60 protein-coding genes, 2 pseudogenes and 1 other annotated feature (2 of these 63 cut by a window edge) are annotated in these 57671 nt (G+C 32.8%); of the genes and pseudogenes, 42 read left to right on the top strand and 20 right to left on the bottom strand.

What is annotated here, in order from left to right:
* The 3 genes and pseudogenes from RV14_RS01095 to rpsI form a co-directional block, all read left to right on the top strand.
* Positions 1 to 1288: the end of an N-6 DNA methylase gene (locus RV14_RS01095; protein ID WP_071854509.1), read on the top strand. Its footprint begins 1328 nt before the window's first position; 1288 of the gene's 2616 nt are visible here — the last part of the coding sequence; its start codon lies beyond the left edge, outside the window; it ends in the stop codon at positions 1286 to 1288.
* 237 nt (positions 1289 to 1525) lie between these two features.
* Positions 1526 to 1807 (top strand): hypothetical protein, encoded by a 282-nt coding sequence (locus tag RV14_RS01100; RefSeq protein ID WP_071854606.1) that lies wholly within the window; start codon positions 1526 to 1528, stop codon positions 1805 to 1807.
* Between the two features lie 243 nt (positions 1808 to 2050).
* A pseudogene (rpsI, locus tag RV14_RS01105) lies at positions 2051 to 2167 on the top strand (30S ribosomal protein S9); the annotation flags it as partial.
* Between the two features lie 105 nt (positions 2168 to 2272).
* Here rpsI and RV14_RS01110 read toward each other — a convergent pair.
* From RV14_RS01110 to RV14_RS01130, 5 genes are all read right to left on the bottom strand, one after another.
* On the bottom strand, positions 2273 to 3463 hold the full coding sequence (locus RV14_RS01110; protein WP_071854511.1) for a tyrosine-type recombinase/integrase: 1191 nt from the start codon (positions 3461 to 3463) through the stop codon (positions 2273 to 2275).
* A gap of 66 nt (positions 3464 to 3529) precedes the next feature.
* On the bottom strand, positions 3530 to 3811 hold the full coding sequence (locus tag RV14_RS01115; protein ID WP_071854512.1) for a helix-turn-helix domain-containing protein: 282 nt from the start codon (positions 3809 to 3811) through the stop codon (positions 3530 to 3532).
* The gene (locus RV14_RS12950) at positions 3804 to 4646 is read right to left on the bottom strand and encodes a rolling circle replication-associated protein (protein ID WP_071854513.1); all 843 of its coding nucleotides are present in this window, start codon (positions 4644 to 4646) and stop codon (positions 3804 to 3806) included. Before RV14_RS12950 ends, RV14_RS01115 begins: the two co-directional genes overlap by 8 nt.
* A 183-nt stretch (positions 4647 to 4829) precedes the next feature.
* Positions 4830 to 5339 carry a hypothetical protein gene (locus tag RV14_RS01125; protein WP_071854514.1) on the bottom strand — a complete coding sequence of 170 codons (510 nt, stop codon included), beginning with the start codon at positions 5337 to 5339 and terminating at the stop codon, positions 4830 to 4832.
* Entirely contained in the window at positions 5339 to 5668 is a 330-nt protein-coding gene (locus tag RV14_RS01130) for a hypothetical protein (RefSeq protein WP_071854515.1), read from the bottom strand. Before RV14_RS01130 ends, RV14_RS01125 begins: the two co-directional genes overlap by 1 nt.
* Positions 5669 to 5862: 194 nt before the next feature.
* On the opposite strand from RV14_RS01130, the gene RV14_RS01135 reads away from it, so the two are divergent.
* On the top strand, positions 5863 to 6726 hold the full coding sequence (locus RV14_RS01135) for a helix-turn-helix domain-containing protein (protein WP_071854516.1): 864 nt from the start codon (positions 5863 to 5865) through the stop codon (positions 6724 to 6726).
* A gap of 126 nt (positions 6727 to 6852) precedes the next feature.
* Here the strand turns inward: RV14_RS01135 and RV14_RS01140 are convergent, their stop codons facing one another.
* The gene (locus RV14_RS01140) at positions 6853 to 7155 is read right to left on the bottom strand and encodes a hypothetical protein (protein ID WP_071854517.1); all 303 of its coding nucleotides are present in this window, start codon (positions 7153 to 7155) and stop codon (positions 6853 to 6855) included.
* A 116-nt stretch (positions 7156 to 7271) separates the two neighbouring features.
* On the opposite strand from RV14_RS01140, the gene RV14_RS01145 reads away from it, so the two are divergent.
* From RV14_RS01145 to RV14_RS01165, 5 genes are all read left to right on the top strand, one after another.
* Positions 7272 to 7499, top strand: a complete 228-nt coding sequence (locus RV14_RS01145) for a helix-turn-helix domain-containing protein (RefSeq protein ID WP_071854518.1) — start codon at positions 7272 to 7274, stop codon at positions 7497 to 7499.
* Positions 7500 to 7681: 182 nt separating this feature from the next.
* Complete coding sequence (locus RV14_RS01150; RefSeq protein ID WP_071854519.1) at positions 7682 to 8569, top strand: DNA-processing protein DprA; 888 nt, start codon at positions 7682 to 7684, stop codon at positions 8567 to 8569.
* Positions 8563 to 9726, top strand: coding sequence for a hypothetical protein (locus RV14_RS01155; protein WP_084650207.1), 1164 nt, complete (start codon positions 8563 to 8565; stop codon positions 9724 to 9726). Before RV14_RS01150 ends, RV14_RS01155 begins: the two co-directional genes overlap by 7 nt.
* Before the next feature lie 397 nt (positions 9727 to 10123).
* The gene (locus tag RV14_RS01160) at positions 10124 to 10306 is read left to right on the top strand and encodes a YlcI/YnfO family protein (protein WP_071854520.1); all 183 of its coding nucleotides are present in this window, start codon (positions 10124 to 10126) and stop codon (positions 10304 to 10306) included.
* A 119-nt stretch (positions 10307 to 10425) separates the two neighbouring features.
* The gene (locus RV14_RS01165) at positions 10426 to 12798 is read left to right on the top strand and encodes an N-6 DNA methylase (protein ID WP_217265340.1); all 2373 of its coding nucleotides are present in this window, start codon (positions 10426 to 10428) and stop codon (positions 12796 to 12798) included.
* Positions 12799 to 13466: 668 nt separating this feature from the next.
* Here the strand turns inward: RV14_RS01165 and RV14_RS11965 are convergent.
* The 3 genes from RV14_RS11965 to RV14_RS01180 form a co-directional block, all read right to left on the bottom strand.
* A complete protein-coding gene (locus RV14_RS11965; protein WP_142422235.1) occupies positions 13467 to 13562 on the bottom strand; it encodes a type I toxin-antitoxin system Fst family toxin in 96 nt (31 codons plus the stop codon).
* Positions 13563 to 13944: 382 nt separating this feature from the next.
* The gene (locus tag RV14_RS12480) at positions 13945 to 14094 is read right to left on the bottom strand and encodes a hypothetical protein (protein ID WP_245785428.1); all 150 of its coding nucleotides are present in this window, start codon (positions 14092 to 14094) and stop codon (positions 13945 to 13947) included.
* 218 nt (positions 14095 to 14312) lie between these two features.
* Positions 14313 to 14564 carry a site-specific integrase gene (locus RV14_RS01180; protein WP_167359826.1) on the bottom strand — a complete coding sequence of 84 codons (252 nt, stop codon included), beginning with the start codon at positions 14562 to 14564 and terminating at the stop codon, positions 14313 to 14315.
* Between the two features lie 15 nt (positions 14565 to 14579).
* Between RV14_RS01180 and RV14_RS01185 the strand changes: the two genes are divergently transcribed.
* Entirely contained in the window at positions 14580 to 14807 is a 228-nt protein-coding gene (locus tag RV14_RS01185) for a transposase (RefSeq protein WP_281245787.1), read from the top strand.
* A gap of 83 nt (positions 14808 to 14890) precedes the next feature.
* Here RV14_RS01185 and RV14_RS01190 read toward each other — a convergent pair whose 3' ends face one another.
* The 5 genes from RV14_RS01190 to RV14_RS01210 all read right to left on the bottom strand — a co-directional run bounded on the left by RV14_RS01190 (position 14891) and on the right by RV14_RS01210 (position 18852).
* On the bottom strand, positions 14891 to 15166 hold the full coding sequence (locus RV14_RS01190; protein WP_071854525.1) for a hypothetical protein: 276 nt from the start codon (positions 15164 to 15166) through the stop codon (positions 14891 to 14893).
* A gap of 28 nt (positions 15167 to 15194) precedes the next feature.
* Complete coding sequence (locus RV14_RS01195; protein WP_071854526.1) at positions 15195 to 15623, bottom strand: thioredoxin family protein; 429 nt, start codon at positions 15621 to 15623, stop codon at positions 15195 to 15197.
* A 50-nt stretch (positions 15624 to 15673) separates the two neighbouring features.
* Positions 15674 to 16525 (bottom strand): hypothetical protein, encoded by an 852-nt coding sequence (locus RV14_RS12485; protein ID WP_245785429.1) that lies wholly within the window; start codon positions 16523 to 16525, stop codon positions 15674 to 15676.
* A 298-nt stretch (positions 16526 to 16823) separates the two neighbouring features.
* Entirely contained in the window at positions 16824 to 18122 is a 1299-nt protein-coding gene (locus RV14_RS01205; protein ID WP_071854528.1) for a sensor histidine kinase, read from the bottom strand.
* Position 18123: 1 nt separating this feature from the next.
* Complete coding sequence (locus RV14_RS01210) at positions 18124 to 18852, bottom strand: LytR/AlgR family response regulator transcription factor (RefSeq protein ID WP_071854529.1); 729 nt, start codon at positions 18850 to 18852, stop codon at positions 18124 to 18126.
* Between the two features lie 568 nt (positions 18853 to 19420).
* Between RV14_RS01210 and RV14_RS12150 the strand changes: the two genes are divergently transcribed.
* From RV14_RS12150 to RV14_RS12955, 4 genes are all read left to right on the top strand, one after another.
* Entirely contained in the window at positions 19421 to 19597 is a 177-nt protein-coding gene (locus RV14_RS12150; RefSeq protein WP_167359827.1) for a hypothetical protein, read from the top strand.
* Between the two features lie 164 nt (positions 19598 to 19761).
* The gene (locus RV14_RS12155) at positions 19762 to 19923 is read left to right on the top strand and encodes a hypothetical protein (RefSeq protein ID WP_167359828.1); all 162 of its coding nucleotides are present in this window, start codon (positions 19762 to 19764) and stop codon (positions 19921 to 19923) included.
* Between the two features lie 455 nt (positions 19924 to 20378).
* The gene (locus tag RV14_RS01215; RefSeq protein ID WP_071854530.1) at positions 20379 to 20663 is read left to right on the top strand and encodes a hypothetical protein; all 285 of its coding nucleotides are present in this window, start codon (positions 20379 to 20381) and stop codon (positions 20661 to 20663) included.
* Between the two features lie 683 nt (positions 20664 to 21346).
* Positions 21347 to 21526 (top strand): LytTR family transcriptional regulator DNA-binding domain-containing protein, encoded by a 180-nt coding sequence (locus RV14_RS12955; RefSeq protein ID WP_425429247.1) that lies wholly within the window; start codon positions 21347 to 21349, stop codon positions 21524 to 21526.
* 442 nt (positions 21527 to 21968) lie between these two features.
* On the opposite strand, the gene RV14_RS01225 is transcribed toward RV14_RS12955, so the two are convergent.
* Positions 21969 to 23390: a basic amino acid/polyamine antiporter gene (locus RV14_RS01225; RefSeq protein ID WP_071854531.1), complete on the bottom strand. Its 1422-nt coding sequence runs from the start codon at positions 23388 to 23390 to the stop codon at positions 21969 to 21971.
* A gap of 143 nt (positions 23391 to 23533) precedes the next feature.
* Positions 23534 to 24310: a dimethylarginine dimethylaminohydrolase family protein gene (locus RV14_RS01230; RefSeq protein ID WP_281245788.1), complete on the bottom strand. Its 777-nt coding sequence runs from the start codon at positions 24308 to 24310 to the stop codon at positions 23534 to 23536.
* Between the two features lie 97 nt (positions 24311 to 24407).
* Between RV14_RS01230 and RV14_RS01235 the strand changes: the two genes are divergently transcribed.
* From RV14_RS01235 to essC, 11 genes are all read left to right on the top strand, one after another.
* Entirely contained in the window at positions 24408 to 25043 is a 636-nt protein-coding gene (locus tag RV14_RS01235; protein ID WP_071854533.1) for a GntR family transcriptional regulator, read from the top strand.
* Between the two features lie 243 nt (positions 25044 to 25286).
* The gene (locus RV14_RS01240) at positions 25287 to 25538 is read left to right on the top strand and encodes a hypothetical protein (RefSeq protein WP_071854534.1); all 252 of its coding nucleotides are present in this window, start codon (positions 25287 to 25289) and stop codon (positions 25536 to 25538) included.
* A 609-nt stretch (positions 25539 to 26147) separates the two neighbouring features.
* A complete protein-coding gene (locus tag RV14_RS01245) occupies positions 26148 to 27083 on the top strand; it encodes an ABC transporter ATP-binding protein (RefSeq protein ID WP_071854608.1) in 936 nt (311 codons plus the stop codon).
* The gene (locus RV14_RS01250; RefSeq protein ID WP_071854535.1) at positions 27076 to 27846 is read left to right on the top strand and encodes an ABC transporter permease; all 771 of its coding nucleotides are present in this window, start codon (positions 27076 to 27078) and stop codon (positions 27844 to 27846) included. The genes RV14_RS01245 and RV14_RS01250 overlap by 8 nt, the downstream gene beginning before the upstream one ends.
* 364 nt (positions 27847 to 28210) lie before the next feature.
* Positions 28211 to 28732, top strand: coding sequence for a GNAT family N-acetyltransferase (locus RV14_RS01255; protein WP_071854536.1), 522 nt, complete (start codon positions 28211 to 28213; stop codon positions 28730 to 28732).
* A gap of 106 nt (positions 28733 to 28838) precedes the next feature.
* A complete protein-coding gene (locus tag RV14_RS01260; RefSeq protein ID WP_071854537.1) occupies positions 28839 to 29801 on the top strand; it encodes a tRNA dihydrouridine synthase in 963 nt (320 codons plus the stop codon).
* A 429-nt stretch (positions 29802 to 30230) separates the two neighbouring features.
* Positions 30231 to 30524 (top strand): WXG100 family type VII secretion target, encoded by a 294-nt coding sequence (locus tag RV14_RS01265; RefSeq protein WP_071854538.1) that lies wholly within the window; start codon positions 30231 to 30233, stop codon positions 30522 to 30524.
* 169 nt (positions 30525 to 30693) lie between these two features.
* On the top strand, positions 30694 to 30969 hold the full coding sequence (locus tag RV14_RS01270) for an EsaB/YukD family protein (RefSeq protein WP_071854539.1): 276 nt from the start codon (positions 30694 to 30696) through the stop codon (positions 30967 to 30969).
* A gap of 17 nt (positions 30970 to 30986) precedes the next feature.
* On the top strand, positions 30987 to 32141 hold the full coding sequence (locus tag RV14_RS01275; protein ID WP_245785430.1) for a type VII secretion protein EssB/YukC: 1155 nt from the start codon (positions 30987 to 30989) through the stop codon (positions 32139 to 32141).
* Positions 32086 to 33741 carry a hypothetical protein gene (locus tag RV14_RS12490; RefSeq protein ID WP_245785431.1) on the top strand — a complete coding sequence of 552 codons (1656 nt, stop codon included), beginning with the start codon at positions 32086 to 32088 and terminating at the stop codon, positions 33739 to 33741. Before RV14_RS01275 ends, RV14_RS12490 begins: the two co-directional genes overlap by 56 nt.
* Positions 33726 to 36533 (top strand): type VII secretion protein EssC, encoded by a 2808-nt coding sequence (gene essC, locus RV14_RS12495; protein WP_245785432.1) that lies wholly within the window; start codon positions 33726 to 33728, stop codon positions 36531 to 36533. Before RV14_RS12490 ends, essC begins: the two co-directional genes overlap by 16 nt.
* Before the next feature lie 358 nt (positions 36534 to 36891).
* Here the strand turns inward: essC and RV14_RS01285 are convergent, their stop codons facing one another.
* From RV14_RS01285 to proB, 3 genes and pseudogenes are all read right to left on the bottom strand, one after another.
* The gene (locus RV14_RS01285; protein ID WP_071854540.1) at positions 36892 to 38130 is read right to left on the bottom strand and encodes an SWIM zinc finger family protein; all 1239 of its coding nucleotides are present in this window, start codon (positions 38128 to 38130) and stop codon (positions 36892 to 36894) included.
* Between the two features lie 533 nt (positions 38131 to 38663).
* Positions 38664 to 39869, bottom strand: a pseudogene (locus RV14_RS01290) (glutamate-5-semialdehyde dehydrogenase).
* A gap of 206 nt (positions 39870 to 40075) precedes the next feature.
* Positions 40076 to 40882 (bottom strand): glutamate 5-kinase, encoded by an 807-nt coding sequence (gene proB, locus RV14_RS01295; RefSeq protein WP_071854541.1) that lies wholly within the window; start codon positions 40880 to 40882, stop codon positions 40076 to 40078.
* A gap of 204 nt (positions 40883 to 41086) precedes the next feature.
* Between proB and RV14_RS01300 the strand changes: the two genes are divergently transcribed.
* From RV14_RS01300 to RV14_RS01355, 12 genes are all read left to right on the top strand, one after another.
* On the top strand, positions 41087 to 41617 hold the full coding sequence (locus RV14_RS01300; protein ID WP_071854542.1) for a dCTP deaminase/dUTPase family protein: 531 nt from the start codon (positions 41087 to 41089) through the stop codon (positions 41615 to 41617).
* A gap of 51 nt (positions 41618 to 41668) precedes the next feature.
* Complete coding sequence (gene radA, locus RV14_RS01305) at positions 41669 to 43039, top strand: DNA repair protein RadA (protein ID WP_071854543.1); 1371 nt, start codon at positions 41669 to 41671, stop codon at positions 43037 to 43039.
* Positions 43040 to 43068: 29 nt separating this feature from the next.
* The gene (locus RV14_RS01310; protein WP_071854544.1) at positions 43069 to 44223 is read left to right on the top strand and encodes a PIN/TRAM domain-containing protein; all 1155 of its coding nucleotides are present in this window, start codon (positions 43069 to 43071) and stop codon (positions 44221 to 44223) included.
* Between the two features lie 220 nt (positions 44224 to 44443).
* Positions 44444 to 45913, top strand: coding sequence for a glutamate--tRNA ligase (gltX, locus tag RV14_RS01315; RefSeq protein WP_071854545.1), 1470 nt, complete (start codon positions 44444 to 44446; stop codon positions 45911 to 45913).
* Positions 45901 to 46145 (top strand) — a binding site (T-box leader). It overlaps the preceding gene by 13 nt.
* 67 nt (positions 46146 to 46212) lie before the next feature.
* On the top strand, positions 46213 to 46749 hold the full coding sequence (epsC, locus tag RV14_RS01320; protein ID WP_071854546.1) for a serine O-acetyltransferase EpsC: 537 nt from the start codon (positions 46213 to 46215) through the stop codon (positions 46747 to 46749).
* On the top strand, positions 46746 to 48158 hold the full coding sequence (cysS, locus tag RV14_RS01325) for a cysteine--tRNA ligase (protein ID WP_071854547.1): 1413 nt from the start codon (positions 46746 to 46748) through the stop codon (positions 48156 to 48158). The genes epsC and cysS overlap by 4 nt, the downstream gene beginning before the upstream one ends.
* Complete coding sequence (locus RV14_RS01330; RefSeq protein WP_071854548.1) at positions 48155 to 48550, top strand: Mini-ribonuclease 3; 396 nt, start codon at positions 48155 to 48157, stop codon at positions 48548 to 48550. The genes cysS and RV14_RS01330 overlap by 4 nt, the downstream gene beginning before the upstream one ends.
* Positions 48543 to 49412 carry a 23S rRNA (guanosine(2251)-2'-O)-methyltransferase RlmB gene (rlmB, locus tag RV14_RS01335; RefSeq protein ID WP_071854549.1) on the top strand — a complete coding sequence of 290 codons (870 nt, stop codon included), beginning with the start codon at positions 48543 to 48545 and terminating at the stop codon, positions 49410 to 49412. The genes RV14_RS01330 and rlmB overlap by 8 nt, the downstream gene beginning before the upstream one ends.
* A 4-nt stretch (positions 49413 to 49416) precedes the next feature.
* Positions 49417 to 49947, top strand: a complete 531-nt coding sequence (locus RV14_RS01340; RefSeq protein WP_071854550.1) for an NYN domain-containing protein — start codon at positions 49417 to 49419, stop codon at positions 49945 to 49947.
* Positions 49948 to 50024: 77 nt separating this feature from the next.
* A complete protein-coding gene (locus RV14_RS01345) occupies positions 50025 to 50603 on the top strand; it encodes a sigma-70 family RNA polymerase sigma factor (RefSeq protein WP_071854551.1) in 579 nt (192 codons plus the stop codon).
* A 112-nt stretch (positions 50604 to 50715) separates the two neighbouring features.
* A complete protein-coding gene (locus tag RV14_RS01350) occupies positions 50716 to 50961 on the top strand; it encodes a Veg family protein (RefSeq protein ID WP_071854552.1) in 246 nt (81 codons plus the stop codon).
* A gap of 95 nt (positions 50962 to 51056) precedes the next feature.
* Positions 51057 to 51491: a GNAT family N-acetyltransferase gene (locus tag RV14_RS01355; protein ID WP_071854553.1), complete on the top strand. Its 435-nt coding sequence runs from the start codon at positions 51057 to 51059 to the stop codon at positions 51489 to 51491.
* A gap of 268 nt (positions 51492 to 51759) precedes the next feature.
* Here RV14_RS01355 and mscL read toward each other — a convergent pair whose 3' ends face one another.
* Entirely contained in the window at positions 51760 to 52218 is a 459-nt protein-coding gene (gene mscL / locus RV14_RS01360) for a large conductance mechanosensitive channel protein MscL (RefSeq protein WP_071854554.1), read from the bottom strand.
* A 232-nt stretch (positions 52219 to 52450) separates the two neighbouring features.
* On the opposite strand from mscL, the gene yfmF reads away from it, so the two are divergent.
* From yfmF to RV14_RS01385, 5 genes are all read left to right on the top strand, one after another.
* Positions 52451 to 53719 (top strand): EF-P 5-aminopentanol modification-associated protein YfmF, encoded by a 1269-nt coding sequence (gene yfmF, locus RV14_RS01365; protein ID WP_071854555.1) that lies wholly within the window; start codon positions 52451 to 52453, stop codon positions 53717 to 53719.
* The gene (gene yfmH, locus RV14_RS01370; RefSeq protein WP_071854556.1) at positions 53712 to 55007 is read left to right on the top strand and encodes an EF-P 5-aminopentanol modification-associated protein YfmH; all 1296 of its coding nucleotides are present in this window, start codon (positions 53712 to 53714) and stop codon (positions 55005 to 55007) included. Before yfmF ends, yfmH begins: the two co-directional genes overlap by 8 nt.
* Before the next feature lie 226 nt (positions 55008 to 55233).
* Complete coding sequence (locus tag RV14_RS01375; protein ID WP_071854557.1) at positions 55234 to 56124, top strand: helix-turn-helix domain-containing protein; 891 nt, start codon at positions 55234 to 55236, stop codon at positions 56122 to 56124.
* A gap of 211 nt (positions 56125 to 56335) precedes the next feature.
* Positions 56336 to 56914, top strand: coding sequence for a CDP-diacylglycerol--glycerol-3-phosphate 3-phosphatidyltransferase (gene pgsA, locus RV14_RS01380; RefSeq protein ID WP_071854558.1), 579 nt, complete (start codon positions 56336 to 56338; stop codon positions 56912 to 56914).
* 310 nt (positions 56915 to 57224) lie between these two features.
* Positions 57225 to 57671: the 5' end (the start) of a competence/damage-inducible protein A gene (locus tag RV14_RS01385; RefSeq protein ID WP_071854559.1), read on the top strand. The gene runs 801 nt beyond the window's last position; only the first 447 of its 1248 coding nucleotides appear in the window; the start codon lies at positions 57225 to 57227; its stop codon lies beyond the right edge, outside the window.

Raw genomic sequence — 57671 nt, forward strand, 5'->3', positions numbered from 1 at the left:
AGTCTTAAATATGATTTTAATGGGGGATGGGTCTAGTAATATAATACAAAAGAATAGTTTAACGGAATTTACTGGACAATATGAATATGGAGTTCCTGAGAATAACAGAGATTTTCCTGCAGATGCGTTTCTCTTAAACCCTCCATATTCTGAAAGTGGTAATGGAATGAATTTTGTTGAAAAAGCATTGAGCATGATGACTAAAGGTTATGCTTGTGTTATTATTCAAGATTCTGCTGGAAGTGGAAAAGCTGTTGATTATAATAAAAACATTTTGAAAAACAATACTTTACTTGCAAGTATAAAAATGCCTCCAGATATATTTATAGGAAAGTCTAATGTTCCTACTTGTATTTATGTATTTAGAGTAGGGGAGAGGCACGAAAAGGATTCTCAAGTTACATTCATAGACTTCACTAATGATGGATATAAAAGGAAAAATAGGCGTAAAGCGAAAGCTAGTTCAAATCTTAAAAATGTTGATAATGCCATAGAAAGATATGAAGAAGTAGTTAATATTGTAAAATATGGAATAAATAAGAAAGTATTATTAAAAGATGAAGAAGTGGTTGTTGATACTATTTCTTTAGATGACGAAAAGATTGGGTCAGATTGGAATTTTGGTCAACATGTAAAAAAAGAATTAGTAGAAAATATTGATGATATACAGAAGTCAGTATTTGATTATATTTCTTGGGAAATTAGAAGGAAATTAGTGGCTGAGAATAATACTTTAACATCAGATATAGTGTATAAATTGCAAGCTTTAGAGGAAAAATATCAAGTTGTTTGGAAAGAGAGTAAAATATCAGAGTTCTTTAATGTAAGAAATAATCCTAGTTTGAATAAGAATGAGTTGATTATTAATCCATACGGACAATATCCATATTTTACTAGAACCATAAATAACAATGGAATCTCTGATTATTCTGATTATGTAGATGAAGAACATAAAATTATGGGTAATACTATTGCTGTAGGGTTAATGGCTATGGAATTTTTCTACTTAGAAAAAGATTATTATACAGGACAATTTACTAAGTCAATAGTGCCAAAATTTGAAAATTTTGAAAGAAATATTGGTTTATATTTTATTAGCTTATTTAATCAAAATAAAACATACTATAAAGGGTCGTTAGTTAGAGATTTTGATAAGATATTTTTAAATACTATAATACATGTTCCTATGACTAAAGGAGAAATAGCCAGAGATTACATTAATGAGTATGTTAAAATCTTAGAAAAATTTAAAGTTCAGGGAATAAAAGATTTTATTGATAATATATAGAATACTGTGTTAATTATAGGTGGTATAGGGAGTTAATCTATTTGATGAAGTAAGGAAGATTCGAACGAATCTTCCTTACTTTTCTTGAAATTAATCTATTTTCATTAATTTATACATTTGGTATTTCGATTTTTCAGCATAACAACACATAGAATGAAAAAAGTATAGTTATTGTAGAATTTTTAAGATGTGAGAAAAAAGTGTATGAATAATAATTACAAAAAAAGAGAGAAACAAATGAACATCAACAAATCAACACTAAACTTTATCACAGATGGAGTAGTTACTTGTAAACAGCTTGCCGATTTTTACGATACTTTCCATATGGATAGAGAGTTTTCGGATGCAGTTAATTTTCTAAGTGGAAGTATTGTAGTAGATATGGGGCAATTAAAGGACGAATTGTATGCTTCTGAAGATTCACATGAGTTAGGTGCGGTAGAATTTATGCAAAAGCATTATCCTTCAGCAGTTTTATTTATAGATTTAATCCCTAAGGAAAAGCGGAAATTTATTTAATAAACATATAACTACTGACTATTTTCTATTTCTACTAGGTATAGTGTAAAAACTTTCCATATTCTAATAAATTGGGTCTATTTTATTTTAGAAATGTTATCTAATCCCTTGATAAATGTGGCTAAAAGCCATTTTATTTTTGGGTCTGGATTTTGAAAATTTGAGGTAAATCGAAGAATTTAAGACTGTATTCTAAAGGGGAATAAATGGTGATAAAAACCATTGTAAACGTTGATGTATAAGGATTTCCGTTTAGCTCTTAAACGTGCTGGCTTACTTACTCGTGACGCACGTATGGTTGAACGTAAAAAACCAGGTCTTAAGAAAGCTCGTAAAGCTTCACAGTTCTCAAAACGTTAATCTTTGTTATATCAAGGATTTCAAGACACTTTCCATTTTTTGGAAAGTGTCTTTTTTTGATTTGGTTACGAGTTTGGTTACGACTTTTTTGTACTTCGTAACTAATTACCCTTGATTAGCTTGTCTATATTCTTCCAAACGTTTAATTGTGTCAATTTTTGTTTGTTCATTTGTGTGTCCGTAAACGTCTCGAATCATATTAGAAGTTTCTGCATGACCAACAAGAGATTTAATAATTAAACCGTCTATTCCTTGATTGAGTAAATCTGAAACAAAGGTGTGTCTTAAACCATGAGGGATGATATGGGGAAGTCCATATTTCTTCTCTAACTGATTTAATTTATTATTCAGCCAATCGGGATGCAAGGGTTGATTGACTTCTCCTTTTTGTGTCATATAGGTAAATAAAAATTGTTGAGAAGTCTGTTTGATTCCTATTTGTTTTAGCTCTATTGCTTGTTTCTCTTTCCATTCAGTTAGCAATGCTATAATAGTATCGCTTATTGGTACATCACGAAAACGGTAGCCATTTTTCATTCCTCTGATTCGTTCATAATTCTTTGTTTCTGGGTTCTTTACTAACTTGTGAGACATAGAAATGATCTTTCCTTTAAAGTCAATGTCCGCCCATACAAGCGGGTAAATCTCCCCTTTTGTGGCTCCTAAGTAGTAAGTCAAGGTTAGTAGAACGTAATTTTGAAATCCATGTTCTTTTTTCATTAGTTCCAGTGATTGTTGAATTGTTTCAACCGAATAATATTTTTGTTGGCGCTGGGCTTCTTTTTTCCGCTTCAAAGTTTCGTTTACCGGCATTTCTAATAACTCATAAGGGTTGGCTGCTATATAGCCTTTCAGTAATGCATATTTCATTACTTGCTTAGTATAAGAAACGCAAACCTTGAAATTTGCATAGGGCTTAATCTTCTTTTCTTCGTTACCGAAAGCCCATAAAATTTGAAGATTTTCTAGTACATCGAATGAAACATGCTTAATTTTTTTATCTCCTAAATAAGGGAGAATGTGAAGACGAAAAACACTTTTCGTTCGATCTAATGTACTTTGTTCATGGTGTTTAGTAATAATATACTTCTTTTTCCACCACATTTCATAAACTTCCTTAAAGGTGTAATCGCCTTTCTTTTTCTTGAATTCTCCTTTTAGTCTTTGGAGTTTCGCTTCTTGTTCAAGAATCATAGCTTCTTCTTTTGAATCGGCATAGGCAACAAATCGAGAGAAACCAGCACCCATGTAGACATTTACTTTATATTTTCCATTATTCATTTTTTTAATTGCCATAGTTTTTCCTACTTTCCTTCTTGCACGTCAGAATGTAAGACCGCTATAAAGTGAGTGTAACATGCTTCAAGCTGACTGACTAAACTTTTTTAACCAGCAGTCAACTTCCATTTTGTCATATAGAACAACGCCTTGAATATTGATTTTGGGTAAACCTTCTGCAATCAATTTATCTAAGGTGTTGTTGGATAAATTGAGATAGTGACAGAGTTGTTTCTTTTTGATATAACGTTTATTTAAAGCAAATTCTGTTCTAAATTGGTTAACTTCGGTTGTTAATAATTGATGAATGGTTTGTTGTAAATGTAGCTGTTGTTGTTCGGATAATAGAATAGTGAGTTCATTCATGACTATCTCCTCCAGTTTTTTTGATTTTTGTGTAACGAACTTTGCTTTCTTCAAACATAAGGATTGGTTCCGTTACTTCGTATAAGTTCCATTCTCTAAAAAAGAATGGGGCCCTTTTTGTGTATTCTTTCGTTACTAATACTTTTTGATTCGAAACATTATAGGGTTTATCTGTTTGTTTCTTTATTTCTTTAGGAAGACGCAAATTTTGAGATTTGAAGAAAGCTTTCTTTTTGTGTTCCTTTAGCTCCAACTCTTTATCAAAATATTTACTGATATATCTTCCTCGATTCTCGATACTATCCACATCAATTTTATTTATTCTAACTGCACCATGTCCCCATGTGCTTAAAAGCTGTTTATGTGGAACGTAAGGGAAGTGAAAGAGAATAATGTGATAATGGATAGCTCCACGCTTTTGCTTTTCCCACGTAGCTAAATAGCGAATGTGAGCTTTTTTTGTTTTATATAATTGATAATTTAGTCGTTTAATAAATTTTTTGAACTCACTATTTGTATACTCAATATCTTCTATGTTTTCTTTAAAGGTTAATGTTAGAAATTTCGTTTGTTTGTCAAAGTTTGTGTCAATTAATCGTGCAATATCAAATCGTTTCGTTTTATAATGTTTTTGTTTTCTCTTTAAACTGTCATATTGTCCTTGTGCAGATAGTTCATCAAATTTTTTTCGGATTGTTTTATCTTCTAGCCATTCAAGTTTTTTCTTTTTCGCTTCTTCTGTTTTTGATCGTTTTGAATAAATTGGTTGCTCATATTCCCAAATTTCTATATACGTAGGAGTTTCAATGATTTTTTGATTGTAACACGTATACAGTGTTTATCACTCCTAAAAGTAGAAATTGAGTGGTGAATGATGCACAAGGTTTTGTGCTTTTATTTTCGCCAGATGTTGTCCTATAGAACAAGTAAAGGGGAAGAAAGGCTTTGCCTTTCTTCCAGACAACACATCCATCGTGTGGTTGTTTTCGAGCGGACAGCGGTGTTGGGCTTGCTTGCCCTACCGCTTCCGTCGAAACCACCCGCTGGAAATATTGTCAGAATCAGGTACAGAAATTTTCTCTATCCGTGTTACTTTGTGAGATAAATCAAGGATTTGTTTGTCTAGGTCATGATACTGTCTGACTAGCGCATGAATAATCTTATCTCTTTCTCTCAATTTTTCATTGAAAATCTCTGTAATAAAGTCAATGAGTTCATGATGTTTCATCAAATCAACTGTCTCGTGAACATCAAATAATTGTCTTAAAGCTTTATCACGTCCGATTTTCGGAATTAAATGAGCGACTTCTTGAAGTTTTTGAATTTCTTCTGTAGAAAATACTCTTGTTTTCCGATGATGTTTTGTTTGTCCTTTTCGTCCATGACTGATAAAGGGAATGTACTCGTATTGAAAAGGATACTCACATTCTTTTTGAATGAAATTTGCCCACTTGTTTAACGTAGATAGAGAGTGGAGCCCATGAACTTGTTGAACGACTTCATGGGCTGTAAAATAATGCTCTTCCATTATTTTTGAGTCATGAGTTTGGCAGATTTTGCAGTAGCGGAGAGTCCGTAACTAACAAATTGACCATTAGCACGACCCCAAGCAGAAATAATCAAATCTTCGAATGAGATAAGTGCCATCCCTTGTGCTTCCAGTTCTTCTTTGGAAATAACAGGAAACTCACTTTCCACTTTTACACTGACTTTTTCAAAACGTAGTTTAGGTAAAACACATTCATAAGTCCATCCTAGAACGTCTCCTTCCTTTTGCCATTTTGTCACTTGAACAACTTGATATTCTTTTTCTAATTTGTTCTGAGGTAACACTAAATCACTAATTTTTACTGGCACATTGCATTCCTTCTTTCGAGTGGATTATCGATATACGAATTTGTATACGAATGTTTTAAAAAAATATAGGACGCCTCTATACCAATAGAATATACGATTTTATATACGTTGTCAATTTTAAACTCTTGGAATATATACGAATGGATATACGGATGTGGTATACTGGATTTAAGAAAGTATGGGAGGCTTTGAACATGTTTGGATTGTTAAAACCAGATAAAGAAAAAATAGGGAGTCGCCTTAAAGGATTAAAAGAAGAATTAGGGCTGTCTTTTACAGAATTTGGAAATCGATTAGGTTTGAAAAAACCGACAATTAGTTCATATGTGCAAGGATATACACTTTTGCCTGTAGAAGTAGCTGAAAAAATAGCAAAATTTAGTGAAAAGCCAGTAGCTTGGTTCTATTTTGGTGCAATGGAAGATTATATTAAGGAGTATCTTTTATTGAGAGGATATGCTAAAGTACTTGAAAGTCATCCAGAAGTAGTTGAACAAATCAAAAAAATATTTTTAACTGGTGAATATAAAAATAGTGGATGGGAAAATGAGGTAGGTTATCCAAAAGAGGAATTTATAGACGATTGCTTTACTGAGATACGAAATAATCTTCTAAACCAGTATATTACCGAAGTTGTAAGAAATCAGATAGAAAATTCAAAACAAGCACTATCGTTAAGTGTAAAAGAAAAAGAAGAATGGGCTACCTACATTTCAGCAGATATTAAAGGCTATAATAATATCTCGTTAGAGATTGAATATGGTGATAGAGATAAAATTGAAGAGATGGCAAAGAAGTATATTCAAGACATAAAAAAAGAAGAGCCAATTACGTTTAATGATTATTATCTAATCGGAAAATTAATTAATATACTGAATGACAATAGAGAGACAGAATATATGATTTCTGATTTATCGCTAATGTTAACAGAGAAACACTTCTCTTCATTTTTTGGTGGAGAAGAATTGATTGAGATATTTCAAGCGATGAGACCTGCGTTAATAAAATTATATGCAGAAAAAAGTGATGATGAAATGTATGATTGGTTTGAGAAATAAAAAAACAAACTTACTAATGGAATAGCTCAACAAGAGAAGTCAACGGTCAATACTAGGGAAAAGTATTGGCTGTTGACTTTTTTTAATATTGTGTTCTATGGGAACTAGCAAAACAGTCAATGGAAATTAAGTTAGCAGTTTTTCCTTTTGTCTCAGTTCAATAAGTTGTATTTCCATTTTCTTTGCCAGGATTTGAAAGTCGGAATGGAAAGCCTTAAATACTTTTGAATAAGAATAATACTGCTTTATAATTTTCTGTTTATTTAGTGGACGGTGGGTTTCGTTAAAATAGTTCTCTAGTAAACTTAATGGTTCATCCCAAGAAGCTAATTGTTCAAGTAAATCATATAAAGTGTAGATATCTTGATGACTGATTTTCTTAATTGGCTGTTTGTTTACCGTTAAGCTATCCTTCTCTAGTTTTGACATTTGTTAGTCCTCCTAATTCATTTTATAAATCCATGTCTATATAAACAACACCATAGAGATATTTTACTATACCATGTTTATATAGACAACACATTTTATTGGATAGGAGAATTTAGATGAATAATGACGGTGTAAAAGTTGAACTATTAATCAACGAATTATTAGCAGAAAGAAATATGTCTTTAAGAGAACTTGCTCGCTTATCAGGAATAGAACCTTCCAATTTAAGTAATCTTGCGAACGGTAAAAGAAAGAGAATTTATTTGGAGCATATTGAACGGATTGCGGATGCTTTGGATATTGAGGATATATCGAAGATAATTAGATTGATTAAAAATAATTGAATAGAAATATGTTGAGAGTATGAGTCATAATTTTATAGAAAAAGGTGAGATACTAGCTATAATTTTATGACTTTTCTTATATGATTTATAATATTGATGTGTGTAATTAAAAGCAATTTATTTTTTATGGATAGAATGAAATTATTTGAGTATACTATTAATTAAAGTGAGGTTTATTAACTATGAAAAAAGACTTAATTTTTCTTTTGTATCATATAGGTCTATCTAACTTTGCATTAAGTCAAATTTTCAAATATTTTACTGATGAGGAAGTTTTATTACTATTGGATGGTGATTATTTAGACTTTCAAATGAGATTCAATCTATTCAATGATGACGATATAAATTTATTATCTTCGAGTGAAATTATTCGCAAAGCAAAAAAGAGCGGTATAAATTGTTTGGAAGAATTTAAACGGTATGGTATTACATACTGGATTTATTATGAGGAACAATACCCAATTGGTTTAAAAAGAATACAAAATCCACCATTTATAATATTTGTAAAAGGTGATTATAAAATTTTGAATAGTCAAAAACTCATTTCTATTGTTGGAAGTAGGAAAATAACAGAGAAAACTAGTAATGATTTAAAGAAATATACTTATGAGTTAGTAAAGAATGGCTTTATTACCGTTAGTGGGTTGGCCTTTGGAACAGACATTATAGTTCATGAAGTGACCACGAATTTAGGTGGGCAAACTATTGCTGTGCTACCTTCTTCTATTTTTGATGTCCAACCTAAGAAACATAGTGAAGAAGCAAAAAGAATATTATTAAATAATGGAGTGATAGTATCAGAGTATTACTCTAACGAAAAATATAAACCTACTAATTATATAAACAGAAATAGGTTAATATCAGGGCTAAGTAGATGGCTTATTGTATCTGAGTGTACTGAAAAAAGTGGTACTATGCATACTGCTAGATTTGCTTGGAAACAGAAAAAGCAAATTTATTGTTTTGATAATAAATCCTCTGGTATTCAGAAAATTTTATCTTCAAATGGTGGAATGATATATAACGGAATTATATCGCTAAATTTGAAAAGGGGTGAACGGGATTGTTAAAGGTACATTTGATTTTTCCTAGAGGTACAATTTTTGATGAACATGGAGATTTATATGATGGAGTTGTTGAGTTGCTTAAAGTCTGTAAAGAAAGAGGGTATGATTTTCTTTTTACCACACATAACATTGGTAAAGCACAAGAATATTCTCATAGGCTGAAGGAAGCTACAGGATTGGAAAAAAATTTTTATAGTAGAAAAAAAATTCGAGAGATATTAAGTAATCCACAAAAAACTAAATTATTGAAAACTACAATTATAGTTGGGAGTAGTGATACAGATTTATACTTAGCAGCTAATAATAAATTATTACTTATTAATCCATCATGGAGCTATATACAGGAAGAAAAAGCAAAGAAATATGGATTTAGTTTAGATACACCGAGTACTTTAATAAAAATGTTAAAAATTATTGAAAATCAAAATAGTTGGTATTACGAGTTAGATTTGGACGATAAATCTACAGTCTACGCTTTAACAGCAGCTAATAATAAAGATGCTCAGGAAAATGAATCTGTAATGATTAATAGATTCAGAAATTTATTAAAGAGTGGTGACCGTACTTATTTTGAAGCTCTATTTTTTCATTTGATATCAGGAATCATGAAAAGTGATGAGTTAAGGCAAATATCAATTTGGGGAATAATGCCTTCATCAGGTTTAGCTTTAAATGAAGACATGTTAGAAATCAAGGAGAGATGTAGATATCTTACTAATGTAAAAAATAAAAATCCTCTTTTAACCCGTCACACAGCCGTTGAGAAAAGCCGTACTACAGAGCATGGCAGGAGACTAGAAATAGGAGCAAAGAAACATTTAGATTCTATTAAGTTGAATCCTGTTTATAAAGGAAAATTAGAGGGTAAGACTGTTTGTATTTTAGATGATTATTTGACAAATGGTAGTTCGTTTGAAGCTGTTAGAAACCTATTAATGAAGGCTGGTGCAGAAAAAGTATACTTCGTTGCTTTTGGTAGATTCAAGAGAGGGTTACTTGGAATATATCAAAAAGAGAACTACTACATAGAAAGAGATGTCTATAGTGATAATTATGTTGCTTTATTATCTTCAAAAGATTCGGAGTTTGGTTGTAATGGAGTATACAACGAAGACGCTCGTACAGAGGTAGATAACATTTACAAAATATTAAATGAATAATTGGTAATTTCATGTTTTCTGACGTGCAAGTTATTTTAATTTGATTACGATTTTTAGTTACGAGTGGTTAAAATTTAATAAATTATAGTGAAATAAACAGTCTAAATATTTTATATAAATCCTTGCTACTACTGGATTTTTAATTATATTAAAACCCAAGCATTGCCAACCAGGTCTTAAGAAAGCTCGTAAAGCTTCACAGTTCTCTAAGCGTTAATATTCGCTTTATATCAACAATCAAGACGTTTCGCAGCTTAGTTTGTGAAGCGTCTTTTTTCATTGTCAATTATGGAGTTATTAGCAAGTGACTGTAAAAAAATGGAATGTATTGCAATTCGCAATGCATTTTTTGGGTGCAAAATGAATTACAATTAGTTAGATAAGGAGGTAATGCTAATTGAGTAGTTTCAAAATTAAACCTAACCGAAAAGAAACCGAAAATAAGACAATTAGGTTTCCTGTGCCACTTATAGAAAAGATTGAAGAAGTTATTACAGAGAATGATACAACATTTTCAAGTTTTGTTATTCAAGCTTGTGAGTATGCTTTAGAAAATATAGAAAGTGACAAAAAAAGATAACGCATATTATTTTTATATTGAAAACAATGTTGCTTTAAAGGAGATATAAACGTGAGCTTAAGAGAATTTATAAAAAAAATATTCCTAATTTTAACAGTAAAATTTATTCAGAAGAAGATTTGAAAGTTAAAGTTATTATTCCTTATTTGAAACAACTTGGATATCATGAAGAAGAAATGAGATTTGAGAATCCGATGGAGGTTGTTATTGGCTCAAAAAAAACTATAGTATATTCTGATATTGAAATTGAGCTGAATGGCGTGGTAGAACTAATCATTGATGTGAAAAAACCTTCTCATGGAATTTTACAGAAAGATTTGCTTCAAGCTTCAAGTTATGCCAAGTTGATAAATACACCACCAGCATTGATGAGCACTATTACAAATGGTACTGATACGATAACAACAAATACCTTCACAGGTGAACAGATCGACGATATTCCAAGCAAAGCTCAATTAATGAAAAAAGTAAATAATTCAAAAAAGAAAATTTACTCAGAAATTCAATTGCAAGAAATAAAAAGTGTGCTTTTGACCCTTTTAGAGCCTAAAGAGCTATACAGAATTATTAATAATTCAAAAAATGTTATAGAAAAGAAAGCTTTGATAAGAAGCGATCAGTCGTTTAAGGAAATAACGAAAATTATTTTAGTAAAGATGAATGAAGAGAGAAGAGTTACTTTAGAAGAAGGTCAAAATCGATTTTCAAAGGAGTATCTCGAAAAATTTTCCAAAGCTAATGGGATTTCTATAAATGAAGCATTTGTACGGTTATTTAATGAAGCAAAAGAAAAGTATCCTAACATATATCCAGAAGGAGAAGGTAATTTCCTTATTACAGATGAAGAAGCTTTGATCAGAGTAGTCAACGATTTGGCTCCGTTTTCATTTTTAGGTACTGGAGAAGATATAAAAGGAGCTGTCTACGAAATTTTTCTAAAAGGAACACTTAGAGGAGATTTTGATCAATACTTTACTCCGAGAGAAATTGTTGATTTTATTGTAGAACTTGCAGATCCTCAATTTGATGATGTTTTTTTAGATCCAGCTTGTGGATCAGGCGGTTTTTTAATACAAGCGTTTAATTACGTAAATCAAAAAATAATTAATGCTAAAGAGTCAGAAGTTGAGAGAAAAAAGAAATTTTCAAATTTGGTAGATAAGCATATCTGGGGGCACGAGGCAGATAAAGATTTACAAGTTTTAGCAAAAATTAACTTAATTATGCATGGAGATGGATGGAACAATATTTACCAAGGAGATACATTGATATCTCCGAACCTTAAGAATGACTTTTTTGATTTAGTATTGACCAATCCGCCTTTTACAATAAAGTATGAATTTCCAGAAACATTGTCTAATTATGAAATGGGGCTAGGGAAGCAAAAGGAAGAGTTAGATATCCTTTTCGTTGAAAAATCATTAGATGTTTTAAAACCTGGAGGAGACTTGTATATTGTTTTACCAGAAGGTTTGTTAAACAATAATTCATATCAATATTTTAGAAATTGGTTAATGGAGAAAGCAGACCTTTTATGTTGTATCTCTCTTCCAGAAGGCGCGTTTATTCCTATGGGAGGTTCAGTATCCAAAACCTGTATTTTAGGTGTACGAAAGAAATCAAAAGAAAATAATTATATACCTCCTACTCATGCTTTTTTAGGTGTTGCTAAGGAAGTAGGCTTTGAGTCAGGAAAAAAATTATACAAAAAAATTGAAAAAAATGACTTACATGAATTTATAAAAGATTATGACGAAATATTTGAGGAAGTTCGTGAGACAACAAACGGAGGAGAATATGGATGGATAAAGACAGAAGATATAGATATTAAAAGATTGGGAGCTTCTCATCTGTTGAATATCATAGATTCTTCTGAAATTCGTAATGCCGTCAAACTCTCAGATATAGTTATTATTGAACAACCTAAAATTAGAATCGAAGATTCAAAAACATATTATTATTTAGAAATACCTGATATAAGTTCATCAACTGGCGCGATCACCAATATTCGTTTATTGAAAGGTGAAAATATAACTAGTTCTACTTTAGTATCTTTTAAAGCGTCAGATATTTTATTTGCAAGAATTAATCCAAGAAAAAACAGAATAACATTAGCCCCACCTATAAGTGATGAATATGAAGCAGTTACATCAAACGAAATATATTTACTGTCTTTAATTAAAGACAATGGGTATATTAGGGAAAATTACTCTTCCGCATTAGTTCCTATATTGCGAAGTGATATTGTTAAGCGTCAGATTGTCAGGTTGGGAGTGGGGTCATCTAGTTCTAGAGCTAGAGTATATCCTGAAGATCTTGCAAATATTAGGGTTCCTATTCCAGATGAAAATGTACTGGAAAAATTAAGTCAGTTGACTAATAGTAATACAAATAAATTGTGGCAGGAATCTCAGAAAATGATAGATAACTATGTTGAAATGCAAGTGTTACTCGATTCAAATATAAATAAAAATGAATTCCGATCTATTTAAATAGTTCATGTTTAACTAGTTCTTGTCAAAGTAGTATCCTCTTCGGCTCGCATATTTTTTGTTTGAAAAATTGATACCAATGATTTCAAATCTATTGAAATCCACTAAAACTTTGAAATATGAATCACGCTGTACTTACTGCTACTAAAGGATTTTGAAGCTTATTCAAAAACTGAGCAATCGAACCAGGACTTAAGAAAGCTCGTAAAGCATCACAATTCTCAAAACGTTAATTGCGATTATCGTTCGAGTTCACGAGTTATGAGAATTGTACTGGACGAAGCAATGCTGACGCAGTTACCTTGATCCAGACTTTTCTGGTACTTTCCAAGTTTTGGAGAGTGTCTTTTTTTGTGTTTTTAGGTACGACAAAAGGTACTTTTTAATTTTTTTGTAGTATTTTTCTTCCAACGAATATGAATTGAAAAAACGTAAAGATGAGTGCCAGCGAAGTTATCTTCCACCTTTTTAATGTTCAGATTGCTACTTATTAGATACTGAATCCTTTAGTATAGACAATTTGATTTTTTACATTATTTTTGATATGATATTTATGCGAAGCGATACTATTTTTATCAAGGAAGCACAAAAACCACTCTACGGCGAATAGAGTGGTTTTTTTTTCATTCGTTGCGACTACGAATGAGTGGGCTAGAAGCAACTTGCTTTTAGTCATTGTCTTTCTCATCTAACCAGTGAGAAAAAAGTTTGATAACGATACCTACAAAAATAGGTGCAATGACCAACGATACTATTTTTTCCAATGAAGCACACCCCCTTTGGGGGCAAGTTGCCAAAATGAGTATAGCATGTTAGGTATTAGAAAGTGAATTTAAATTTTATGGAGGAGGAATGGTTATTGAAGTAGTCTTATTCTGATTCACGCATATTTTTTGGATACGTCTTTAGGTACGATGGTCTTAAAATGTGCTGAAATTCATTAAAATCGTACCTGTTGAAAAGTTGCTCAACCTATTGTTGTTAAAGGATTCTCCAACTATTTCAAAATCTTTGTCACAGAACCAGGACTTAAGAAAGCTCGTAAAGCATCACAATTCTCAAAACGTTAATCGTTGTTATACCAACGATTTCAAGCACTTTCCATTCATTTGGAAGGTGCTTTTTTTATTTTGGTTACGAGCTTGGTTACGACTGTTTACTAGTTTTTTGCCGATAATCATCCAAGTGCTTGACGGTTTCTTTTTGAACTTTTGGATTTACGTGCCCGTAAACATTTTGCGTAATTTCAGAAGTTTCTGCATGACCGACTAGAGATTTTACAATTAAATCATCCACACCATTGTTTAAAAGGTCACTGACAAAGGTGTGTCGCAAGCCATGGGGTGTTTTTTTGGAAGGCTAAATTTCTTTGAAAGGGCATCAAGTTTATTGTTAAGATAGTCTGGATGCAAAAGTTGATTCAGTTCGCCCTTTTGAGTCGTATAGGTGAAGATAAATTGGTCATCGGTTGGGAAAATATTGGCTTGTTGTAGTTCGCTAAATTGTATCTTTTTCTATTTTGTCAATAGGTCAATGATGGAATCCGCTACTGGAATCGTTCGAAAGCGATAGGAGTTTTTCATACCTTTTACACGTTCGTATTTTCCGGTAGCTTTATTTTTCACCAATTTGTGCATGAGGGAAATCGTCTTGTTTTTAAAATCAACATCAGACCAGACCAAGGGATAAATTTCTCCTTTGGCTGCCCCTAATTGATAAATCAAAGAAAGTAATGTATAGTCTCGCACTCCATATTCTTGCTTCATCAAAGTTAACACTTGTTGAATGAGTTCCTTAGAATAGTACAAATGCCAAAACATATACAAATGGTAGTCGATTTTTTGTCATACGGAAGTAATGGTGCAATAGAAGGAACAAACAATAAGATAAAAGTGATAAAACGAGTAGTCTACAGCTATCGAAACTTTCACAACTTTCGAGAAAGAATTTACCTCATTCAAGGCTTGATCTTACAAGTAAAGCAAAAACCAGTTAAGTATTATGCTTAACTGGTTTTTGCTAAATGTCCGTTATATCTTTCTCTGTCAACACTAAATGTTGAAGAGCCAATTCTTTACAGCTCCTTTGCGTTCTATATTATATGTTGAAAAATCGAAATGATTATTAAATAACTTGCATATATTGAAAGACCAAAGCTAACAATGATAAATATTTTTTCCTCTTTACTTTTTTTTCTAGGTAATCTGATGACGTATAGTAAGCAAGTTGCAAAAAGTATATTTACTACCAAAAAGCTATGTCCTTCTCTTAAAGATTGGAAAATATTTCCAAGTATATTAGTAACAACAGTAATCTTCATCAAAGCAATCAATAACTCTTCCCTACTTGAAAAATTAGTTTTTTTCATAAGCTCCAACAACTTCTTAACTACTCACTCAGTTGAGAAACTCTAGTATTGCCTTTTGGTTCTTAATACCTTCTAGTTTAGAAACAACTTTTCCGTTAGAAATCTTAATCATAGTTGGAACAACCTTTACTCCCAATTCAAAAGCAAGAGACTCAAGAGACTCCTCATTATCCTTTCTTGCCACATCTGTGTTGTAATAATAAATCGTTTTATATTCACCCTTCAATGTCTCTTTCAGGATAGGTTCAAATTTTTGACATTCAGGGCAAGTTGGACGTCCAATATAAACAAAGACTTTCTTTTCTTCTTTAGAACTTAAAATCGTTTCCATTTGTGTATTTCCAATAACTACTAGAGGCTCACTGGGAGATAATATTTTAAATGCAAGGAAGGAACCAAATATAGCGATAAAAATTCCAACTACTAAAATTCTTGTTCTTTTCTTTTTCTTTGTCATTTTATTGTCACGGTTCCTTCCTTTTCAGTTTATACTCTCTTTTCTTATTCTTATAATTTAAAGCAACCAATCACGCCAGCGATTGCTGAACCACCTAATGCTACAAATCCAGTAATACATGCAGCACAAATTACTGGAAATGCAAGACATGCGCCTGCACAAACTGGAACAATAATGTTAGCAATAGTACGACTAATCCCTAATACACTTACAAGACAAGCAGCTTTTTCAGCTAAGCTTCTTGCTTGGGGCAAGTTCTTCATCTCATTTTGTACATTTTGAAGTTGCTGTTGTAAATCTTCGTTTGAAACAAATGCTTCATCTAAAATTTCATGATTCATCAAGCTACCATTTGCATATGATTTGACCTCAAATGTTTTTGAAGCAGATTCAAAGACAAGAGTTTCTTGATAACCCTTTAACTTTTGATTCATGTCATAAATGGCTGTTACACTACTAAAGAAATTGTATTTGTCATCAGTTACTGGAACAGTGATAGTATAATAATCTTCTCCTCCAGTTTCTCCAGATACTTGAAGAACAGTTGCTTTATCGAAATTTAATAAATTAGTAGATACGTGAAGAGAAAATTCACTATTCATACTTTCAATAAATTTGTTGGTAATGACTGATTTTTCGGTGGAGCTAACTCCTACTGAGTTCTCAGCAAAGCTTATCATGTTCTTTGCAATAGCATTTGCATCTTCATCATTCATTCTAGGAACACTTATTGGATTTTGCTCTAAGTAAGTATCTACAGTTTGAGCGGTCTTTTTTTCAAGTGGGAAATCATACATTGAAGCTTGAGCAACTCCTACACCACTCGGCATAAAAGACACAAGAGTCAATAAAGCAATCAAACCTGTAGTTATTTGTATTTTGAAATTTTTTATTACTTTCACTTTCATTTCCCTCCTTCATTTCCACACGAAACTCAACAAAATTCTTTTTTCTATGTAACTCTAATAAATACACTCCACGAGCACCACCGTACCTTTCATTTTATTCAGACAAAGGAAGTTTTATAAAAACTATCCCCAATTCCAATAGAAATCTATAAACTTCATTTTTTTTCTCCTTGATCGAATAAAAAAGATACAATCTCTATGCCTTATTTATAGCATAGGGATTGTATCATAAAAATAGCTTTTGGTGAGTGGTTATGTTTGCTGGTGAATGGTTATGTTTTATGTAAATTTTCTAATTAAAAAGGTTTGAAAATAGGATTTCTATCATAAAAATATTGTCAGCTACATGATATTTTATCTTCCCATTATACTTTTTTACTATGCTTTGGATAATAGAATTTCCAAAGCCATGTTCTTCTTTATTTAATTTTGTTGTTGTAAAACCAATTTGTTTATTTTGAAAGTTACTTTCTTGAAAGGGATTGATTATCTGAATAACCATGTTTCTACCAGAGTACTTTATATTGATTTGAATGAATTTTTCTATTTCTTTTGTTTGTACAGTCGCTTCAAAAGCGTTTCTTAATAAATTTGAGAATAAAGAAGATATGTCTATCTCTTTCATTTTCAAATCAGCATGGAACTTTCCTTTCCAAATTATTTCTATTTTTTCTTGTTCATAATTTGAAATCAAATCATTTATAATAACATCAACAAGATAATTATTTGTATTTATTGCCAGTCTTGTTTCTTTGTAATCAGCTTTAATATCTGCTACATATTCCTTCAACTCCTCATATTTTTCTTTGCGTACCAATTCTGAAATACATAGCAAATGATTCTGAACGTCATGATTGAATTTTCTTTTTTGCATGTACTTATCTAGTAATTGCAGATTATAGTGTTTTTGTTGTCTGTTTAATCTCTGCTCAAATTGAGTAATCATTTTATTTTTTCTATCCTTGTAAAAAAGAATAATGATATTTAAAAGTAAAATGAATATAATAATCACAGATGTCAATAGGAAATTCTTAGCAAGATGAATATTTGCGTCAAAATCAATTGTTGCATATAGAGCTAGAAGAAAAGTACCACCAGTAATGCCCATTAGAAGAATTGCAACCTCAGTTTTAGACAAATCAAATTGATAATTCGTTAATTTATTAAACTTTCTTTCTTTAATTCCGAAAATTCCAAGTAAAATCACTAAACTTATGGAATTCACAATTACCGAGGTTAAATTGTTTAATAAGATGAGATGAATATTTTTTTTCAAAAAGATGCTATACACTATAAAAGCAATTATAGTATCTATAAAAGTCATCGCCAAAGCAAAAACTAATGTTATCCCCACTTTCTTTAAACTACTTAATGCGTATGTGATAATGAGAATAATTAATATAGCCGTTAGTGTATCACTATATTTTCCAAGTAAAAGATTATAATAGCCAAAACGGCTTAGTAATGCTATTACTAGACCAGTAAATAATACAGGTTTACGAACACTCTTTTTGGGAACATATCCAAAAAAATAGAAGATAACTAGATATAATTTAAAAAAATCAATGAAAAAACTGAGAAACTCAACCATTCTACTTTCCTCCAAAAAAAATTGCTGTTTGGAAGATAAAATCATTATATGCCTCTTGGAGCTCTCCTCGCCTTCTCCGAGAAATTGGAAGCTGTTTTCCATTTTTAAGTAATAACTTTGTTTTACCGACTTCTTCCACGAACTTGAAATGAACGATATGTGAACGGCTCACTTGAAAAAAAGAGTGAGTATCTAATTTTTGATTCCACTGTTTTAAGGTTTCTTGGATAATTATTGACTGATTTCCAAGAAAAATAGAAACACTATCACCTAATGCTTCAACATAAAGAATTTCTTCTTCATTAACTATAAATGATTGTTTTCCTGTTTCTACCAGAAACTGTTGATTCTTTTTTCTCTTTGAAAGAAAGCTTGTTAAAGCCTCGCAAAACTCCTCAACTTCTATAGGCTTAGTTAAATATCTAAAAGCATTAACTTTATAACCTTGTTTTATCATTTCATCATGGCTAGTTAAAATGATAAGAGTTGTCCCTTTCTGCTGTTTATTTATTCTTTCTGCCACGTGAAATCCTGACATAAAAGGCATTTCCACGTCAAGAAAGTACAGGTCGTATTTTTCTTGTTTTGATAGTAGCTCTACGCTATTTTCAAAAAGAGAAATTTCGCAGGAACATTGCTTATCACAAAAAAATTCTAGGCACTTTTCTTTGACTATATTTCCCAAAATGAGATCATCATCACAAATAGCGATAGTAATTTTTTGTATCATCTATAATCCTCCTCTGTCTATTCTCCTTGGGATATATTATACTATGTTTCCTTATGTTAATGAATAAACAAATATTTTGAATTTTCCCTAAATTATAGGTGAGGACTGATTTAAAACAAAAAACAGCCTATTCATAGTCACCTGAAAAGCCTTTGGTTTTATGAATAATAGGCTGTCTGATAGTTCCTAATATGTGATGGACTAAATTTAACCTCCAAATAACAACCACAAAAAAGGAGCTGAATAAATCATCGCACATTTAAGCGTAAATCAGACAAAAAAATCACTTTTCTCATTATTATAATAGAAAAAAAAGGATGGACTAAAATGGCAGAAGCAGGATTGATTGTTGGAATTTTATCAGGAATATGTGCAATCATAAATTTTATAATTATACATTTTTTCAAAAAAGAAACAGCTAATAAAATTAGCTCATTAGAATAAAAGTTAAACCAACAACAAGAAATAATTTTGGAGACTCATTAAAGGAGAACAAGGCTTCTAGTTGATCAGTAATAAATAACGGTAGCGGCAATACAACTTCGTATAATGAACGAGGTTGTGGAAGATGAATAAGCCGCCTAGAAAACAAAGTAATAGTGTGTCTAATCAATCTGTTTTAAATAATGGCAATAATAATACAACCAGTTATCAGATTATTAATTTAAATGATGATAAACCGATTGCTTCAATCAGTTTGATTTACGAGGGATTTACGAGGTATGTAAAGTTATATCAGAGATAGAGTTCGAGGTTACCGAAAGCTATTTTATAGAGAGAAACAGTGAGTGGAATGCAAAAATTGAATATAATGAAATTCAAATTTATAGAGCAATTTTTCAAGACCAATATTTATCCTATGATAAAGTCGAAAAAGCTTTAAAAACGATCCCCAAAAGAGATTTAATTGTGAGGAACATACGCACTATATATCAAAGAGAAAAAGTAAAGTATGAAAACAAAGATGAGGTTTTGGATTTAGTTTTTGAAACTTTAACTCGTTTAGTTGTTACTTCAGAGATTAGTAGTGGTTATGAGTTATATGAGGAAGAAAAAAACGATGCTATTTAGTTTGTTATGTTCTATGCATTCACAAAGTGTCAACTATTAGAACTGGTTCCTAGAATCGAGAACACTGACAACGAATAAACTTGAAAAGGAAGTGCGAGTAGAGATATTTTTCGATATATTGGAAATATATCAATCGGATTCAGTTCAATTATATGTTAAAGAAGGCATCGATTTTACAATTGTTGAGGAGGAAATCTCTATGCTGATTAGTAAAGACTCCGATCCTACAGAAAGTTTATTCTATATTGCTGGTTGTATCTTAGCAGTATGTAAATCAAAAAAACTGCTTATTTACCTAAAGACTTGTATAACGCAATACTTTCTAAATACAGGTTAGATATAACTTTCGTTCAATATTGCTTAGCTTTAGATTTTTTGTTTCTTATAGATAAAATAAGAAAATTAAGGTAGAGTTTTATATTATGTACATTGAGTGATTAATTATTAAAGAGACTTTGCCTAAAGAAAAAGTGATTAGAAATATTCCTTTTACTAAAGGATTGAATTTTATTGTGGATGCAGATGAAAGCACTAAAGATAATAATGTTGGAAAAACAATTGTTTTAAGATTGATAGATATTTGTTTAGGTGCAAATAATATAAAAAATATTTATGTAGATTTTGAAACAAGAGCTAAAAATTTGGTATTAGAGAATTATATTATTGAACATAAAGTCACAATAATTTTAACGATTTCTTCACAGTTTGAAGAAAGTTCTGATAAAAAAGCTATGAGTTGAAAGTGGACTTGTTTCCAAGAGGCAAGAGATATATTAACGGAAATTTATTAAGTAAGAGTGCATATTTGCAAAATTTGAAGGGTATTTTTTTAAAAGTAATAATAGTGCAACTTTTAGACAGTTAATAAAAAAATTTGTCAGGACAGATTTAAAAGGCGATAATGATAAATTTCTCAAATTTTTACATGTTACTACACCTAATAATTATTATGTTAATATTTATGCTACATTATTTTCTTTTAATGATGAAGAAGTAAAAGAAAAAGCACATGAACTATCTGAGCAGTTAAGGATTCTAGATAATGAATAAGAGAATTAATGCTTACCTAGGGAGGCTCTAGATGAAGTACAGTTATTGTTTTTAGGATATATTTTTTTAATAGATTGTTAGCATTAGTGGTAAAGGATACAGTTTTTTATTTTTTTAAATTTAATAAATCCAGTTTTACTGTTTTTTTAGGTACAGTCACTACGTGTTATCATAGAATGTATGGAATGAAGAAATTATTATATGTGGCAATCGCTTTTTATATGATCAATTTCATATTTTCACTACGTTTGATTTAGAAAAATAACAGTTTTATGACAATCTTTCAGTACTGTAGATAGTTTATCTTTGAAACAGCAGACCATGGAGGTAAGATGATTGGTAGTAAAAGTAAGAAATACTTACCGACTATAGACTGAATCATCTACCAGAGAATTTTATCAAAACATCATCATCAGATATTGTTAATGTCGATAAAATAAAAGAGGTGGGTTATAAACTAGGAAAAATTAGTTTTTTAAATAGTAGTGAAACTGCCTATGTAAGTAGAACGTATAAAAAAGTATTGAAAACAAAATTATCTATTTTTAATTAAAGTTATAAATTTAGAGGTTAGATATGTTTGCTTTAAATCTTTGCTATCGAATTAATTGTTTTTATTTCTTTTAGCACAATGTAATTGGTAAAATTTAAAGAATCTTTTAGCAAGAAAAAGGCTTAAAATATTTATTTAAAAAATTCACGTTATATTTGGTTGTCTAAAAATAGAGAATTACACTATACAGTGAAAGCTAACGATAGTTAAATCAATTATTTAAGGTATTCATTCAATAGTGTGTAGATTTGGGGAAATTGAAATCTATTAACTAGGTTTTAAGAAAACTTGTAAAACTTCCAAATTCTTAAATGTTAATTGATATTGCCATTTGAGCAAAAGAGCGTGAGACAAAAGTAAAGAATACTTTTATTTCACGCTCTAATACAGATAAACGCACAAGTAAAGCAGAGTTATTTTATTTAAATTATATGCTTTCTTATTATAAATTTGATAGAATAGTTGGCAGTTGTATGACTCCATATAGGAATAGAAGAATGATAAAAATAAAAATTATCCATTCATATTTTGTAAACATCTGTTGCCTTGCTTTTTTCTTTACATAAATAAATAGTAAAGTACCCGGACCTAAAGTGAGGATAGTCAAAATGATATACAGTGTTCCTGACGTATAAATAAGCCAAGCCATATAGATGGTTGCTAATGTACCAACAATGATATTTTTTGATAACTTTTTTTCTTTTTGAAGAAATGAAATTTTTAGTTGATAAATGGCTACACAGGTGTAGGGGAATAAAATAGTAGCAGAAGATAATTTAGATAATAAGGAATATGCCTCATCGGTTACTAAAAAAGATAATAGTAAGAATTGAACAATTAAATTTGTTACGATGATGGCATGAATTGGCATGTTATTTTTATTTTCTTTTTTAAAGAATGCTGGAAATAAGTTACTTTTTCCAGCCTGAAAAGCAACTTCTTCTGCTAAAAGCGTATTGGCAATCCAAGCACCAAAGATTGCAACAATTACTCCTAAATTTACGATGATGGCACCAGTTTTTCCAATAACAGTTTCCAATACATAGGCCATTGCCGGATTGGGAAGGACTTTCAATTTTTCTTGGCTTAAAATACCATAGGACAAAACAGTTATTAAAGCATAAATGAGTGTGACTGCAACGAATCCTAGGAGTGTGGCTTTCCCTACATCACTTCTTTTTTTAGCACGTTCAGAAAAAACAACCGCTCCTTCAATACCGATGAATACCCATACAGTAACTAACATTGTTCCTTTTAGTTGTTCTAAAATAGATGCCTCGTTTTTACCTTCGAAGTTCTGTGCACCCCAAAAATCTTGAAAAAAGAGTTGCTTGTTAAAAAAAATAATAATACAAATAACAAAAACAAAAATTGGAATTAATTTAGCGATCATAACTAAGGTATTTAAAAGAGCTGCTTTATCTAATCCACTACTGAGCATAAAGTGTATTCCCCACAATACAATAGAAGCCCCAATAATAGAAGGGATGTTTTGACCATTTCCAAAAATAGGAAAGAAATAGCCTAAAGCACTGAAGAGGAGTGTACCGAAAGCCACATTTCCGATAATCACTGACACCCAATAACCCCAAACAGAGTTAAAACCGATATAATCACCGAATCCATCTTGAGCGTAACTGAATATGCCAGAATTTAATTCCGGCTTTTTGTTATTGAGGTTTTCCATACAAAATGCTAAGGACCCCATTCCGATACCAGCAATAACCCAACCAATAATTGTTACACCAATGGAGGCGGTGTTTGCCATTTCTTTCATTAAATTGAAAATTCCAGCGCCGATAATTGCACTGATGATAATCGCAACTAACGAAAAAAGCCCAATTTTATTTTCTTTTTGCGTCATCGTTTCTCCTTTCTTTTAAAGAAGTTGGAATGTCGATTATCATACAAGTGTAAAATCAAAGGATAGCTGTTTTTCTTCTTTGCTATTTTTAAAAAGTAGATAGACGTTTTCCCAACTTCTTAGTTATTTGCACATGTAACAACTTAAAATCTTAAAGATAAGCAACTTAATCCTCCGTCGATTTTCCGATATTCAGAAGTATCTACTACAAGAACTTTGTATCCTAAAGCTTCAATTTTTTCTTGTACTTTTGGATAGCCGGCAGGAACAATCACGTGATCATTTACCCAAATACAATTTGCGCCATAAGCTTCATCTAAATCAATCTCAATTTTATTAAAGCTTTTAAATTCTAGTGCAGTCTTGAATTCTCCTGCTACTAATAGATGATTGTTTTCTAAATAAGCTAACCCAGTTTTTAAATGAAGCATTTCCTTCATTGCAACCATTTGACCTGAAAGCCCATATTTTTCCAATAGAGCAATCATTTGTTTTGCACCATCTTTATTTGTTCTAGCAGAAAGACCGATATAAAAATGATCTCCTACCATCATGATATCTCCTGCTTCCACTGTCCCAGGCTCTTTGATTTCTTCAATATTTTCATAAAAAGATTCTAAGGCTTCCCGCATATCTGGTAAGATTGCTTCTTTTCGACGGCTTAGTGCTCCGGGGCGAGTGATAATCGCACACTTACTTGTACATAATGCTACGTCTTCTACAAAGCATGAATCAGGAAATTCATCTTTTGGTTCTAAAATGGTAACGTTAACCCCACATTTTGTTAAAGCGCTTACATAATTTTCATGTTGAACTAAGGCTTTTTCATAAACCGGTTTTCCTTCATTTGTACTAGTTAAACCTTCTGAAATACTTTTTGATGGTACGCGAACAATAACATTTTTAAACAAGTTGATCATTCCTTTCTTTTTAATAAGCAAAGTATACAATATACAATTTAATTAATCAATGCTTTTTTTGTACATATATAGTAAAATTATTTTAAGGAGGATTCAAATGAATACTAAATTGAAAGTATATAATTTTATTTCTGAGCAATTAACAACTGGAAATTTAAAACGTAGTGATCGATTAACTGAACAATATTTAGTTGATCATCTTGGATTGAGTCGCACGCCTATTAGAGAGGCTCTTTTACAATTAACGGCGGATGACATTATTGAAAGAGAACCACGTAAGGGATTTAAATTAAAAACCTATACGAAAAGAGATGTGGAAGAAGTTTATGAGCTAATTGGCGTATTGGATGGCAAAATTGCGGAAGAAGCTCTTCCTTATTTAACAAATAAAGAGTTTTCTTTTATGGGATTTTTAATTGATAGCATGGATGCTGCGATTGCACACGGTGTGTATACAAAATACAATGATTTGCAAGAACAGTTTCATTGTGTATATACGCAATTGTGTAAGAATGAAACAATGAAACAAGAGGTATTAAATAAGAAGAAGATTTTTATCGGTAAGGCCTATTCTCGTATTGAAAATGCTAATATTGAAGAAATTTTAAAAAAAACAAATGATGAACATCGAACCATCTTGCAGTTATTACAAGAAAGGAAGGGATTAGAAGTACGTTCCTTTCTAGAAAAGGTTCATTGGCGAAAAGAAAATGCACAATATGATGTCTGGTAACAGAGCTATTCTTCTTTTAAATATAATAGATAAAACTTTCCATTGGAACGGTAAAAATTGATTTTGTTATTGACCGTTCATTACATACACTAACTTCTAGATTGAATCAATTATAAAAAGAGTTTTTTGAAATGAGCTTGTTAATAAATAGAATTTTTTAAATATTGCTAAGGAGAGAAAACGAAGGTGTGAGAACAAGATACAAAAGAACAAGAAGAGGTAAATAAATTAAAAGAAGAAAGAATGAACGAGTTCTATTTTCATGCTAAACTTATCAGAAATTTTGTCCCTCCACGCGTGGCTGCTTCGTTGATTGCACTTAGCTTTTTGTGGGCTAAACCAAAACTTCCATATACACGTGAAGAAGTGGCTGAAGCAGTTGAATATCTAAACTTAACTGAGGATGAAAAAGATGAAATGAAACGAATTAATTTATCTTTAACAGCTGATAAATATTATATGGAGATGTATCAATGTGGGATCAACGAAACATGACAAGTAGTGAAAGAATACTTGGCTAATTTAGAAACGAAAAAAATTCTTGTTAAGTTGCTGTTTCTAAATTATTACCAAAGAAAGACAAAAGTTACAAACGCGATTAGAAAAATGGCAAAAACGAAGATGGAATAAGATGAGCAAAGTAGATGAAGATAAACTAACGGAGTTATGAAATCGTACGAAAAAGTTCAGTGAAAGTAGAGAAAATCGATAAAGCAATTTTGAAAGCATGTTATCGAAAAAATTCATGGTGTGTTTTAAGTTCATAGAAATACATTTTTTAATAAATAGACGACGGTTTGTGATGAAGCACGTCAAGTAAAAAATAGTTATTTAGTAAATGAATTTGGAAGTTTTGTGATTTATCTATTGAAAAAATAAAAAAGTGAATGTTTATTAGAAGATTATAGAAAGAGTCAGACCATAGTTGTTATAAAAATTGATTTTCCTGTTGATTTTTTTGTGGTGAATGAGGGATTCATTCTTTGTAATTAGAAATAATCTTATGGATGGGACTCTGTTTTATTTTGTCTGTCATTTTTTCGTTTACTGGGGAATTTCTGTGGTAAAATGGAGAATCGGATGAAAAAGGAGAGTGTGAAACAAATGAGACAGGCTCTTGAAATAAAAGATTTAAAAAAAGTATATGCAACGGGAGTTGAAGCTCTACGAGGGATTAATTTGACGGTTGAAGAAAGGGATTTTTATGCTTTGCTGGGACCAAATGGTGCAGGAAAGTCTACAACTATCGGTATTATTACTTCGCTTGTTAATAAAACTTCTGGAAAAGTAAACGTTTTTGGATATGACTTGGATGGTGAATTGGTTCGAGTCAAACAACAGATTGGGTTGGTGCCGCAGGAATTCAATTTTAATCCTTTTGAAACAGTACAGCAAATTGTTGTGAATCAAGCTGGTTATTATGGTGTTTCTCGTCAAGAAGCGTTGAAACGCAGTGAGAAGTATCTAAAACAGTCGAATCTTTGGGAAAAACGCAATGTGCGCGCTCGTATGCTTTCAGGGGGAATGAAACGCCGCTTAATGATTGCTAGAGCGTTGATGCATGAGCCTCGATTGTTGATTTTGGATGAACCAACAGCGGGTGTAGATATTGAATTAAGACGGGAAATGTGGGGATTTTTACGTGAATTAAATGAAAAAGGAACAACAGTTATCTTGACGACTCACTATTTAGAAGAAGCAGAAATGCTTTGCCGAAATATCGGTATTATTCAATCGGGAGAATTGATTGAAAACACTAGCATGAAATCGTTGCTTTCTAAGTTGCAATTTGAAACATTTATTTTTGATTTAGCTTCTTACGATAAGCCTCCTACTATACAAGGATACAAGAGTTCTTTTGAGGATGAACGTACGCTTGCAGTTGAGGTAGAGCGTAATCAAGGAGTAAATGGGATATTTGATCAATTGAGTGAACAAGGGATAAAAGTACTTTCGATGCGCAATAAATCAAATCGCTTAGAAGAATTATTCTTGAAAATCACTGAAGAAAATGGTCATATGGAGGAAAAAAATGTTTAATCTTTATTTTACGGCTTTAAAAAGTTTAGCAATTAAAGAAACGAATCGCTATTTACGTATTTGGGTGCAGACCCTTGTTCCGCCGGTTATTACAACGTCACTTTATTTTGTTATCTTTGGTAAAATGATTGGCGGACGTATCGGGGAAATGGGCGGCTTCTCTTACATGGAGTTTATCGTTCCAGGGTTGATCATGATGTCTGCTATTACTAGTTCTTATGCGAATGTCTCTTCTTCTTTTTTTTCACAAAAGTTTCAAAAAAATATTGAAGAAATTTTAGTAGCCCCAGTGCCCACTCACGTGATTATTTGGGGATTTATAATTGGCGGTCTTGGCCGAAGCGTATTGGTAGGCACTTTAGTAACAATGATTTCCCTATTTTTTGTTCCACTGCATGTGTTTTCGTGGGGGATCGTTATCATTACTTTACTTATGACGGCTGTTTTGTTTTCATTAGCGGGCTTGATTAATGGTGTTTTTGCTCAGTCTTATGATGATGTGTCAATTGTACCAACGTTTGTCTTGCAGCCTTTGACTTATTTAGGTGGAGTTTTTTACTCTATTTCAATGTTACCGCCTATTTGGCAAGCTGTTTCAAAAGTGAATCCAATTGTCTATATGATCTCAGGATTTAGATATGGCTTTCTTGGAACGACAGATGTGCCAATTTTCGTTTCTATCATGATATTGGTTTTGTTTATTGTCATTTTATATTCGGCTTGTTGGTATTTGATCAATAAGGGGCGTGGGTTAAGGAGTTAGTGTAGTGTAAATTGATAAATATTTTCTTGAAACAATTTATGAAAGGCTCTCTGTTAATCAAGTGATTAAGCGATTGGCTAGCGGTTATTGTAAGCCTACTGAATATATTTATTATCTTAATTGTATGACGAAAATTATAAAGACCAATTTTTAATAGAGAATAGATAAGAAGTTATAGTAACGATTTCTTATCTATTTGTTTTTTTGATTCAAATTTTTATTAAGGAATTAAGATAATTAAAAAATGATTCTTTTTAAATAAAATGCAGTTGTTTTTTTAAGATGTATACTGTAAATTTACAAAGGATATGGCAAGCTGTTTGTTTTTTGTATTAGAATAAGAACTCAAAAGGAGTGGCTGGAAATGACGTTTGTATTTCGCAAAACCTCGTTTGAAGATGCTTCGACTGTTATGAAAATTATGGATGATGCTAAAGATTTGTTAGCTGCAATGGGTAGTCCTCAATGGCAAAACGGGTATCCCAATGAAGAAATAATTAAGCAAGACATAGAAAGATCATGGTCTTATGTTTTTTTGTTAGATGGTATTGTAGCTGGAACGATTGCTTTGCAACAAATACCAGATAAACATTATCAAGAAATTTTTGAAGGTAGATGGGAAAAGGCGACGGATCCCTACACGACGATTCATCGTATCGCTCTTTCAAGAAATTTTCAAGGACAAAAATTGGCTTATCGATTGATGGAGTTTGCAGAAAAGGAAACAAAAGTATTAGGTATGGCACAAATAAGAGCAGATACGCACAAAAAAAATATTGGAATGCAGCGAATCCTGACACAATGTGGTTTTAAATTGTGTGGAGTTGTTGAAGTAGACGATAAAGTGGATCGCAAACGTTTTGCATATCAAAAATTACTTGAGTAAAGGAAGGCAGCGCTGGTTTTACTTCTTTTAAATATCCTTAGTATAATAACCATGCTTTTTAGAAATAAGTGGATTGATAAATTTGTAATGAAGTGGAGGGGCTTACGTGAAAGAAAATTTTTGGAAAAAATTACCGAAGCCTTTTTTTATATTGGCACCGATGGAGGATGTTACTGATGTTGTTTTTCGACATGTTGTGAAAGAAGCAGGAAGACCGGATGTTTTTTTCACTGAATTTACAAACTCAGATAGTTTTTGTCATCCTAATGGAAAAGAAAGTGTCAGAGGACGATTAACATTTACGGAAGATGAACAGCCAATAGTGGCTCACATTTGGGGGGATAAACCAGAATTTTTTAGAAGAATGAGTATTGAACTTGCTGAAATGGGATTTAAGGGTATTGATTTGAATATGGGGTGTCCTGTACCTAATGTGGCTGAGCGTGGAAAGGGCAGTGGTTTGATTTTGCGACCGGAAGTTGCTGCTGAGCTGATTGAAGCCGCTAAAGCTGGTGGATTGCCGGTAAGTGTTAAAACAAGGATTGGCTATTCGGACAAAGAAGAATTAGAAGGTTGGTTGAGTCATCTGCTAAGTCAAGATATTGTAAATCTTTCGGTTCATTTACGAACGAGAAAAGAAATGAGCAAAGTAGAGGCACATTGGGAACTAATTCCTCAAATTGTGGCGTTAAGAGATAAAATTGCACCACAAACACTTTTTACAATAAATGGGGATATTCCTGATCGTCAGACTGGTTTGAAATTAGCAGAAAAATACAAAGTTGATGGCATCATGATTGGTCGCGGCATTTTTAAAAATCCCTTTGCTTTTGAAAAAAAGCCAAGAGAACATTCAACAGAAGAGTTGCTTGGACTTTTACGTCTGCAATTGGATTTACAAGACCGATATGCAAGAGACGTTCCTCGCTCAATGACTGGTCTTCATCGTTTCTTTAAAGTTTATGTGAAGGGATTTCCCGGAGCCAATGATTTACGTAGTCAATTAATGAATACAAAATCAACAGCAGAAGTTAGAGTCCTTTTAGATGCATTCCAAAAGCGTATCTAAAGTTTTTTTATCAATAATTGGTTTATTTTTTATAAAAGAAGATTGTGCTAAAAAGCAATTAATTTGAAAATAACTAGTTTATTTTCGGATCAATTGCTTTTTTTATGTATTTAAACAATGAGAAGGTTTGAAGATGGAGAGAGAGATGTTAATTTAAAGTGATCTGAAGGAATAGAAAGGATATATTATGGAATAAATAAAACCGATTATGGAAAAACTCCTTGTTTTTTATTTTACTGAAAGCTATTTTTATTGATAGGGCAGTTATTTTTTAATAAAAGGGTGATGAATGATATTTTGGTATGAGCATTGGGTGTAAGCAACGTAAGGAGCAGTTTGCATAATAATTGAAAATCATTGGAGGAATTGACGTATGTTAGTTTAGACCAGCAAGATGGGTCATTGTTAAATTACTTAGGAGGCGAAAAAATGGCAGGATTAATTACAGTTACACCAGAACAATTGAAAATACAAGCCAAAGTTTATCAACAAGCAGCTGCTCAAATGCAAGAAGCGATTCAAAAAGTGAATTTGATGAACCAACAAATTGCCCAAACATGGAAAGGCCAAGCTTTTCATGCTTATCTTGTGCAGTACAATCAATTAGAAGGAAATGTAAAACAAATGATGCAATTATTAGAAGGCATCAATGGACAGCTCTATAAGTATGCAGATACAATGGCAGAACGTGATCGTCAAGATGCTAGAAATTTTGGACTTTAACTAAAAAGAGAAGATGAGAAAGTTATTTCATATCCTATGTAGAGCCATCTATTTGAGAAGATAGTCCGAAAAATTTTACTTACTGATGAGTTTTTAGGTATTTTTTATAAGATTAGACGTAAAAAGATAGAAAATTGCTAAGTGTCAATTTAATAATGAAAGGAAAAAAATGAATCGAGGAACATCTATTGGTATTAGCCTACAAGTTGATCAACAGCTTATTGATTTACAGATTCCTACACGAGTAACCATTATTCGATTAAAAAAGTTACTAATTGAAGCACTTCGTTTGAGGCAGGTAGCATTACCGGAAGAATATGATTTAGTGGTATTGAATAAACCAATTCGCTTAAATGAAGAATTTCTTTTATCCGATTATCCAATTTGTGAAGGAGATCAGCTGCTCATAAGGTCATGCACATTTAGCAAGGATAAATGCAGATAAAGGAAAAAGGTGAAAGTATGTTCAAAAAAGTACACATGAAGGTAACGGATGAACTAGTAGAAATTTCTCTACAAGTTAATCAATATCGGCTAGAGCATTTGGAACAATATCAGTTTTTCTTAGCTTCAAAAAGAAATTTATTGACTGGTCAAATTACCTCTGTAACCGAAAAAAAATTAGTCATTCAGTATCAAAAAAATAAGTACATTGAATCACTTTCACAGATGATCAAAGAAACGAATCTCTTTGAACGTCTGCAAATTGCGCAAAAAATCAATCGATTAACCGATTTTATAAATAGCCCGATTCAACCATGGCTTCATCTAGATAATCTATTTTTTTTCGGAGAAGAAGTTGTTTTTGCTCATCGTGGGTTTATTCAGGAAATTGTTCCTTATACATTAGATGAAAGAGGATTTTTGCAGCAATATCGTTTATTAGTTTTATCCATCATCTATCCTGAAAGAAATATTGAAAGTTTGACTGGAACAAATGATAAAATAAAAGATACACTTTTTAAGTTACTTCATTGTGCGAAAAGCGTGGAAGAAATTTATCAAATTATAGGAAAACAACTTACAAAGCAAAAAAAAATACGCGCTCATAAACTACACTTAGTAAATAAGAGAAATTATTGGCTAATTAAATGGGCCCTATGCTTGTTTAGTCTTTTTACTATGGGGCTTTCTTTAGTGATGGAAAACTATGTCTTTCATCGTTTTCCTCAACAAGAGCGGATCAGTAGGGCTAAAACACAATATATAGCGAGTAATTATGCAAGCGTTTTAGAAATTTTGGAAAAAGATTTACCGGAAAATCTTTCTTATGATGTTCAATATGTAGCAGCTGTTAGTGCTATTCAACTAGATAATTTGACGGCTTCACAAAAAAAAATGGTCTTAAAAAAGCTTACTCAAGAACCAAGTGAAAACCTCTTGCTTTATTGGATATACATTGGAAAAGAAAACTTTAAAAAATCACTAGACATTGCTCAAAAACTTGGAGATCACCAATATATTTTACACACATACACCAAATTATATGTAACTTTAAAAGCTAATAATAAAATAAGTGACAAAAAAAATCAGAAATTAATAAAAAAATATGCAGATAAAATTGACCATTATACAAAAAAATTGGGAGAGAAGAAATCTGAAAACAACACAAAATAATTCTACATCCCGTTTGATTGATCCATCGAGACCTTGTACGCGGATTCTTTTTGATCTTTTTTATTTCGGTGAAACCTTTATTCATCAGACACTTACTTCAAATAAAAAAGAAGTGACACTCAACGGCAGACACTTTTCTTTGAAAGACACGCAGACATTTTATGAGAATCTCCTAACAGAAAATAAAAATTCCTTTCTTATACTGAAACATGAAGAACTTCAAGCAGTCATGGTCAATCAACCTAAGCAAGATATTTATATTTCGTCTGCTAAAGATTCTGCTATCGTTATTGAAACAGATGCCCTAATAACAATCAATTATCAAGGAGAAAAAGGGCATCAGCTAAGCATCTATCCTAGTAAAGCCCCTGTTTACTATAATCAACAATTAATAAGAAAAGGAATTTTTCCATTTCGAGCAGGTGACCAAGTAGTTGTCGATCAGCAAATCATTGAAATGCGAGAAGAACAGTTAAAAATTATAGGATTGGGAAAACAGATTCAGTTAAATCCTTGGCTGCTTATGAAAGAGCCTCCCTTGTCTGAATATCCTCACGGTTTTCCTCTTTTTAAAAGAAGTCCAAGAATCTATTTAGAAGAACCAAAAGCTCGAATTGAAATTCAACGACCTCTTCTTGAAGTGATTGAGAACAATCATACGTTTACAAAAATGATTGCTCCGTTGCTAGGAATATTTATTTTTAGCAGTATTTTTGGTTCCTTTGGTGCTAGAAATGCTACCATTTCATTAGGCATGTGGGCAACTAGTTTGTTAACCTTCGCTTTAACTTCAATGGGCTATTTCTGGAATAAAAAGGAAAAGAAAAGGAAAAGTGAAGAACAAAAAAAGATTATTCGACAATACATGATCCAAAAAACTTCTGAATTACACTTGTTGCAGCAAAAGCAAAAAGAAGCATTGAAATACATGAATCCTTCGTTGAATCAGCTAGTACTTATGGCAAAAAAATATCATTCAAGAATCTACGAACGCAGAAGGAAGGATAAAGATTTTTTAACAATCCAATTAGGAAACGGAGAAATCCCGATAAGTTTTCAAATAGATTTCTCAACTGAAAAAGCAGATGATTGGCTCAATGAAGATCAGATAACGATCATTCGTTCCTATGAAAAATTGACGAACGCTCCCATTGCTTTATCTTTAAAAGAACAGACATTAGGCCTTACTGGTACAACTCGTTTATTGCGGATTGCGATACAATCGATTCTTTTTCAATTAGCAATTTGGCATTCGTATAGAGAAGTTGAATTTATTACTCTTCTTCAAGAAAAAGAATACAAAAGTAAATGGATGGAATGGCGTTGGCTACCACATCACATGATGAACAGTCAATCTGCTAAGCTAAGAGAGATCGTTTACAACCAAAAAAGTCAAGTGGTAGTTCTAAATGTTTTTTATAAAGTTCTGACTAAAAGAAAACAGCAACTACGTAAAGCTAAAGGTAAAAGAATTGATTTTAAACCAAATTATGTATGGACAATATTGGAAGAAAAGTGGCTTTTGGGGCATGAATTAAATGAATTTTTAGCAGAAGATATGAGTCAATATGGAGTGATAGTTATATGGGGGAAAAAATAGTGAATCAGTTACCTGAAACTATAACCACTCTAATTGAATATTGCAATGAAGAAGCTGCTATACTAATCAATCAGAATAATCAATTTGTTAATCAAAAATTTGTCCCTGATTTTTTACCAGTTAATTCGATTGAACAAGCAATTAGACGGTTGGCAAATTTGATCCATGAAGAAGTAGTAAAGAATATCTTGCCGGAAAGTATCAGTTTGTTAGAACAATATGGTGTTCAAAGTGTTGATGAGCTGCACATTTTTAAACGGTGGTCTAATGCAAATCCTAATCAATCCCTTCGTTCATTGATTGGTTGGAGAGGAAAAACAACAAAGATTTATTGGGATCTTCATGAGCGGATACATGGACCGCATGCGCTAGTGGGTGGTACAACAGGTTCAGGAAAATCAGAATTTCTAACGACTTATTTGATTGGGTTAGCTATTAACTTTTCTCCAGAAGATGTCGGTATACTGATTATTGATTGGAAAGGCGGAGGGATTGCCTATATGCTAGAGCAGTTACCTCATTTTATGGGTGCGGTTACAAATTTAGATGGGGGAGGCTCAACGCGAATATTAACAAGTATTAAAGCAGAGTTAACAAAGAGACAAAAACTATTTGCAGAAAATGATGTGAAAAATATCAATGATTATATAAACTTATATAAAAAACAAAAGAAGCTAAGGACAGCTAGAATCCCTCAACAGCCGTTACCTCATCTTTTTTTAGTGGTAGATGAGTTTGCAGAATTAAAGGTAAATGTTCCCGAATTTTTGGATGAGTTGACTTCAGTGGCACGTATTGGTCGTTCATTAGGTATTCACTTGATTTTAGCGACTCAAAAACCTACAGGGGTAATCAACGATCAGATAGAAGCTAATAGTCAAAGTAAAATTGCTTTAAAGATGGCAAGTGTAGAAGATTCAAAGGAACTGTTGAAAACGTCAGATGCAGCTTATGTGACTAGACCGGGGAGAGGGTACTTGAAAGTAGGTGAAAGTGATACTTATGAACAGTTTCAAAGTGGTTATGCAGATGTTTTGTATACGCCAAATAAATCATTTGAAACGGTTGACGAACAACTTTTTATCATCAATGAATTAGGCCAGAGGGAGCTATTATATAAGTCAAAAGAAGAACAAAGAAAAACAGTTGAACATCTATGTACACAACGTGAGGCAGTTGTTAATAAGATAAAAAAAACTTTTGAAACTACTTCTTTTATGAAGCCAAATAGACCTTGGTTATCAGAATTACCCAAATGGTTAACTACTCCTTTTGTTGAAAGAAAAGACCAAAAAAATTTAAAAGTTCCGATTGGTTTATTGGATATTCCAGAACAACAACGCCAGTGTGTTTTCTATCATGAGATAGAAAAAAATAGCCATACTATTGTTTTTGCTAGTCAAGGATATGGAAAAACAACGGTGTTGCAAACAATTGTTTTAAATATTGCAAGACAAAATACGCCAAATCAAGTAGTATTTAATTTGCTTGATTTTGGGAATAACGGTCTTTTGTCATTGAAGCAATTGCCTCACGTTGCGGACATTGTTTCATTAGAAGAAGAGGAAAAATTGCAAAAAATGCTTATTCAAATTGAAGAAATTTTAGTGAAAAGAAAACAATTATTTAAAGAAAGTAACGCAGGTAACGTGAAACAATATGAAGAAAGAAATCGTTTTATGTTGCCTGTTATTTTTATCATATTAGATAGTTATGATGGACTTAACATGGAGGACAAACGTAAAGAGTTTATCGATGAACTATTGTTGCGTTTGTTAAGAGATGGTGCAAGCTTGGGAGTATATCTGATCATGTCTGCAAGTAGAGTAGGGAGCATTCGGATGAATATGATGAGCCAAATTCCAACAAAGATGTGCATGTTTCTAAATGACGAGAGTGAAAGAAATCTGTTAATAGGAGGAAGAAAAGAAATAGAATTAAAAGCAATTCAAGGACGAGGACAAGTAATGTTAGAGAGACCGACTACGATTCAATTTTACTTACCTGTAAAAGGAGGAAATGGTTCTGAGCTATTAAAAAACATAGAGGATGAAACAGCGAAAATCAATCATAACTGGAAAGGAAAACGTCCGAATAAAATTCCAATGGTACCAGATAGACTAACTTCGAAGAAATTTTACCAGTTTGTTAAAAATAAAGAGGAAGAGCATTTGTATTTAGGATTGAATCAGCGCTCCGCTTTGGTAGAATCTTTCAGATTTTTTCAAAGTAAAAGTATTGGTTTATTTTTTACTTCCGACAAGCAATTTTATAAAACTTTTCCTTGGTTACTTACACAGATGATAGATAAAAAAGCCAAATTGATTTTGATAGATATTTCCGGAACACTTGAAGGAAAAAAACAGTCTGCTTCTGCTTACTTTGATTCTCGTGCAATCTTAGAAAAATACGATGAATTTAATCGTTTTTGGAAGAACTTAATGAATGGAAAAATAAAAAAAATTGTACTCATTAACGGAACTGCTGAATTTGTAGAAAAGATGGCTTTAATTCCGGTGGAAGTGACAAAGTTATTAAGTGAAGGTAGTCAGTACTTACAACTAATTTTTATAGATTCTTTAACGAAAATTGGACATACTTATGGTGACTTAACTCAAGAAGTAAAAGAAAATGTCTCTCAGATTATTTTTGGAGGAAGTTTACAAACCCAATTGTTTATAGAAGATCAGACATGTATATGGGAAAATCGTTCAAATGAGAGGAATTGTTTTCATAGTTTAACCGATGGATGCTTAGAAAGAATTGTAGTTCCTATGAGTGAAATCATTTGAATCATTCGTTTCTTTTTTAAACGATTTCCTTGAAAGAAATGTATCTAAAGTTAGTTTTTTAAAACACCGTTTCGAGATGTTTTTTTGCGCTTTAGATTGAGTTGTGTGTTTCATAATCTCTTCATAAAAGGCGTCCGCATTATGGTTGCAGTAAGTAAAACATCTCAAACATGAGAAGCTGTTTCGAGATGTTTTTTCTTGCTGCTTGGTCCAAAATATGCTTTTCAAACGACATGACAAACGATGTTTGAGTATCTGTTCCTTGAATTAAACCAGTTTTTTCAAAATATGAGATGCTTCAAAAAATTTATTGAAGCTGCTTGTGCTTGATACTGTTACAATTTGTGGAAACGATGAATTATATTTTTTTTTCTAATAAACTTATTTCTTGAATCATTGCTTTTTTTCTAGGATATTTCTTTTTTATTTCTTTAATTAAAAGCTGAACTGAAACCATGCTGTTTGGTAATTTAGCCATCTCTTCAATGTGTAATGCCATTTTCTGGTAATGGAAACGAGTGGTGGTTGTATGAGCCATTTTACGTAGTTCATATTCATATTTTTGTAAAAGCGCTTCTGGTGCTTGCTTTTTTAAGAGATTGAAATAACGATTAACTTCTGTAAGGCCGGGTGTTTCTAAAACGTGATCTAATAATAGATCATAACGCTTTTCCTGTGAATAGAATAAGCCAATATCTAAATGGTTGCGTAGTTCTTTAAATAAACAATTTCTTATTTTTTCCCATTCAGAGGAAGAACAAGCTTTTTTCAATTGGTGAATTAGATTCATATCTACGGATTCATTCTCAATCAATAATTGTGTTAATTGATTAATATATGCTTCTTTTTTTCCTAACTTTTGATAAAGATTCTTTAGGGAATACCGATGTTGCAAAACTAGTTGAGGCAAATAACTATCTAAATCAATACTTTCCTTTAATACTTCTTCTGCTTCTTTATATAATTTGTTTTGCAGTAAATAATCAATATATTGCAGTCTAACAGCGGGAGATTCCCAATTTTCTTGGATAGCTTGTTGAATTTGCTGTTTTGAATAATTCAAGATATCCATTTGCTTGACAGACAATATACGGCTCTTTTTTTTCGTAGGTTTTGATTCTAAGGACTCGGGGTCATTATTTACTAATGAAGAAGCACTTATTTTGTGTTCAGTTCTATGATTTTTTCTTAGATTGGATGCTTCATTTGAAACATAACGTTGAAATCTTTTTACTAATTGCTTGTTTTCCTTCAAAATTATTTTTAGAAATTGACGAATTTGTGAGTCATCTGCATGGGAAATTAAATATGTAATATTATTTATATTTTTCTTTTGCAATTGTTTGTTGTATGCAAATAAAACGGATGCTAAGTGTGGACATTGTGTATTAGAGGTACATGGACAATTACAAAACATTTCCCCAAAAAGCAAATTTTCAGTCACGTCAATAACTGCTTCATATTTTTCTTGAGTAGTAGAAATAGTCGCAATTATTTTTTTTTTCTTAAATTTAATCTCACCTACCTTTTTGTTTATAAAATAGGAATACCCTAACTCTAATGCATCTCCTAAAAAATATTTTTTCCAATCTTTCAATTTATTTCCTCCTTTAGAGTATTTTATACTTAAGTTTAACGGAAAAACAAATGAAAGACAGTATTTTTTTATAATACGTTAGTTATTTAATAGGGAACAGAGTCTACAAGCTTATTAGTTTATTTAGTTATAAGAATTCTTGAATAATTCCTTCGTTACTTGGTCGTCTTTCTTTTTCTAACTAAAGCAATTTTATGGAGTAAAGTGTTTAAAATAATTTGGTTCATTTCTTCTTCTCCTGTTTATTGAAGTTTTGCATAACTTTCTGATGCAGGAAGGGTTAAAGAAATTATTAAATAGCTGGTTAATAAAGCAGTTAAAATTTTTTACTTTCAAAAAACAAGTCAAAATTGACGAATAATTTTCGTCAATTTTGACTTGTTTTAAAGAATTCCTATTCTTCATAAATTCAAAAGCAAAATTCATCTTTTTTGACTTGTTTTGTTAGTAATCGTTTGTATTGGAGAATCTCAAAAAATTCTTTTAATAAAAAATTTTATTGTGAAGAATAAAAATGTTTCGTGTGAAACATTTTAACGAGTTTGTCCCTCCCCATAAATAATATACTTGATAGAGGTCAATTCATTTAAACCCATAGGGCCTCGAGCATGTAACTTTTGCGTGGAAATCCCAACTTCTGCGCCAAAGCCAAAAACAGCGCTATCAGTGAAGCGAGTAGAGGCATTACATCAACAGCGGCAGCATCTACTTCATTTAAAAATCGTTGACTTGCTTGATAGCTATCAGTCACGATAGTTTCAGAATGTTTCGTATTGTGTTGATTGATATGTGTAATTGCTTCGTCTAATGAATCAACTACTTTTATAGCTAGGATGTAATCTAAATACTCGGTATCCCAGTCTGCTTTTTCTACTAGTGCAGCAGTTTCTAAATATTCCATTGCGCGCCCGTTTCTGCACGAAGAGCAACTCCATGTTCAACTAGTTCTTTTTCGATGGCTGGTAAGAAGAAAGGAGCAATTTCTGAATGGATAAGCAAAGTTTCAACGGCATTGCACACAAAAGGACGTAAAGCTTTGGCATTTATGACAACGTTCGTAGCCATGGTTAATTGTGCATCTTTATCGATATAAATGTGGTTATTTCCAGTTCCTGTTTCAATTACTGGAACAGTAGCTTGTTCCTTTACCTGTCGGATTAAGTTGACTCCTCCACGGGGAATCAAAACATCTAAATACTCTGTTAATTTCATTAATTTTATAGCTGTTTTGTAGAAGTATCGTCAACAAATTGAATGGCATAAGGAGATAATCCAGCATTTACTAATGTTTTCTGAAGTAATTTTACTAGAAACTGATTAGAAAAGGATGCATCTTTTCCTCCTCGTAAAATTATTTCGTTTCCTGATTTAAAAGCCAAACTAGCTGTATCCGTTGTGACGTTAGGTCTTGATTCATAGATCACTCCAATTACACTAAGAGGGATACGTTTTTTTTCAATCAGTAGACCATCTGCATTTTTCCACATCTGTTCTACTTTGCCAATCGGATCTTCTAGTAGCGCAATTTTATTAATTTCTTCTGCCATTTCATGAATGCGTTTTGGCGTTAAACGTAACCGATCTTGCATTGTTTCAGTCATTTTATTTTCAATCGCTTGTTCTAAATCTTTTTGGTTTGCTTCAAGTATGGCTCCTTGATTTTTTTGATTTGTATCCATTAAAGCAAGGGAATGTGTACTTTGCTTGGCATTTTTTCCAAGTTGGGTTAAATCAGTCATAAATGTTCTTCTTTATAAACGACTATTTATATAATCGTTTTATTTAAAATGTTTTCTGATTGTAAAATTTAATGAACCATACATTCCTTACAGAATTTGTTTCGTTAGTGAATGATTTTTTAGCGTACAATAAATTTATAGAAAGTGCCAAAACTTTTTTCTCTAGTAATTTAACTACCTAAAAAGGTTTTAATTTCTCTCTTAACTTATTCATCATTAGATTTAAATAATGTACCAATTTCTTTTCCTTCTAAAATATCAAAAATAACGGATGGCTTTTTTCCATTTGCTAAGATCATCATATGATGATCTTCAAAGATGGGCAAAGCTGCTTGCAGCTTACTATACATTCCTCCGGTACCAAAAATACTGCCGGCACCGCCGGCTTGCGTCATTAATTTTTCATCAATAGCGGTGATGGTGTGGTACATCTTCGCTTTTGGATGGATGAGAGGATTAGCAGAGTAAAATCCATCAACATCAGATAGAATAATTAATAGATCAGCGGCGATCAAATTAGTAACGATTGCAGATAATTGATCGTTATCCCCAAATTTAGTTAGATGGTCAAGTTCATCAATTGCCACTGTATCATTTTCATTGACAATGGGGATAGTTCCCATACTTAATAGTTGTTCAAGTGTATTGATGACATTTGTTCGGCTTTGAGGAAAATCAATTACATCCCGAGTAACAAGAATTTGTGCAGTCTGTTGATGATAATTATTGAAACGTTGACTATAGATGTTCATTAATTCTGCTTGTCCAATTGCAGCTATTGCTTGTTGTTCCGGTATAGTAGTCGGTCGCTTTGTTCGGCTTGTTTTATGCATGCCAACCCCTACAGCTCCGGATGAAACAAAGACGACTTCTTTTCCTTGTTTGCGAAGATTGGATAAAACAAAGACAAGTTGGTCAATTGCTGCTAGGTTAATATTTCCATTTGGAGAAATTAAGGTACTAGTTCCTACTTTGATAATTATTCGGTTGGCTTTTTTGACTTCTTTTCGCATGTGACACCTCAATTAATAAATATACGAATTAATTTCTTTTTATGCTGTTTGTTTTATTTAATAAAGTCATATACAAAATTTATCTTTTATGGAACGGTTTTATTTCATCAATCATAACATAATTTAATGAAGAATTTTTAAAGACGGTCTTTTGCTATCGTGAATATGGTAAAATAAATATAATTTATTTTGGGAGGAAAATTGGTGAAAAAAAGAGGATTTGAAGTAATTTCAACATACGCACAGCAAAGTATAAATTTACCTAAGCGAGCTACACATCATGCAGCTGGATATGATTTTGAAGCAGCAGAAGATGTGGTTATTCCGAGTATTTGGAAAGCTGGATTCAAGCAAGGAATGACCAATGTAATGGAAGTTTTGAAAAAGGAAGAAATATTAACTGAAGAAAAGAGAATAAAACCGATTCTTGTACCAACTGGGATTAAAGCCTATATGGGAAAAGATGAATTTTTGCAGCTGGCTAATCGCTCAAGTAATCCTTTAAAACGTTTTTTAATTTTAAGTAATGGAATTGGTGTAATTGATAGCGATTATTATGACAATGAAGCCAATGAAGGACATATTATGTTTCAATTTACGAACATTGGTTTCAAAGACGTACACATTAAAAAAGGGGAAAGAATCGGACAAGGAATCTTTTTGCCGTTTTTAAAAGCCGATCAAGATCAAACGGCATATGAACGTAAAGGCGGTTTTGGTTCATCGAATGAATAAACATTTAAATGATGTTTAATTTGAAAATAGTAATTTAAAGGAGGCGAGACAATGGCAAAAAAAGCGAGAGTCCAATTTGTTTGCCAAAATTGTGGCTATGTTTCGCCTAAATTTTTAGGTCGTTGCCCCAATTGTGAAAAATGGAACACGATGGTAGAAGAAATCGAACCAAATACAAATGATCGGCGAATGAGAACTAATTTAACAGGTGAAAGAACAAAGCCAACTAAAATCGCAGAGGTTATTCCTAAAAAAGAACCGCGAGTGAAAACAAAATTAGCGGAATTAAATCGTGTGCTGGGTGGAGGAGTCGTTCCGGGATCCATGATTTTAATTGGTGGAGATCCTGGGATTGGAAAATCAACGTTACTTTTACAAGTATCCCAACAGTTAGCTGAAATTGGTGGAAAAGTATTATACGTTTCGGGAGAAGAGAGTGCAGAACAAATCAAATTACGTGCTGAACGCCTAGGGTCTGTTCATACGGAGTTTTATTTATATGCTGAAACAGATATGAATGAAATTAGTCGAGCCGTTGAACAGCTTTCACCAGATTATGTTATTGTTGACTCGATTCAAACGATGACACAGCCGGATATCACGAGCGTGGCAGGTAGTGTCAGTCAGGTAAGAGAAACGACTGCTGAATTATTAAAGATCGCTAAAACGAATGGGATCGCAATTTTTATTGTGGGGCATGTGACGAAAGAAGGTTCTATTGCTGGTCCTCGAATGCTTGAACATATGGTAGATACTGTTTTGTATTTTGAAGGAGAACAACATCATAGTTTTCGGATTTTAAGAGCTGTAAAGAATCGATTTGGTTCGACGAATGAAATTGGGATTTTTGAGATGCGTGAGCATGGCTTAGAAGAAGTAGCGAATCCTTCACAGATTTTTTTAGAAGAGCGTTTAGATGGAGCTACTGGTTCGGCTATTGTTGTCGCAATGGAAGGGACTCGTCCAATTTTAGTGGAAATACAAGCACTGGTTACGCCAACGATGTTTGGAAATGCTAAGCGAACGACGACAGGATTGGATTTTAATCGTGTATCGTTAATCATGGCAGTGTTAGAAAAGCGAGCTGGTTTGTTATTACAAAATCAAGATGCTTACCTAAAAGCCGCCGGTGGGGTAAAATTAAATGAGCCAGCCATTGATTTAGCAGTTGCGGTTAGTATTGCTTCAAGCTATAAAGAAAAAGGAACACAACCGACTGAATGTTTTATTGGTGAAATTGGACTGACTGGGGAAATCAGACGGGTCAGTCATATTCAACAGCGTGTGAAAGAAGCGCAAAAGCTTGGTTTCACAAAAGTATTTCTGCCAAGAAATAATTTGGGTGGATGGGAGTTTCCTCAAGGAATTGATGTAGTGGGTGTAGCAACTTTAGCAGAGACTTTAAAGCAAGTCTTTCGTTAAAAAATGAAAAGGGAAACGGAGGAAAGGATATGCAAAAACGTGTCATCACCTTGTTGATGATTATTGTCGGCGCAAGCTTAGGTATTTCTTTTTTACCCGTCGCTTGGCAAGCAGTTGATCAACAAGCAAATGGATGGCTGAATAATACATTTACCAATAGCCTGTTAGGTGCTCTTATTTTCTTTCTATTGTCTTTACTATTGGCAAAACATATTTCGGCTGTCATTAGACAAATTGAAGAAAAATTAAGTGAAGTTAGCTTAACTTATTTATTGTTTGGTGCAATTGGCGGTATCATTGGGCTAACTTTAGGTGTGATTATTTCGACGCCGCTATATAACTTAAAAATACCTTTTGTGAATAGTGTTCTTCCGATTTTATTAATGATAATCTTAGGCTATTTAGGATTAAGAATGGGAACGACGCGAATTGATGAGTGGAAAAAAATTTTTGGTTCAAGAAATAAAAAAATCGAACAAGAAACACCTAATCAAGTAGAAGGTCAACTGCTTGATCGCAAATTAGGGGAGAATTTTCATAAATACAAAATTTTAGATACTAGCGTGATCATTGATGGACGCATCTATGACATCACAAAAACTGGATTTTTAGAAGGAACATTAATGATTCCTAATTTTGTTCTTTATGAATTGCAATATATTGCAGATTCTGGAGATAGTCTCAAAAGAGTGCGTGGACGGCGCGGGTTAGATATTTTGAACGCTTTGCAAAAAGAAGAAAGAATATCTGTGGAGATGTATGACGGTGATTTTGAAGACATTACTGAAGTAGATAGTAAGTTGATCAAATTAGCTAAACTTCTAGATGGTGTAATTGTGACAAATGATTACAATTTAAATAAAGTATCGGAATTCCAAAACGTTCCCGTGCTAAACATCAATGCTTTAGCGAATGCGGTGAAGCCTGTCGTTATTCCAGGGGAAAATATGGAGGTATTGGTAGTAAAAGCAGGAACAGAACGCCAACAAGGAGTGGCTTATTTAGATGATGGGACTATGGTTGTTGTTGAAGATGGGCAGCATTACATGAATGAACAGATCAAAGTCATAGTAACCAGTGCTTTGCAAACGGCAGCTGGCAGAATGATTTTTGCGAAACCTGCACATGCAGGGCGCGGAATTGATAATAAAAAAGAAGCAGAAAAGACGAATAAGCCCAAATAAATCCATAAAAGCAGCCGACTGGTAAGAAAATTCAACCAGTTGGCTTTACTATTTATCTTATTAAAGGTAAAATTTGTGCTGAGTGGTTTTAATTTTTTGTAAAAAGCCGAAAAAGTATGACGCTGCGAAACAAAATAATTATTGTTGAAATGTTTTGTTTGTTGATGACTACAGTCACTCATGCCATACTTAAAGTCTAGTTTGAAAGAAGAGGAAGAAAATGACGAAAGTACGTGTACGCTATGCTCCAAGTCCAACAGGGCACTTGCATATTGGAAATGCTCGAACGGCATTATTCAATTATCTATTTGCTCGCCACAATGAAGGAGAGTTTATTATTCGTATTGAGGATACTGACCAAAAACGAAATATTAAAGACGGAGAAAAAAGTCAATTAGAAAATTTGGCTTGGTTAGGAATGAACTGGGATGAATCACCTGAAAATCCTGGGAAATATGGACCTTACCGTCAATCTGAAAGAAAAGAAATTTATCAGCCTTTAATTGATCAGCTATTAGCAAGCAATCGGGCATACAAGTGTTATTGTACAGAAGAAGAATTAGAAACAGCACGTGAAGAACAACGTGCACGTGGAGAAATGCCTCATTATGCAGGAACTTGTGCGAAACTTACGCCAGAAGAGCAAGCTAAAAAAGAAGCGCAAAGATTGGAACCAGTGATTCGTTTTCGTGTACCACGTAACACAGAGTACGTATTTAAAGACATGGTAAAAGGAGACATTTCCTTTGAGTCAGATAACATTGGTGGTGACTTTGTGATTCAAAAACGCGATGGGATGCCAACTTATAACTTTGCCGTGGCAGTTGATGATCATTTGATGAAAATTACGCATGTTTTACGTGGTGATGATCATATTGCCAACACGCCAAAACAATTGATGATTTATGAAGCTTTTGGTTGGGCTCCACCAACATTTGGTCACATGACTCTGATCATTAATACGGAAACGGGTAAAAAACTAAGTAAACGTGATGAATCCATTCTTCAATTTATTGAACAGTATCGTGAATTAGGGTATTTATCTGAAGCAATGTTCAATTTTATTGCATTGTTAGGTTGGTCGCCTGTTGGAGAAGATGAAATCTTTAGTCAAGAAGAATTGATAAAAATGTTTGACCCCAATCGTTTGAGCAAATCTCCTGCTGCTTTTGATGGAAAGAAATTACAATGGGTAAATAATCATTATATGAAAGAAATGGATTTGAATAAACTAACAGAGATGTGTTTACCTTATTTAATTGCAGATGGTCGTGTAAATGGAGAACCAGATGAAAAAACAGTCGAATGGTTGAAAAAAATTGTTCGTTTGTATCAACCGCAAATGAGTTATGCGGCAGAAATTGTTGAATTGTCTTCTTTATTTTTCAATGAACATCCAATATGGGATGCTGCGGCAAAAGAAGTTCTTGCAGGCGAAACGGTTCCAATTGTCTTACATTCATTTAAAGAAAAATTAGAACAGATGGAAGTGATCGAAGCCTCAACAGTGAAAGCAGCGATTAAAGCGGTCCAAAAAGAAACAGGTGTCAAAGGGAAAAATCTTTTCATGCCGATTCGAGTAGCTGTTTCAGGACAAATGCACGGACCGGAATTGCCCGAAACAATTGAATTACTCGGTCGTGAAAAATCATTGGCACATTTAAATCAAGTAATTAATCAAACACGATGAACAGAAAGAAGTAAGTAATCATTGATTTCAAGAGAGGTGGCGGATGGTGAAAGCTGCTAATTAATGTTTACTGAAATGCCTCTGGGAGTGGTCTTGGCGAGCGAAGATGAATAAAGTAAATCATTGTTTCTTATTCTTCGGGTAGTTGAGGACGTAAAAGCGTACGTTACAGCTAGAGGTAATCTGTTTGATTATAAATAAAAGTGGGACCACGCCAACTAGCGTCTTTTGATAAGGAAACTTATTAAAGACGCTTATTTGCTTAAAAGATAAATCAAGCAAAGAAAGGAGAGGTGTTGATGGGATGGGTCACCCGAGCCATAGAGGCAACTAAAAAAAATGATCCGGCAGTACGTTCGACTTTAGAGATTATTCTGACGTATCCCGGATTTCACGCTTTGTTTTGGCACCGAGCATCGCATCATTTATACAAACATAAATTTTATTTACTAGCAAAAATTAATGCACAGTTTTGGCGATTTATAACAGGAATAGAAATACATCCGGGCGCAAAAATCGGACAGGGAGTGTTTATTGATCATGGGATGGGGATTGTCATTGGTGAAACAGCAGAAGTGGCAGATAATGTGGTTCTTTTTCATGGAGTGACTTTGGGCGGTACAGGAAAGGAAACAGGAAAAAGGCATCCGACTGTTAAACAAGGTGCGATAATTTCTGCAAATGCTCAAATACTAGGACCGGTTACCATTGGTGAAAACACTAAAATCGGTGCAGGGGCAGTGGTTTTAAAAGATATTCCAAATAATGCTACGGCAGTAGGTATTCCTGCAAAAGTGGTGCGTATTAACGGCGAAAAAGTGGGGGGATTAGAATGATAAAAATTTATAACACGCTAACAAGAAAAAAAGAACCATTTGTTCCAATAAAAGAGGGAAAAGTCGGGATGTATGTTTGCGGACCAACCGTTTATAACTACATTCATATTGGTAACGCACGTAGTACGATTGCATTTGATACGATTCGACGTTATTTTGAATATCGGGGGTACCAAGTAAAATATATTTCTAATTTTACTGATGTTGATGATAAAATCATTCGAGCTGCAAAAGAGCTAAATGTTACAGCGCCGGAGATAGCTAATCGGTTTATTCGGGCTTTTGTAGAAGATACGCAGGCGTTAAACGTCGAAGCAGCGACAGTACATCCTCGTGTGATGGATCACATAACTGATATTATTTCATTTATTCAAACGCTTATAGAAAAAGGCTATGGGTATGAAGTAAATGGTGACGTTTATTATCGAACACGAAAGTTTAAAACGTACGGTCAATTAAGTGATCAGTCAATTGATGAACTGGAAGCAGGGGCGAGTCAGCGTACAGGAAAAGAACAGAATCAAAAAGAAGATCCGCTTGATTTTGCTTTATGGAAAAAAGCAAAAGAAGGTGAAATTGCTTGGAATTCTCCTTGGGGAAAAGGTCGTCCGGGATGGCATATTGAATGCTCCGTAATGGCAACTAAACATTTAGGAGAGACAATTGATATTCATGGTGGAGGACAAGATTTAGAATTTCCTCATCATGAAAATGAAATTGCACAAAGCGAAGCAAAAACGGGCAAAAAATTTGCAAATTATTGGATGCATAATGGCTATGTAACAATCGGAGAAGAAGATCAAAAGATGAGTAAATCGCTTGGAAATTTTATTACAGTTCATGAAATGATTCAAACAGTGGACCCGCAAGTGTTACGTTTCTTTATGGCGACGACGCAATATCGCCGACCAATTCGTTATAGTGAAGCTACACTGAAAGAAGCAGCAATTAATTTACAACGATTGAGAAATACTTTTGAAAATCTTAAATTCCGTTTAGAATCAGCAGAAAAAAATTTAGGTACGGATTCAAAATTTTTAGCAGAGCTTGAACAAATTCAACAGCACTTCATCAAAGAAATGGATGATGATTTTAATGCGGCAAATGGAATCACAGTTGTTTATGAACTGACTAAATGGCTCAATACTTATTTAGAAAATGATGTAGTCTCGAAAGTGATTTTAGTAAAAGGCGAGGCATTATTTACCCAGTGGTTATCCATCTTTGGTATTTTATTTACAGCAGATGAATTACTAGATGAAGAAATTGAGCAGTTGATTGAGGAACGAACACAAGCAAGGAAAAATCGTAACTTTATACGCAGTGATGAGATTCGTGAGTTATTAAAAGAAAAAGGAATCTTATTAGACGATACACCGCAAGGAACACGTTGGAGAAGAGAATTATGAAAGATTACACACAGTTAAATGGTTTAGCATTGGCTTATGTAGGAGATGCTATTTATGAAATTTACATCCGAGACTATTTGATTGAACGAGGTGAAACAAAGCCCAATAAACTTCATCGAGCAGCTACACATTATGTTTCAGCTAACGCACAAGCCTATTTAGTCCAAAAAATGCTTACGGAAAATCTAATGACGAAAGAAGAAGAAACCTTTTATCGTCGAGGAAGAAATGCTAAAAGTCACACGAGTGCTAAAAATGCGGATGTTACAACTTACCGAGTAGCTACAGGATTCGAAGCGTTGATGGGTTATTTGCATTTGAGTAAACAAACGAAACGCTTAGAAGAACTAATTGAGTGGTGTATCCAGAAAGTAGGTGAAAAAAATGATTAGAAAAAAAAGAGAAGAAAATGAGTATAAACGTTCGAAGCAATTAAAACAACGATCGAATATTTCATTATCTAAAAAACGTAACAAGTTTCAGATGATTGATGAAATGTTAAAAACAAAAGAAGAGTCAACGGAAAATAATTTTATTTATGGGTATCATACAACAGTAGAAGCTTTGCAGCAAGGAAGAGGAAATAAGTTGTTCTTACAAGAAAATGCCTATGGTGAAAAAGTAGAAGAATTAAAGAGCATTGCAAGACGACACGCTGTGCCAGTCAAATGGGTACCGAAACAAAAGTTAGATGCTTTGAGCGATCAAGGAGTGCATCAAGGAGTCGTTTTAGCGATTACACCTTATGAATACTTATCTTTAGAGCAGCTTCTTCATCAAGTTAAAGAAAAAACAGCAGCACCCTTTTTTGTGATTTTAGATAGTATTGAAGATCCTCACAATTTTGGTTCAATTCTTCGAACGGCGGATGCAAGTGGCGTGGACGGAGTAATTATTCCTAAACATCGAGCGGTTGGTATAACACCGATTGTGACAAAAACTTCAACCGGAGCAGTTGAACACCTGCCTATTGCTCGAGTGACAAATCTTATTCAAGCGGTTCAACGACTTAAAGAAGCGGGTTTTTGGGTCTTTGGAACAGATATGAATGGAATAAATTTTCAAAAATGGAATGCCGAGGGATCAATTGCTTTAGTTATTGGTAATGAAGGACGGGGAATGAGTTCTGGGCTAAAAAAAGAAATGGATGAATTATTAACGATCCCCATGATTGGTCATGTGCAAAGTTTAAATGCCAGTGTTGCTGCAGGAATTTTGATGTATCAGGTTTTCTCTCAACGATGGGGGGAATGAGAGAATGAAAAAACAGTTACTAATTGTTGATGGTTATAATATGATCGGTTCATGGCCAGAACTTGTTTTACTAAAAAAACAAGATAGAATCGCAGACGCTAGAGAAACATTATTGCACCGATTGTCAAATTATGCGAAATATGAAGGAATTGAAGTGATTGTGGTATTTGATGCACAATTGGTTCCAGGAATACAGCAAAATTATAAGAAATATCAATTAGAAATCGTATTTACTAAAGAAGATGAAACAGCGGATAGTTATATTGAACGAATTGCTGGGCAGTTGAATGATCGCTTGACACAAGTGACAGTTGCGACAAGTGATTTGGCTGAGCAATGGATGATTTTTTCACAGGGAGCTTTACGAACATCTGCTTACGAATTATATAAAACGATTCAAAAAACTGAAAAGAATATAACCCAAGATAATATAAATATGCGTTTTATCAATTTTCGTCGTAATTCACCTTGGAGTAAAGAACAATTAGAAAAATTGTCTCAAAAATTAGACGATTTAATGCGGAAAGATAGATAACTTAGTTATATGGTTAGTAAACCAACAGTTTGATGGTAAGATTCCTCCATAATCGAAAGTTATGGAGGAATTATTTTATGTCTGAGGAGTTATTGCGTGCCGCACGTGACGGTGATGAAGAAGCATTTGCTGCCCTGTATCAAAAATACTTTCCGCTTTTATTACGTTTAAAAAATATGTATTACTTAAGAAACTATGTTCATGAAGATTGGGAACAAGAAGCAAGAATAGCTTTATATCAAGCTTTAAAAACTTATGAAAATAACAAAGGTGTCAGTTTTGGGAGTTATTATAAAAGTATCATCAGTAATCAAATTTATTCATTGTTAAGAAAACAAAATGCTTTGAAACGAAGAGACCAAAAAGATGAATTGTCAATTGATCAGAAAATCGAAACAGAAGGTCCAGATTTTTTAGCAGAAATTACTACACAAGAGCCACTAGCAATGCAGCGTTTATTACTAAACGAAGCTATAGAAGATTGTGAAATAAAATTTTCAAAAAAGGAGACAAAAATATTTTATTATTACATGCAGGGGGCAGATTTTGCAATTATGTCAGAGGAACTTTCTATGGATATCAAACAAGTAAAAAGTGCTTATAGCCGTGTAAAATATAAAATAAAGCAACACTTGAAAAACTATCATGAGGAATAATTCATAAAATTATTAATATTTTTTTGAAGTATTTTATTGCATTTATTTTTTTTATATGGTAAACTTGAAAATTTAAAAAAAGTATGGTATATTAAAAGACGAGGTGAATTGTATGCCAACAACTTTAGCTACAATCAAAAAAAGTCTAGAAGGTCGTATCGGCAGCCAAATCACGTTGGTTGCTCAAACAGGAAGAAAGCGTCAAACGGAACGCCGAGGCGTTTTAACGGAAACCTATTCTTCAGTGTTCGTTGTTGATTTAGATCCTGAAGAAAATTCTTTTGAACGAGTATCTTACAGCTATTCAGATGTACTTACTCGAACAGTCGAGATTGAGTTTTTAACTGAAGCAGTTTAAAAAGCAAGCGAGCCTAGTTTTTTATAAGGTTCGTTTGCTTTTTTGTATTAAAATCGTTATGCTGATAAAAAAGAGAAATGGGAGGCATTTTCATAATGGAACACTATGTAAAAAAATTTGCAGATTTAACGACTCAAAATTTTTATGAAATTGTAAAAGAACGCATTGCTGTTTTTGTAGTAGAACAAAATTGCCCCTATCAAGAAGTGGATGAGATTGACGCACAAGCTTGGCATACTTATTTTAAAGATGAAGAAGGGAAGATTACTGCTTACACACGTATTTATAAAGAAGAAGGTACGATCCATTTTGGTCGGGTGTTAGTGAATAAAGAGCATCGTAAAGAAGGGCTAGGACGAATAATTGTTCAACGTACGATTGAAACAATTGAAAGAAATTATCCTGAGATGCCTATTGTCATTGGTGCCCAAGTTTATCTACAATCTTTCTATGAGTCATTTGGCTTTAAAGCGATTTCAGATGTTTATTTAGAAGATGATATTCCTCATATTGATATGAAAAGAGCCTAGCTTGGGTATTATTTTGAAAAATCACACAAGACGGTTAGAAAATACCATTGAAATGTTACTTACTTGTATTGTTATCTTTCTAAACATGTCATAGAATAAATAATAGTAGCAACAAATAAAATCACAACAAAAAATGCACAGTCCTCAGACCAAAGATGGGCGCTCGTAGACACAACAAGCCGAAGAATCTGAAAAATAGAAAAAGCTATTTTCGGATTCGTTGGCTTATTTTTTTATTCCTATCTTCTTTTTTCAAAATTGGCCTATTTTATTTTTTGGTTGGATCGGCTGTGACTTGTGTTGTTGGACGGCCATTCTTTTCTGCTGTTTGTTGTGCAAGAAGATCACGAATATCGCTAAGATAATCTTCGGCAGTTGGAGTTGCAGGCGTTTCTTCTTCTTTTGTGGGGCGCAATTTTTTTGCGTGATTTGCTGCTTTAACAACTAAAAACAATACAAATCCTGTGATGAGAAATGTAATAATGGCACTAATCACATCCCCAAAAGCAAAAGTTACTCCTTTTGTAGGAGACCAATCTAATATGGAAAGAGCGCCTTTTAAATCAGATGTTCCAGTAATCATTGCGACAACCCATCCAACAAGAGGTGTAATCAGTCCTTGAACCACTTGATTGACAATACTTGTAAAAGCACTACCAATAACGACCCCAACGGCTAAGTCTAACACGTCTCCACGCATAATAAACTCTTTAAATTCTTTAATCATTTTATTCCTCCTCTCTTTATCATTAGTATAACGAAGAATAAAAAAATATAAAAACAACACGCATTTACGGCAGGAGTCTTTAGTTTAACTACTTCTATGCTATACTATAAAGTGACTCTTAGATAATGCAAGAGAGAATGAAAGCAGTAAAAAATAGCCGTCGCATATTTTTTAATCTTTAAGATAAAAAAGCTATATGGGAGAACGAACTGCTAACAAAGGAGAATATACTATGACATATCAATTGGCAGAGGGTGTGAACCTTCATGTTTTGCAAACCAAACAATACAAAACGGTTCGTATTTATGTTCGCTTTACTACGCTTTTAGAAAAGGAAGTCATTACGAAACGCTCACTATTAAGTAGTTTGTTAGAAACGAATAGTCTAAATTATCCGGACCAGACGCAACTACGTGCTAAATTAGCAGACCTTTATGGGGCCAGTTTTGGGGTTTCGGTAGGAAAAAAAGGCAATCTTCATTGGCTGAATACGATGATCAATTTTGTCAATGGCAAATACGTCAATGATGTAACCCTTTTAAAACAAGCAGTAGAGTTTTTAAAAGAAATTCTTTTTTTCCCAAATATCAAAGAAAAAAAATTTGATCAATTGACATTTGATTTAGAAAAAAATAACTTGAAGCTTTACTTAGAAAGCTTAAGTGAGGATAAGCAAACTTTGGCTTCTCTTTTTCTTCAGGAATTGTATTTTGAACGATCAGATGCCCAAAAAATCCCAAGTGTGGGCTCTATTGAGGAGCTGCAGGTACTTACAGCAGAAGCATTAGCTATGTATTACAATCAAATGATGTCAAAAGATCAGATAGACATTTTTGTAATTGGAGATGTATCTTCTGAAGAAGTTCAAAAGGCTTTGAGTGATTTACCATTTGCAGATAGAGAAATGTTACACCCAGAAATTTTTTATACACAGCCGCAAGAAAATGTTATCAAAGAACGGGAAGTAAAAGAATCCGTTACCCAAGCGAAATTAAACCTAGCTTATCAGACAAACATTTACTATGATCAGCCTGCACGTTTTCCTTTGATCGTTTTCAACGGTTTATTCGGAGGATTTCCCCATTCTAAGCTATTTATGAATGTTCGAGAAAAAGAAAGTTTAGCCTATTATGCTTCTAGTAGTGTGGATTCTTTTCGGGGAGTTTTGAACGTACAAACGGGGATTGACGGGAGAAAACGCAATCAAGTATTGCATTTAATTCATGAACAATTAGAAAGTTTACAAAACGGTGAGGTAACAGAACTTGAATTGGCACAAACAAAAGCTATGTTAAGAAATCAGTATTTATTATCGTTAGATGCACCTCAAGCAGCAATTGAGACAGCATATTTAAATAGCTGGTTGCCAACTACGAAACTAACAGACGAGGAATGGTTAAAGCGAATAGACAAGGTGACGGTTGAAGAGGTCCAACAAGTAGCTCGAAAAATTAAGTTGCAGGCGATATTCTTTTTAGATGGAGGAACAGTAAATGATTAAAACAGAATATTCCCAAATTAATGAAACACTGTACCATGAAGTACTGCCAAACGGATTGACCGTTTATTTATTACCTAAAAATGATTACCATAAAACTTATGGGTTATTTAGTACAAATTATGGTTCAATTGACAACGAATTTGTTCCGTATGGTACAAATGAAAAGATAAAAGTTCCTGATGGTATTGCACATTTCTTAGAACACAAATTATTTGAAAAAAAAGATGGCGATGTTTTTCAATTGTTTGGGCAACAAGGAGCTTCAGCTAATGCTTATACAAGTTTTACTAAAACGAGTTATCTGTTTTCCACAACAGATCAAGTAGAAAAAAATTTGCTTACTTTATTGGATTTTGTTCAAGCACCTTATTTTACAGAGGAAACAGTCAATAAAGAAAAAGGAATTATCGCACAGGAAATTCAAATGTATGAAGATGATCCGAATTGGCAGATGTTTTTTGGAATTTTAAATAACTTATACCCTAAGCATCCTTTACACATTGATATTGCAGGAACTGTTGAAAGCATCGAAACCATTACTGCTAAAGATTTATATACGTGTTATCATACTTTTTACCATCCAAGCAACATGGTTTTATTTGTTGTAGGAAAGCTAGAACCGGAAAGTCTGATGGCGTTGATTCGTCTCAACCAATCAGCAAAAAAATTTCCGCCAACTCAAAAAATTAAACGTTATTTTCCTAAAAATACAGATGACATCATTAAGAAGAAAATATTGAGTTCAGCAATTACACGCAACAAGTTTGTGCTTGGGATCAAGGGTTTGGATACTCTACCAATAGCAGGAATTGAATTATTACGGTATAAAATAGCTATTAATCTTTTATTCCAACTTTTATTAGGAAATACCTCACAAAATTATTTGAAAATGTATAACGAAGGATTAATTGATGATAGTTTTGGTTTTGAGTTTAGTTTGGATCGGGAGTTTCATTTTGCTGATTTTAGCGGAGACACGGAGCAACCAGAAAAAGCAGCAAAAAAAACAAGAGATATCTTACTTAATTTTGAAAAAGATGAAGGATTAACTGAAGAAAATCTAACATTATTAAAGAAAAAAATGCTAGGAAAGTATTATCAATCGTTGAATTCAATTGAATATATTGCAAATCAATTTACACAAAATTTGTTTGGAAATCAGACCTTGTTTGATCTACCGGTCATAATCGATTCGATTCAATTCGGTGATGTGTTAAATGCTGGGCAATCTTTTATTAAAAAAGGAGCAATGAGCGAATTTTATATGAAGCCAACTGTCCAAGATTGATGAATAATTGGGTTATTGCTTTAACAATAAACGAAAAAAATTTTTAAATTTCGTTTTAGAGTTAGGTGAATGTTTCCCCAGAAGTGCTTTATTTATGGTATTCTTAAGTAGGTTAATGCTAGAAAGTGTAAATTGGTTCTTTAATTTTTACTTTTGAATAAAAAAACGAGACCAATCAGTGGCAAAATATACTGATTAAAATAAACAGACTGGAGAAGATGAATGAGTGACTTTTGAAACCATCGGAGAAACATTAAAGCAGGCTCGCTTAAATAAGAAAATATCTTTAGATGAATTACAACAGATTACCAAAATTCAAAAACGTTATTTAGAAGCAATCGACAATGATGATTATGATCAATTGCCTGGGAAATTCTACGTTCGTGCATTTATTCGACAGTATGCCGAAGCCGTAGGTGAAGATGGCGACCATTTAGTTGATGTATTTGATGGTAAAAGTACATTATCAGCTGGAAAAGTGGTGCAACGTCCTGAGCCAGAATTTGTGAGTGGTTCTAGAAAAGCTATGCATCAAGAAGAATCGAATCTAAGTAAATTTTGGACAAGTCTTCCGGTAATTTTGCTAGGATTAGTAGCTTTAGCAATTATTATTGTTGTAGGTTATATGACATGGCAAGACCGACAAGCTGATCCTATTATTGGGGCTACATCTACCTCACTTACGGTAGATAATTCTGTGGTGCAAACAATCTCTTCAACCAAAGAGCAAAAGGAGTCTTTTTCAAAGAATACAGCATCAACAACTGAGTCAGTTCCAAAAGAAAAAAAGATGGTGATTACAGCCGACCAAGATACAGGTAGTGCTATTGCAGTTACTATCACAGATGCGAAAAAACCACTGACGCTCGAATTTATTGCAACAAATCGTGTTTGGATTGGTGTGTCCGTAAATAATACTTATGTTTATCAAGGAACGCTAGCAGCAAACGAAACGCAAAAGGCACAATTACCGGAAACTGCAACAAATGCTACAATTACTCTAGGTGCTGCAAGTAATGCTACTATTAAAGCCAATGGAGAAGAAATCCCTATTAACTCAGGAGCGGATAATCAAAATCCTAAAAATGTAACGTTGGCTTTACGATATGTAGAGTGAGCATCTATTCAACAGACGAAGGAATTTAGATGAAGTGTTAAGACAAGTGTTTGGGATAGTCTGTCTTACTTACTTGTCTTTTCTTATTTTTAAGGGAACTACTCGTTGTTTTTATCACTTTCTCATACACTCTCTTATGAAAAAAATCGATGATTATTGGTGGAAAGTTTAAGCAGACTCACGTAGAATAAGGAAGAAAGGAGTCGATAGTGTGAACTTACCAAATAAATTAACGGTTCTTAGGATTTGTATGATTCCGCTTTTTATTTTAATCGTTGGACTACCATTAGATTGGGGACAGCTAACGGTAGGAACAACAACACTTGCTATTACACAAATAGTAGGAGCAGTTATTTTTGCTTTAGCAAGTATCACCGATTGGTTAGATGGAAAAATTGCGCGAGCAAGAGGATTAGTTACAAATTTCGGGAAATTTGCGGATCCCTTAGCAGATAAAATGTTAGTCATGACGGCTTTTATTATGTTAGTAGAACAAGGAAAAGCGCAAGGATGGATTGTGGCCATTATCGTTTGTCGAGAATTAGCTGTCACAGGACTTCGATTATTATTAGTAGAACATGGTGAAGTAATGGCGGCTGCTTGGCCGGGAAAAGTAAAAACCGTTACACAAATGCTTGCCATTATTTTATTATTTATTAATAATGTTCCTTTTAATTTATTGAATCTCCCAGTTGCTCAACTAATGTTATATACTTGCCTAGTCTTCACGATTTATTCAGGTGTTGATTACTTTGTAAAAAATAGTGGTGTTTTTAAAGGCTCAATGTAGAGTATAAAAAAGTAATTTAATTCTAAAAAACAGAAAACAAAAATCCTCAAAATCATTTTTTATATTTTGAGGATTTTTGTTTTCGCTGTAAAAAAGTCACTTACTTTAAAATGTTGTCATCATGAAAACATCAGGAAGTTGTTAAACAGAACATAACTTTTATCTTTTTTACGTTACTAAAAAAGATGAGTAAATGATAAAAGAAACTTTTAGTAATTAGCGTATACTATTGAGTAGGTAATGTGCAAATTCAAGTGAAATCAGAAATCTTTATCAACGGATCAAACAGTCAATTAAGGAAGCGAAGAACATGAAATCAGAAATTATAGCTGTAGGAACGGAACTTTTACTTGGTCAAATTGTTAATACCAATGCGGCTTTTTTATCAGAACAATTAGCAGGGCTTGGTATTGATGTTTATTATCAAACTGTAGTAGGAGATAATCCAATTCGTTTACAAAAGTCAATCCAATTAGCAGAAACAAGAAGTGATTTAATTATTTTATGTGGAGGGCTAGGGCCGACAAAAGATGATTTAACCAAAGAAGTGATAGCAAGACATCTTAGAAAAGCCTTGATTCAAAATACAGAAGGATACAAGAAATTATTGGCATTTTTTGAAACGACAAAGCGAAAAATGACAGAAAACAATTTACAACAGTCACAAATAATAGAAGGAGGGATTGCTTTACCTAATCGTACAGGGTTGGCATTAGGCACTTTTTATCAAACGGATTATCATACGTATCTTTTATTG

The organism is Enterococcus ratti (assembly GCF_001886195.1).
Lineage (GTDB): Bacteria > Bacillota > Bacilli > Lactobacillales > Enterococcaceae > Enterococcus_B > Enterococcus_B ratti.

What these genes read in the sequence shown, in the direction of transcription:
- RV14_RS01100 (WP_071854606.1), top strand. Translation starts at nt 1,526, where the DNA reads ATGAACATCAACAAATCAACACTAAACTTTATCACAGATGGAGTAGTT.
- RV14_RS01110 (WP_071854511.1), bottom strand. Translation starts at nt 3,463, where the DNA reads ATGGCAATTAAAAAAATGAATAATGGAAAATATAAAGTAAATGTCTAC.
- RV14_RS01115 (WP_071854512.1), bottom strand. Translation starts at nt 3,811, where the DNA reads ATGAATGAACTCACTATTCTATTATCCGAACAACAACAGCTACATTTA.
- RV14_RS01125 (WP_071854514.1), bottom strand. Translation starts at nt 5,339, where the DNA reads ATGGAAGAGCATTATTTTACAGCCCATGAAGTCGTTCAACAAGTTCAT.
- RV14_RS01135 (WP_071854516.1), top strand. Translation starts at nt 5,863, where the DNA reads ATGTTTGGATTGTTAAAACCAGATAAAGAAAAAATAGGGAGTCGCCTT.
- RV14_RS01140 (WP_071854517.1), bottom strand. Translation starts at nt 7,155, where the DNA reads ATGTCAAAACTAGAGAAGGATAGCTTAACGGTAAACAAACAGCCAATT.
- RV14_RS01145 (WP_071854518.1), top strand. Translation starts at nt 7,272, where the DNA reads ATGAATAATGACGGTGTAAAAGTTGAACTATTAATCAACGAATTATTA.
- RV14_RS01150 (WP_071854519.1), top strand. Translation starts at nt 7,682, where the DNA reads ATGAAAAAAGACTTAATTTTTCTTTTGTATCATATAGGTCTATCTAAC.
- RV14_RS01180 (WP_167359826.1), bottom strand. Translation starts at nt 14,564, where the DNA reads ATGAAGCAAGAATATGGAGTGCGAGACTATACATTACTTTCTTTGATT.
- RV14_RS01190 (WP_071854525.1), bottom strand. Translation starts at nt 15,166, where the DNA reads ATGAAAAAAACTAATTTTTCAAGTAGGGAAGAGTTATTGATTGCTTTG.
- RV14_RS01195 (WP_071854526.1), bottom strand. Translation starts at nt 15,623, where the DNA reads ATGACAAAGAAAAAGAAAAGAACAAGAATTTTAGTAGTTGGAATTTTT.
- RV14_RS01205 (WP_071854528.1), bottom strand. Translation starts at nt 18,122, where the DNA reads ATGGTTGAGTTTCTCAGTTTTTTCATTGATTTTTTTAAATTATATCTA.
- RV14_RS01210 (WP_071854529.1), bottom strand. Translation starts at nt 18,852, where the DNA reads ATGATACAAAAAATTACTATCGCTATTTGTGATGATGATCTCATTTTG.
- RV14_RS12150 (WP_167359827.1), top strand. Translation starts at nt 19,421, where the DNA reads ATGAATAAGCCGCCTAGAAAACAAAGTAATAGTGTGTCTAATCAATCT.
- RV14_RS01225 (WP_071854531.1), bottom strand. Translation starts at nt 23,390, where the DNA reads ATGACGCAAAAAGAAAATAAAATTGGGCTTTTTTCGTTAGTTGCGATT.
- RV14_RS01230 (WP_281245788.1), bottom strand. Translation starts at nt 24,310, where the DNA reads ATGATCAACTTGTTTAAAAATGTTATTGTTCGCGTACCATCAAAAAGT.
- RV14_RS01235 (WP_071854533.1), top strand. Translation starts at nt 24,408, where the DNA reads ATGAATACTAAATTGAAAGTATATAATTTTATTTCTGAGCAATTAACA.
- RV14_RS01240 (WP_071854534.1), top strand. Translation starts at nt 25,287, where the DNA reads ATGAACGAGTTCTATTTTCATGCTAAACTTATCAGAAATTTTGTCCCT.
- RV14_RS01245 (WP_071854608.1), top strand. Translation starts at nt 26,148, where the DNA reads ATGAGACAGGCTCTTGAAATAAAAGATTTAAAAAAAGTATATGCAACG.
- RV14_RS01250 (WP_071854535.1), top strand. Translation starts at nt 27,076, where the DNA reads ATGTTTAATCTTTATTTTACGGCTTTAAAAAGTTTAGCAATTAAAGAA.
- RV14_RS01255 (WP_071854536.1), top strand. Translation starts at nt 28,211, where the DNA reads ATGACGTTTGTATTTCGCAAAACCTCGTTTGAAGATGCTTCGACTGTT.
- RV14_RS01265 (WP_071854538.1), top strand. Translation starts at nt 30,231, where the DNA reads ATGGCAGGATTAATTACAGTTACACCAGAACAATTGAAAATACAAGCC.
- RV14_RS01270 (WP_071854539.1), top strand. Translation starts at nt 30,694, where the DNA reads ATGAATCGAGGAACATCTATTGGTATTAGCCTACAAGTTGATCAACAG.
- RV14_RS01275 (WP_245785430.1), top strand. Translation starts at nt 30,987, where the DNA reads ATGTTCAAAAAAGTACACATGAAGGTAACGGATGAACTAGTAGAAATT.
- essC (WP_245785432.1), top strand. Translation starts at nt 33,726, where the DNA reads ATGGGGGAAAAAATAGTGAATCAGTTACCTGAAACTATAACCACTCTA.
- proB (WP_071854541.1), bottom strand. Translation starts at nt 40,882, where the DNA reads ATGCGAAAAGAAGTCAAAAAAGCCAACCGAATAATTATCAAAGTAGGA.
- radA (WP_071854543.1), top strand. Translation starts at nt 41,669, where the DNA reads ATGGCAAAAAAAGCGAGAGTCCAATTTGTTTGCCAAAATTGTGGCTAT.
- RV14_RS01310 (WP_071854544.1), top strand. Translation starts at nt 43,069, where the DNA reads ATGCAAAAACGTGTCATCACCTTGTTGATGATTATTGTCGGCGCAAGC.
- gltX (WP_071854545.1), top strand. Translation starts at nt 44,444, where the DNA reads ATGACGAAAGTACGTGTACGCTATGCTCCAAGTCCAACAGGGCACTTG.
- epsC (WP_071854546.1), top strand. Translation starts at nt 46,213, where the DNA reads ATGGGATGGGTCACCCGAGCCATAGAGGCAACTAAAAAAAATGATCCG.
- cysS (WP_071854547.1), top strand. Translation starts at nt 46,746, where the DNA reads ATGATAAAAATTTATAACACGCTAACAAGAAAAAAAGAACCATTTGTT.
- RV14_RS01330 (WP_071854548.1), top strand. Translation starts at nt 48,155, where the DNA reads ATGAAAGATTACACACAGTTAAATGGTTTAGCATTGGCTTATGTAGGA.
- rlmB (WP_071854549.1), top strand. Translation starts at nt 48,543, where the DNA reads ATGATTAGAAAAAAAAGAGAAGAAAATGAGTATAAACGTTCGAAGCAA.
- RV14_RS01340 (WP_071854550.1), top strand. Translation starts at nt 49,417, where the DNA reads ATGAAAAAACAGTTACTAATTGTTGATGGTTATAATATGATCGGTTCA.
- RV14_RS01345 (WP_071854551.1), top strand. Translation starts at nt 50,025, where the DNA reads ATGTCTGAGGAGTTATTGCGTGCCGCACGTGACGGTGATGAAGAAGCA.
- RV14_RS01350 (WP_071854552.1), top strand. Translation starts at nt 50,716, where the DNA reads ATGCCAACAACTTTAGCTACAATCAAAAAAAGTCTAGAAGGTCGTATC.
- RV14_RS01355 (WP_071854553.1), top strand. Translation starts at nt 51,057, where the DNA reads ATGGAACACTATGTAAAAAAATTTGCAGATTTAACGACTCAAAATTTT.
- mscL (WP_071854554.1), bottom strand. Translation starts at nt 52,218, where the DNA reads ATGATTAAAGAATTTAAAGAGTTTATTATGCGTGGAGACGTGTTAGAC.
- yfmF (WP_071854555.1), top strand. Translation starts at nt 52,451, where the DNA reads ATGACATATCAATTGGCAGAGGGTGTGAACCTTCATGTTTTGCAAACC.
- yfmH (WP_071854556.1), top strand. Translation starts at nt 53,712, where the DNA reads ATGATTAAAACAGAATATTCCCAAATTAATGAAACACTGTACCATGAA.